We start from the raw sequence: 57,671 nt of genomic DNA on the forward strand, positions 1-57,671 counted from the left end.
CTTCCGGATCCATGCGGAATGCGCTTGTGTTATCAACAACAATCGCTCCGTGTTTAACCGCTTCTGGAGCAAGTGCTTTTGATACACCGCCACCTGCACTAAATAAGGCAAGCTGAACCCCTTCAAATGCTTCAGGCGTTGCTTCCTTTACCGTTAACTCCTGCCCTTTGAAGGTCACTTTCTTACCAGCTGAACGCGATGATGAAAGGAGCGTTAAGGTCGATATCGGAAAGTCTCGTTCCTCTAGTGTTTTGATCATTTGTTGTCCGACTGCCCCTGTTGCTCCAACTACTGCTACATGATATTTTTTCCCGCTCATGACTTATTCTCCTCCCATATTCCATTCAAAATCCACCACAACAGAAGGAGAAACCGAGGTTTCTCCCCATTCTTAGTGATTTTATTCTCTATTCTATCATAAACCTATTTTAAAGAAAGATAAATCAATTGGTTAATCCAAATACCTTTCGATTAGAACTGGCTGAAGCTGTCTGCCGAGAAGAGCTTTTTCAACTGTTTCTCTTAATGATGGCATACGAGCGACTAACGAGTTCGGTTTTTTTACCGGATCATCCTGACCAAATGGGATAAAATAAATGTTCTTTGTGGACATCAGCCTTAAAATATTCGTACCGTTTAGTCCAAGTCCGTCGTTGGTAGAGATTCCTAACACGACAGGTTTCTCATTTCTTAAGGTTGCCTTCGCTCCCATAAGGACGGGAGACTCCGTCATTGCGTTTGCAAATTTACTAATTGAGTTCCCTGTTATAGGGGCAATCACCATACAATCAAGCGGTGTTTTTGGACCAAATGGTTCTGCCTTTACAATCGAATTGACCGCTTCATTTCCAGTGATTTCTTCAATACGTGCAATCCAGTTTTCACCTTCACCAAAACGCGTATTTGTGTTCATAACCGTATGAGACACAAACGGAGTGACTTTTGCACCTAATTGAACAAGTTCTTCGATTTGAGGAACGACCGCATCATACGTACAGTGAGAGCCAGTTAAGCCAAACCCAATGTGTTTCCCTTTCAAACTCATGGCGTGTTCTCCTTTCCATTCTGAGACCGTTCGATTAATAACTGAGTCAGAACATTTGCGATAATCTTCCCAGCTGTTTTAGGAGCTACAATTCCAGGAAGTCCTGGTGCAAGCAGGGCTTTAATCCCTCTTTTTTCCGCATAACGAAAATCAGTACCACCCGGTTTTGAAGCTAAATCAATCACAAGCGTATGACTCGGCATTTTGGCGATGACCTGTGATGTGACGATTTGCACTGGAATAGTGTTAATACAAACGTCGAGATTAGAAACGTGATTGGCGAGGTCAGATAAATGAAATGGTTTTAAGCCCATCTCCGTAATCCTTGCTAGATGTTCTGGCTTTCTAGCCCCTACGCTAACATTCGCACCAAGCGCATCGAAGGTTCTAGCGACAGACATCCCTACGCGACCGAGCCCTAGTACAGCAATATTTGATTGATGGATGGTAATGTCTGTGTGTTGTATGACCATCATGACCGTTCCTTCAACCGTCGGAATGGAATTATAAATAGCTACATCATCTCGTTCAAATAGCCGAATCAATGTTCTGGATGCTTCTGACACCATTCCATTTAAACAACTGTTACTGATCCCACTATAAATCGTACAATGCTCTGGAGTTTGTTTTAATTGATCAGCTGTTAACACAACTTTTTCGTTCGAGAAAATCGTATCAACTTCTCCTTCAATCGTTGTACCACTGACTGGAAGGACAATTGCATCAAGGGTATTTAGCTTAACTTCATCTAACGTGCATTTTGTTGCACCAGTAAATCCATGATCAAGCTGATCGAAACCGATTAAATACACATTTGCATTCAGTTCAGTCAGCTTTCGAATAATTTCAAGCTGGCGGGCATCACCGCCAATGACAGCGATATGTTGATTCGTTAGCATCGTTCCTCCCCTTTCCTTTTCCACGTCTTACTACGGGGATTATTGTAATTTCTCAACATTCTATGTGGTGTATGCCCGCTTGGTGAATCATGTAGCGTATCCGTTTTATTCCTTCTGATGATTTTGAAGAATGATCATATCGCGACCAATGGTTTCAATGTGATCCCACGGGATTGAGACCTCTTGTTCCTTTCGCTTTAACCCCATCCAAGAAGATTTTGGAATGATTAATTCTTTTAATACGCCTGTCTTCTCATCAAACAAAAAATCGGTCTGTCCTAATACGCCAAGCTTACGTCCTTTTTCAATATCAATAAGCTCTTTCCCACTAAGCTGACTTAATCGCATAATAGGCCCTCCTCATTCACTGGTTGATAATCTTAGTCTATGAGAGATCCTTTCTTGGAAGACATGAAAAAACCCGCCTCATTCAGGCGGGTTTATGTTTTATGACCTCATACCACTCGGCAACTTGCCATTCGGGCTAATAAGGGAACAAGAAAATTCATCTGTAAACATGGATTGAATCATCTCGTTTACTTTTTCGTGATTTACGCTTTCAATGTTTGTAATGATATCATCAAGCGAGCGATGCTGGTTTAATAGCAATTCATTCTTTCCATTTCGACTCATACGACTGTTTGTGCTCTCAAGACTAAGCATTAAATTTCCTTTTAATTGTTCTTTACAGTTCTTTAATTCTTTCGAGGTGATGCCATCCCGCTTAAAGTCCTGAAGCGTCTTTTGAATGGTTTCATATAAACGATCAAGTTGATTCTGAGCTGTGCCTGCATAAATCGTTAGTAAACCGCTATCTTGATAAGCAGAATGGTATGAGAACACTGAGTAAGCAAGACCTTGATCTTCGCGAACGTCCTGGAAGAGACGGCTACTCATGCTACCACCAAGCACATTGTTCATTACAATTAAGCTGTAAATATCCTCTGTTCCGAACGGCAACCCAGCATAACCTAGGCATAAATGGGCTTGCTCCGTTTCTTTTTGGCGGGCGATTTGCCCAGAGTGGAACGTTGGTGCCTGTACTTCAGGTTTTCCAGCAGGGGTTTCCCAATGCTCGAATGCCGCTTCGACTTTTTGCATAAAGGACTCGTCTATATTTCCAGCAATGGATACGACGATATTGTCAGGAGTATAGTGCGTTTGCATATACTGACGAAGCGTATCTCCAGAAAAGTCTTTCAACGTCTCTTCCGTTCCGAGAATTGGCATCGCAAGTTCATGATCACCATAGCTTGCTTGACTGAGCATATCATGAACAATGTCATCTGGCGTATCTTCATACATTTTAATTTCTTCGTGCACAACGTTCTTCTCTTTCGCAAGCTCTCCTGCTTCAAACGTTGACTGGAAAAACATATCCGTTAACACATCAAGCGCATAATCTGCATGCTCATCCAGAACCTTTGCGTAATAACACGTATACTCTTTTGATGTAAACGCATTAACTTGACCGCCAATGCTATCAAAGGATTCAGCGATTTCTTTAGCACTACGCTTCTCCGTACCTTTAAAAAACATATGTTCAAGAAAATGAGACACGCCGTTTAATTCTTTAGGCTCAAAACGAGAACCGGTTCCAATCCAAATTCCAATGGCAACCGATCGAACTGTTGGGATATTTTCTAACACTACTCTTACACCGTTTTTGCACGTTACTTTATTTATCAAGCTTGTTCCTCCTGTATCGAACCATTATGTTTCGTAATACTCCAAAATTACTATATCATTAATGAAGAATTGACACAATTCTATCACCTTTTCTCAACTCGCTTTGAATCTAATACCTGTGAAACGGTGCCTAACTGATAGCCTCTTTTTTCAACTCCACGAATGAGCGCTTCTAGACTTTTCTCAGTTGGTTCAGTCGGATGCATCAAAACAAGCGCTCCAGCATGCACATTTTGTAATACTTTTGCTGTTAAGGCTTGTGGTGCAGGCTTTTTCCAATCCACTGTATCGACTGACCATAACACGGTTTGCATTCCAAGCTCATCTGCGATCTGGACGGCATTGTTAGCATAGCTACCACTAGGAGGAGCAAAAACAACGGGCTTTTTATCAAGGGTTGCTTCAATTACTTGATTTGTATCCTCAAGCTCTTTCCGAATGGCCGCATCACTTAACTGTTTTAAGTCAGGATGAGAGTATGCATGATTTCCAATCTCATGGCCTTCTTCATCAAGCATTCGTACCATATCAGGGTTTTTCTTTGCCCAGGAACCATCGAGAAAGAATGTAGCGTGCACGTTATACTTTTTTAACTGCTGTAGCATGTCAGGTAAATATTCTTCCCCCCATGCCACATTAATCATAAAAGCCACCATTGGCTTGTTTGGATTTCCTTTGTAGACGGCAGTAGGTTCAAGGTCGTCTAACTGAATATCAGGTTCAACCTCTTTTCGAACAAGCATCTCTTCATTAAAGGCTTTCCCTTTCATTTTCGCATAAGATTCTTCTGCATCAACGACGACTCCATTATACCCAGGAATCCCTTTCCATACACGATCAATGACTGCATTTGCAGGAGGAATATCTGTCCGTTCCTTTGCTTGTAAAATTTCTTCATATAATGGACTCCCATTGACGCTAATCGCCGCTTGTTCTTTTAAATCAGTCAAATACATCGATGTGTAGGGGTTCTGAAGTGAACCTGCTGCTACGCCTAAGATCATAATAAACACAATGAATTGTACCCAGGATTTCTTCATTCATCTGCCCCCTTTTGTACAAAAATATGTTGATGGGGCAAGCTCTAGAACCAGGATCACTTGAATCACAATTTTCCAACGAGAGAACTACTCTTCAAAAACAAAAAAAAGAATCCGGCCTCAGCCGAATTCTTTAGCTCTTTTGACTTTGTTCCTCCCGCTCACGCTGTTCTTTTAAAATCTCTTTGCGTGATAGGTTAACGCGTCCTTGCTTGTCGATTTCTTTTACTTTTACCATAATTTCGTCACCGATCGAGACAACATCTTCTACTTTGTTTGTACGCTCTTCAGCTAGTTCAGAAATATGAACGAGGCCCTCTTTCCCAGCAAATAGCTCAACGAACGCACCAAATTTCTCTACTCGTTTCACTTTACCAAGATAAGTTGTACCTACTTCAACTTCTCTAACAAGATCTTCGATGATCTTCTTCGCTTTTGCGTTCATTTCTTGTTCAGTAGAAGAAATGAAGATTGAACCGTCCTGCTCAATATCAATTTTCACGCCAGTTTCTTCAATAATCTTATTGATAATTTTACCGCTTGGTCCAATTACGTCGCGGATTTTATCTGGCTTAATTGACATTGTTAAGATTTTCGGTGCATATGCAGAAAGCTCTGTACGCGGTTCGTTGATCGCACTCATCATATTTTCAAGAATGGCAAGACGACCGTTTTTCGCCTGCTCTAGAGCCTGACGAAGAATATCTTCGTTAATTCCAGAAATTTTAATATCCATTTGAAGAGCCGTTACACCTTGCTTCGTTCCAGCTACTTTAAAGTCCATGTCACCAAGTGCATCTTCCATGCCTTGAATGTCAGTAAGAACTGTTACATCTTCGCCATCACTAACGAGTCCCATGGCAATACCTGCAACTGGTGCTTTAATCGGTACACCTGCATCCATCATCGCAAGCGTACTTGCACAGATACTTGCTTGTGAAGTCGAACCATTCGATTCAAGTACTTCTGATACAAGTCGAATCGTATACGGGAAGTCTTTCTCTGACGGAATCACCTGTTCAAGAGCACGTTCACCAAGGGCACCATGACCAATTTCCCGACGACCTGGTCCACGCATTGGACCTGTTTCGCCAACACTGAATTTAGGGAAGTTATAGTGATGCATGAATCGCTTCGATTCTTCTGTCCCAAGGCCATCAAGGATCTGAACGTCACCAAGTGCTCCAAGTGTACAAATGCTAAGCGCTTGAGTTTGTCCACGAGTGAACAATCCTGAGCCGTGTGTTCTTGAAAGAATGCCGACTTCTGAATCTAGCGGGCGAATTTCATCAACGCCACGTCCGTCTGGCCTTACTTTGTCTTTCAAAATTAAGCGACGAACTTCTTGCTTTACGAAGCTATTCAAAATAGACTTCACTTCTTCAGCGCTATAGTCTTCACTTTCTTCATAAGCTTCCGTTGCTTGCGTCATAACAGCATCAATTGCTTCCTGTCTTGCATGCTTCTCAATGACTTTTACAGCTTCTTTAATATCTGTAAGGTACTGCTCACTAAGCTTCGCTTCAAGCGTTTCGTCTGCTTGTTGCAGCACAACTTCACGCTTTTCTTTTCCGACAGCTTCGATGATTTCTTCCTGGAATGAAATCAGACGCTTTATTTCCTGGTGTCCAAATAGGATCCCTTCAAGCATTGTTTCTTCTGGAACTTCTTCAGCGCCAGCTTCAACCATGTTGATGGCATCTTTTGTACCGGCTACTGTTAAGTGGATGTCACTTTGTTCAAGCTGTTCAACGTTAGGATTCACGATGAACTTTCCATCAACGCGTCCAACAAGTACGCCTGCAATTGGACCATCAAATGGCAGATCACTAATTCCAAGTGCTAGAGATGAACCGAACATTGCTGCCATCTCAGAAGAACAGTTCTGATCAACGCTCATGACTGTGCTCACGACTTGAACTTCATTACGGAAACCATCTGGGAATAAAGGACGAATCGGGCGGTCAATTAAACGACTCGCAAGAATTGCCTTCTCACTCGGACGGCCTTCACGCTTGATGAAACCTCCAGGAATCTTACCTACTGCATATAATCGTTCTTCATAGTTAACCGTTAGTGGGAAAAACGGAAGGTCTTTTGGCTCTTTAGAACCTGTAACCGTTGCTAGTACAGCCGTATCGCCGTAGCGAATCAATGCTGCACCGCTCGCCTGTTTCGCCAGCTGACCAATCTCAACCGACAATTCGCGACCAGCCCAATCAATTGAAAACACTTGCTTCTCTTGTGCCATTAATGTGAGAACTCCTCTCATCCAATAAAATCATTTCTTTTATTATACCCTAACCTTTTTGCTTCTAAAAAGAAAGGAAGAAATCTATGTATTTTTAACCTAATAAAAAAGCGGGAAATATCCCGCTTTTCTGAATCATTATCGACGTAGACCAAGTTCTTTGATAAGTTCGCGGTAACGAGTAACGTCTTTGTTACGAAGATACGTTAAAAGATTACGGCGTTTACCAACCATCTTAAGAAGACCGCGACGAGAGTGGTGGTCTTTCTTGTGGAAACGTAGATGATCGTTCAAATTGTTGATTTCCTCAGTAAGGACAGCGATTTGAACCTCTGGAGAACCAGTATCATTCTCGTGAGTTTTGAACTTAGTGATAAGCTCTTGCTTACGCTCTTGTGTGATTGCCATCCGTTTCACCTCCTTAATTTCTAATCCCCTGATACCGCGCAAACGTCGGTGACTCGATTGCCCAGTATAGGTTGTGTACTTGTCGTACAGATAATAGATTACAGGTTTTTGTTCTAAAATGCAAGGGAAATCTATTTCAAGATTTTCCTTGCATCTTTCGCATCTTGACCAATTTGAGCAATCAGATCATCAACCGATGAGAATTTAACTTCTCCTCGAATCTTTTGATGAAATTCAACCTCAACCTGCTGACCATATAAGTCACCGCTAAAATCAAATACATGCACTTCAAGTGACGGCTGATCTGGCTTTTCTTCATAAAACGTTGGTTTATACCCTACGTTACAGACACCATTCATCCACTCATTTTTAACGCGCATCCGAACAGCATAGACCCCTGTAGCCGGAACAAGGTAGTCGTCCTTAAGATCAACGTTTGCGGTCGGAAATCCAATTGTACGGCCACGCTGATCTCCCTGGACCACGGTTCCTTTTACAACATAGCGGCGACCAAGAACGGCTTCAACGTTCTCCACTGCACCATCACGTATATATGAACGAATAAGAGTTGAACTAACTTTTTCATCCTGCTGTGAAACTTTATCAATAACGGTTTGATCAAACTGATTTCGCGAATGGAAAGGAAGCGAATCCATTGTACCTCTTCCTTTGCTTCCATATGTATAATCAAACCCAGCGACAACGTGTACGACAGATAAAGCAATAAGATAATCGTCTACAAATTGTTGTGGGGTGATTCCAGCAATGGTTTGGTCAAATTTCACAATATAGAGAACATCAATCCCCATGCCTTCAATAAGGTCGATTTTATCATCAAGCGGCGTAATGGCTTTTGTTTGAGGAGTGGACTTCCCTAAAACGACTGAAGGGTGAGGATAGAACGTCATCACTGCTGACTCAATACCTTTCTCATCAGCAATCTTTTTCGCAGTCGAAATTACTTTCTGATGACCACGGTGAATGCCATCAAAATACCCTAGCGCCATGACCGCTGGATGGTCAGCTTTTAATTGATGTGGATGCGATAAATAAATAGTCTTCAACGGTTTCACCTTCTTACTTCATCTCGAAAACACTTTCTCAGGCTTCATTAAGCCAGGTTTCTCAGGATGTTTTTGATAGATTGCTATTGCTTCTCCGTTATTATTGTACATAACAAGCCGATCGTCTGTCATCTCATCCACCTGAGGAAGTACAGCTCCATTTTGAAGTTTTGCTTCAAGCTCAGGTGCTACTGTTAATGATGGCATGGTGGAAAGAGCATATTCCATCGGGAAGAGAGAGAGCGTTTCCTCTTCTATCATCTGTTTTATCTGATCAAATGTCAAACATTCTTCTAGTTTAAATGGGCCAGAAGCCGTTCGAATTAAAAAAGACATATGAGCTGGATAGCCAAGGTACTCACCAATATCAACAGCAAGTGTTCGGATATAAGTCCCCTTACTGCAAGTGACTCGTACAGGAATTGAAATAGTTCCATCTTCTTCTCTTACCTCACCAATTCGATCAAGCTCATGAATGGTCACTTGACGAGACGGACGCTCAACAACCTCTCCTTTAAATGCATACTCATATAGTTTTTTCCCATTTATTTTAACGGCTGAATACATAGGCGGAACTTGCTCAATCTTTCCTCTGAACGCAGCAAGTGCTTTTTCAATTTCGTTCGTTGAAGGAATTTTCTCTACCTTCTTTTCCTCCACTTTATCGCCAGATGCGTCTTCCGTTGTCGTTGAAAACCCAAGTGTAATCACGGCTTCATACGTTTTCGAGAAATCTGTCATATATTGAGCTACTTTTGTTGCTCTTCCAATACATAACGGTAAAACACCTGTTACATCAGGATCCAGTGTTCCCGTATGACCAACTTTTTTTGTGTGCAAAAGCTTTCTTGTCACGGCGACACAATCATGAGAAGTCATTCCCGCCGGTTTTTTTAAAGGTAATATTCCGTTCATTCTCTTCCTCCTTTCACTCTGATGACATAGAGAAAGGATAGACATTCCTGCCTATCCTTTCCTTCCTACTCATCCGCTTGATTTAAATCTGCAAGAAGTCGTTCGATCTTGTTCCCATAATCAATCGACTCATCAAATTCAAAATAAATTTCCGGTGTTTTACGAAGACGGATACGCTTCCCGATCTCAGAACGGATAAAACCAGTTGCTTTCGCGAGGCCGTTCAAGGTCGCTTCTTTCTTCTCTTCGTCACCAAGGACAGTAATAAATACCGTTGCTTGCTGTAGATCATTCGTAACTTCTACTGCTGTTACTGTAACGAAACCTACGCGCGGGTCTTTAATCTTCCTGCTGATTATATCACCAAGCTCTTTCTTCATCTGTTCACCAACACGATTTGCGCGAACATTACTCATCGTTACACCTCGTTTCTTTCCTAAAGCCACTCATAAGTTGCGCGAGTGAGTTCGATGTCAGGACGTGAATCAATCAATGAAATGGCGCGCTGAAGCTCACGCTCACACGCCGTTTTGCTCGAAGCCGTTGTCACAATACCAATGACAGTATGTTGCCATAAATCCTGGCTATCAAGCTCAGAAATAGCGAGATTGTTGTGCTTCAGACGGCTTATAACCGACTGAAGCACAGCTCTTTTTTCCTTCAAGGATTGCGCATCATAAATGATGCATTCACATTCGACATATCCTATCACTTAGGCTTTACTTCCTCCATGATAAAGGCTTCAATAATGTCGCCTTCTTTTACATCATTAAATTTCGCAAGTGTAATCCCACATTCGTATCCTTTTGCCACTTCTTTCGCGTCATCTTTAAAACGTTTCAACGTATCGACTTCGCCTTCGAAGACAACAATGCCGTCGCGAATCACACGAACGCCAGAATTACGCGTAATCTTACCTTCTGTTACGTAAGAACCAGCAATCGTACCTACTTTAGAAACTTTAAACGTTTCACGTACTTCTGCTTGACCAATTACTTTCTCTTCATAAACTGGATCGAGCATACCTTTCATTGCGGCTTCGATTTCTTCAATAGCCGTGTAGATGACGCGATGTAGGCGGATTTCAACTTGCTCTGACTCAGCTACTTTCTTCGCATTTGAATCTGGGCGTACGTTGAATCCAATAATGATTGCATTAGAAGCAGAGGCAAGAATGATGTCTGATTCTGTAATTGCACCTACAGCTGTGTGGATAATGTTGATCTTCACACCTTCTACCTCAATTTTTTGAAGTGAACCGGCGAGCGCTTCAACAGAACCTTGAACGTCCGCTTTTACGATAACGTTGATATCTTTTACGTCACCTTGCTGAATCTTGTCAAATAGATCATCTAAATTCATTTTAGAAGATTCTTTACGCTGAGCTTCAATTTGCTGCTGGTTACGTGCTTCCCCAACTTGTCGTGCTGTTTTCTCGTCTTCAAATGCAACAAAACGATCGCCTGCTTGTGGTACATCGCTAAGTCCTGTCACTTCTACTGGAGTCGACGGTGCCGCTGCATCCACGCGTTTGCCAAGGTCGTTAACCATTGCACGCACACGTCCAAACGTATTCCCTACTACGACAGGATCGCCAACTTTAAGCGTACCTTCTTGAACAAGTAGCGTTGCAACCGGTCCGCGTCCCTTATCAAGCTGAGCTTCAATAACAGTACCAGTAGCAAGCTTATCTGGATTTGCTTTAAATTCTTCTACTTCAGAAATCAAAAGAATCGTTTCAAGAAGATTATCGATTCCTTCACGCTTAATAGCAGAAAGATTAACGAAAATCGTGTCCCCGCCCCATTCTTCAGATACGAGTTCATACTCCGTTAGCTCTTGCATTACTCGGTCAGGATTTGCACCTTCTTTATCCATCTTATTAACAGCAACGATAATTGGCACTTCCGCTGCTTTTGCGTGGTTAATCGCTTCAACCGTTTGTGGCATGACGCCATCATCAGCTGCTACGACAAGAACAGTGATATCCGTTACTTTTGCTCCACGTGCACGCATTGTTGTAAATGCTGCGTGTCCAGGTGTATCGAGGAATGTGATTTTCTTATTGTTCTCTTCAATCTGGTAAGCACCGATGTGCTGGGTAATACCGCCTGCTTCACCCTGAGTTACTTTTGTATCACGGATTCCGTCAAGTAGCGTTGTTTTACCATGGTCAACGTGACCCATAATGGTAACAACGGCAGGACGCTCTACAAGCTTACCTTCTTCGTCTTCACTTGTGTAATTATCAAGATCCGTTACTTCGAACAGCTCTTCTTCTTCGACTTTAACACCGTAATCATCACAAATGAGCTCCATTGTGTCTTTATCTAGTTCCTGGTTAATGGTAGCCATAACACCAAGACCCATTAACTTTTTAATAAGTTCAGAAGCATCTTTACCTAGCTTTTCAGCAAGTTGGCCAACTGTAAGTGAACCAATAAATGTTACTTTAGAAGGCAGTCTTCTTGGAGCCGCTGTGTTTTTAGGAGGTTGTCCTTTTCCACGGCGGTTTGGACGGCGTCCGCCTCGACGATTATTTGGTGCGCTTTTACTATTCTTTTGATTTGCATTTGCTTTTGGGTTGTTTCGATTGTTTTTATTTTCCATACTGTTTTTGTCGCTTCCCTTTTTGGATTGTTTCGAATTGTTATTAAGCTTAGCCATCGCCTGATCGTCAATCACAGACATATGGTTGTTTACCGTAATATTCATGCTTTTTAACTTTTCGATAACATCCTTACTAGTAGTATTATGTTCTTTTGCGTATTCATGAATTCGCATCTTACTCATACGATCACCCCCGTGTTATTGATCGAGCATCGCGTGAAGCTTCTTCGCAAACCCTGCATCAGTAACGGCTATCGTGACTCGTTGAACTTTGCCAATTGCGTGACCAAGCTCATAGCGCCCTGTAACAAAACATACTGGGACTTTATAAGTAGTTGCTTTATCCGTAATTTTCTTTCTTGTGTTGTCAGACGCGTCACCCGCAATTAGAACGAGTCTAGCGCTCTTGCGCTGAATTTCCTTCACCACAAGCTCTTCTCCAGACACGACTTTGCCAGCGCGCTGCGCGAGTCCTAAAAGTGACTCCCAATTCTTATTGTTCATTTATTTTGACCGCGATTCTGCGAGGTCAGCATAAATGTCTTCTGTCACTTCTGCTTTAAGATGAGCCGCTAAGGAATTACGCTTCTTAGCAAGAGTGAAACACTCTTCTTTGTTGCAAAGGTATGCGCCTCGTCCATTCTTTTTACCCGTTTGGTCGATTGATATAACCCCTTCAGGTGAACGAACAATTCGAACGAGCTCTTTTTTTGGCTTCATTTCTTGACAGGCGACACATTTCCGCATAGGAATTTTACGTTTTTGCACGATGGACACCTCTCCCGATCTTGCTTAATCTAACTCAGAATCTTCTGCGTCATTCTCTTCAAAAAGAGGAGCGTCATCAGCACTGTAAATGCCGAGCTCTTCCGCTTCAGATTGACTTTTAATATCAATTTTCCATCCGGTCAGCTTCGCTGCTAGTCGCGCATTTTGACCGCGCTTCCCGATCGCAAGAGAGAGCTGATAGTCTGGAACGATAACCTGTGTCATCTTATTTTCTTCATCAACATTTACTTTAAGTACTTTGGAAGGGCTTAACGCATTTGCTACGTACTCAACGATATCTTCAGACCAGCTAACGATATCAATTTTCTCACCTTTTAGCTCGTTTACGATCGCTTGAACACGTTGTCCACGCTGTCCAACACAAGAGCCTACTGGATCCACTTCAGGATCTTCTGCATGGACCGCAATCTTAGAACGATCACCAGCTTCTCGTGAAATTGACTTTACTTCTACTGTGCCGTCAAAAATTTCTGGCACTTCAAGTTCAAATAAACGCTTAAGAAGACCAGGATGAGTTCTTGAAACCATCACCTGTGGCCCTTTGGTTGTTTTTTCAACTTTTGTTACATACACCTTAATACGATCATGAGAATGATACGTTTCGTTAGGCATTTGTTCACCTGCAGGGAGAAGTGCTTCAATTCGTCCGAGGTCAACATAAATAAAACGATGATCCTGACGCTGTACAATTCCAGTCATGATATCGTCTTCGCGTTCAATAAATTCGCTAAATATGATCCCACGCTCTGCTTCACGGACACGCTGAGTAACGACTTGCTTCGCTGTTTGAGCTGCAATACGACCGAAATTACGAGGCGTTACTTCGATTTCCACAATGTCTTCTAGTTCATATTGACGATCAATGTCTTTCGCATCTTCTAGTGAAATCTCAAGACGTGAATCTTCCACTTCTTCTACGACATCTTTTCGAGCAAATACGCGGATCGAACCAGTGTCCTGATTAAAGTCCACTCTTACATTTTGTGCCTGGTGGAAATTTCGCTTATATGCGGAAATAAGGGCTGCTTCAATCGCCTCAACGATGATATCCTTGCTGATGCCCTTTTCTTTTTCAAGAATGGTTAGCGCATCTAATAACTCACTACTCTTCATTTTTCATTCTCCCCTTTAATTAAAAAACAACCGCAAGCCTTGCGCTTGCTACTTTTTCATAAGGTAATTCTACCTTTTTAACTCTCGTTTTCACTCGCTGTTCAATCACAACCGTTTCACCATCGAAATCAGAAAGCTTACCTTCGAAGCTTTTCTCTCCGTCTATTGGCTCGTAAGTAGTCATATAGACTTGCTTCCCTACCGCTTTTTCAAAATCAGTCTTTTTCTTCAACGGACGTTCAGCACCAGGTGAGGATACTTCTAGGAAATAAGGTTGTGTAATTGGATCATGTTTATCAAGCTGTTCACTTAGCTTTTCGCTAATTGTCCCGCACTCCTCAATATCAACACCTCGAGGAGAATCGACATAGACACGGAGAAACCAATTCTTGCCTTCCTGCGTGAATTCTATATCTACAAGTTCCAGGTTCATTTCATCTACTATTGGTTTTACTAGTTCTTCAGTAACCGTAATCACATTTTCATTCATTGGTTGTCCTCCTTTCTGATCCTGTACAGCAGGGTCCCAATCGAAAACGAAAGAGTGGGATAGCCCCACTCTTCCGTCGCGTGTGTATTCACTAGTATTTCCACAATTACTATACCATACTCATATAACCAATTCAACAGAGAAGCGAAGGGGCTTCATTAGAATAAGCTAAGCTGGTTCGCGTCTGGAAGACCTTCAAGACATCCATGATCATCTAAATACTCTAGGACGGTCTTTGAAATCTTGCTTCGCTGCTGTAAATCTTCTTTCGAAAGAAACTCGCCGGCTTCTTTCGCATTTTCAATATTTATCGCCGCATTTGTTCCAACGCCTGGTAGAGAGTTAAATGGAGGTATAAGTGAATCCCCATCAACAACGAATTCAGCGGCTTTTGATCGGTATAGATCAACCTTCTGCATCCGAAGACCGCGTTCTGACATTTCGAGCGCAATCTCCATTACTGTTAAGAGGTTTTTCTCCTTTGGTGATGCATCAAGACCCTTTTCGTTAATCTCTTCGATTTTCGCTCGAATCGCATTCGATCCTTTTGCCATTGTATCGATATCAAAATCATCTGCCCTTACCGTTAAATAAGCCGCATAGAAAAGAATCGGATGATGTACTTTGAAATAAGCAATCCGAACAGCCATTAAGACATACGCAGCCGCGTGGGCTTTCGGGAACATGTACTTGATTTTTAAACAAGAATCAATGTACCAGTCAGGCACGTCATGCTTCTTCATTTCCGCGACCCATTCTTCTTGTAATCCCTTGCCTTTTCGCACAAACTCCATGATTTTAAACGCAAGGGATGGATCAAGACCTTTATAAATCAAATAAACCATAATGTCATCACGACAACCAATTACTTCACTCAGGTTACATGTTCCTGCTTGGATGAGCTCCTGTGCATTTCCTAACCATACATCGGTGCCGTGAGATAGTCCCGAAATCTGAACAAGTTCAGAAAACGTGCTCGGCTTGGTATCTTCTAGCATTTGACGTACGAAGCGTGTTCCGAACTCTGGAATACCGTACGTGCCCGTTTTACACATAATTTGATCCTGCGTAACGCCTAGAGATTCTGTTCCGCTAAAAAGTTTCATAACCTCCGCATCATCAGTCGGAATGGTTTTCGGATCAATACCACTTAAGTCCTGAAGCATACGAATAACGGTGGGGTCATCGTGTCCGAGAATATCGAGCTTTAATAGATTATCGTGAATGGAATGGAAGTCAAAGTGCGTCGTTTTCCAGGCTGATGTCTTATCATCTGCTGGAAACTGAATTGGTGAGAAATCATAAATATCCATATAGTCTGGAACGACGATAATACCGCCAGGATGCTGCCCAGATGTTCGCTTCACACCTGTACAACCAGAAACAAGTCGGTCAATCTCAGCCCCTCGATAATGAAGGTCATGGTCACCCATGTAGCCTTTCACGTATCCGTATGCCGTTTTCTCAGCAACAGTACCTATTGTTCCTGCACGGAACACATTATCCTCCCCGAACAGTTCCTTTGTATAGTTATGGGCACGAGGTTGATATTCACCTGAGAAGTTTAGATCAATATCGGGAACCTTATCCCCTTTAAATCCAAGGAACGTTTCAAATGGAATATCGTGACCATCTTTTGTAAGAGGGATGTTGCAATCTTCACAGTTTTTATCAGGAAGATCGAACCCTGATCCTACTGACCCATCATCGAAGAACTGTGCCTTCTTACAAGAAGGGCAGACGTAGTGTGGCGGCAGTGGATTTACTTCAGTTATCTCAGTCATCGTTGCAACGAAAGAAGAACCTACTGAACCACGAGACCCTACTAGATAGCCATCGTTTAGAGATTTTTTTACAAGCTTATGTGAGATCAAATAGATAACAGCAAATCCGTGACCGATAATACTCTTCAATTCTTTCTCAAGTCTTTCTTCAACAATGGTTGGAAGTTCTTCCCCGTAAATGCTTCTAGCCATACTGTAGCTCATTTGACGCATTTCTTCATCAGCACCCTCAATTCGAGGTGTGTAAAGATCGTCTTTAATCGGTTTAATGTCATCAATTAAATCCGCCACTACCTGTGGTTTCTGTACGACAATCTCCTTCGCTTTATCTGCACCAAGGAAATGGAAGCAGTCGAGCATTTCATTTGTCGTTCTAAAATGTACTTGCGGTAGCGTTTGGCGATTTAACGGATTACCCGCTTGCGCTTTAATTAATATTTTTCGGTAAATATGATCTTCTGGCTCAAGATAGTGTACGTTACCAGTCGCTACGACAGGTTTATTCAATTTTTCACCAAGCTTTACAATTTTACCGATAATTTCTCGTAACGCCATTTCATCCTGTACAAGCTCTTTCTCAATTAAATGCATGTAATTTTGAGGAGGTTGCACTTCAAGGTAATCATAGAACTTTGCGATGTCCTCTACTTCTTCAGGAGACTTTTGCATCATTCCTTCGAAAACTTCTCCTTTATCACATCCGGAACCAATGAGAAGCCCTTCTCGGTACTTTTCAAGCTTAGAGCGAGGTATTCGAGCCGTTCGATAAAAATAATCAATATGCGATAAGGAAACAAGTTTAAATAAGTTTTTTAAGCCAACATCATTTTTTGCCAGAATGATCGCATGAGATGGACGCGTTCGCTGAAAGCCGGTCTGCCCCATATTGTCATTTAGCATGTTGTGATTTGTAATTCCCCGCTCAAGCGCATCCTTCACCAATTTCCAAAGTAAATAGCCTGTAGCTTCCGCATCATAAATTGCTCGGTGGTGCTGTGTTAAATCAATATCAAACTTTTTACAAAGCGTATTTAATCGGTGATTACGCATTTCTGGATAAAGAAAACGTGCCAATTCGAGCGTATCAATGACCGGGTTAGTTGCTTCACCTAAACCGACATTACGTAATCCAACATTTAAAAACCCCATATCGAAGCTAGCATTATGGGCAACGAGAATGTCATCTCCCATAAATTCATGAAAATCTTTAATAACGTCTTCTATCTCAGGTGCATTCATCACCATATCATCGGTTATACCCGTTAGTTCAATGGTTGTGGAGGAAAGCGGGTGATGCGGATTCGCAAACCGCTCAAATTTATCTACAATTTCTCCATCTTTAAATTTAACTGCAGCCAGTTCAATAATTTTATTGTAAACAGCAGAAAGTCCGGTTGTTTCAACATCAAAAACGATGTACGTACCCGTTTCAAGATCTCGGTCAGCTTCATTATAAGCCATCGGTACACCATCATCGACAAGATCGGCTTCAAGACCATAAATCACTTTAATGCCGTGCTTCTGACCAGCAGCATAGGCATCTGGAAATGATTGAACAACGTTATGATCGGTAATTGCAATGGCAGGGTGCCCCCATTTAGCTGCCTGGGAGATTAAGCCCCCAGCTGTACTCACCGCATCCATCTGACTCATTTGTGTATGGGCATGAAGTTCAATTCGCTTCTCATCTTCAGGGGCCTCGTCCTGTCGCAAGTCTGGTTTGATTTCTGTTAAATCATTTCCGATCATGACAAGATCGCGTACAAACGTATCGTTCTGAATGCCGCCGCGTACTTTCACCCAGATTCCTTTTCGAACCGCTTCTAAAATCGGCACATCTTCTTTATCGCGAGAGAACATTTTCACAAGAATCGAATCTGTGTAATCCGTAATTTTAAATGTTAGTAACGTACGACCACTTCTCAGTTCCTTCGTTTCGGCGTGGAACACGTAACCTTGAACAGCAATTCGACGCTCTTCATCCTGGATCGTTTCAATCGGAACAGGGTCTTCTTTAATTTTGTACCCAATGACGAGCGAATCTGGTACATTTTTGTTAGAAGATTTATCGGCTTTTTCTTTTTCAATTAATGCTTCCATCATTTTGGACTGATCTTCTTGCTGCTTTTGTTCAACAAATTTCTGATAATCTTGCTCAGATGCTTTCACTTCTACTTCAAGCATGTATTTCGGAAAGCCGGCATTCGTGTAACACTCTGCTAGCGGTGCCGATAACTTTCTTCTTGCAATCGCCGCCTCTGTTTCATTACGTACCGTAACCATCAGTTTATTTCCACTTATTTTCGGAGTTTGACTTTTTAAAACATTCGTTAATGAAGCAGAGTGGTCCTGCATCAGTTCCACAACGTTTTCCCAGTAGGCCATTGCAAGGTCTTCATTTCCACCTGACTCTGTTGAAATGCTATAGGTAACTTCGGCAATATGCTTTAATCCGTCTTGTAAACGACTTCTAAATAATTCGTAAACATGAAAAGGAAGAACATCAGGAAAGTGAAAATCAAAATGCCACTTCCTTGTTTCTTTATATACCGTTAACTTTGAAATGTAACCATCCTTGAAATAGTCAACGAATTTATCCGGAACCGATATTTGTTGAAGGAGCAGCTGGAGACGTTCTTTCCGTATGTTTAAATCCTGGTCCATTCAATTCTTCCTCCTTCTTTAAATATGAAGAGGTAGCGAAAAAAAAGGTGGAAGGTACCACTGGCACCTATCCACAGTTTTAGTTCATTTGTGTTAAAAGCTGCTGGATTGTCTCGTTTAGGTCGTTAACAGAAACTTCCTTAGACTCACCAGTATCTCTTCGCTTTACTTCGACTATCTCTTCGTTCGCTTTCTTGCCTACAATCACTCGGATTGGAAGTCCGATAAGATCGGCATCTTTAAACTTAACACCTGCGCGCTCTTTTCGATCGTCATAAAGGACATCGTAACGCTCATCACGTAGCGAATCATAGAGGCGATCAGATAAAGCTGTCTGTTCATCATCTTTCACGTTTATCGTAATCAAGTGAACATGGAACGGAGTGACAGCTAGTGGCCATCTTAGTCCATTGTCATCTGCGTTTTGTTCCGCAATCGCTGCAAGTGTTCTTGAGACTCCAATGCCGTAACAGCCCATGATCATCGGTTTCGCTTTCCCGCCTTCATCAAGATAAGAAGCTCCCATTGTTTCACTATATTTCGTACCTAGTTTAAAGACCTGTCCAATTTCAATGCCTTCTGCAAATACAATCGTTCCGTTCCCATCAGGAGATGGATCTCCTTCTTGGATAAAGCGAAGATCTTCGTAACGTTCGATGTTAAGATCACGATCCGGGTTAACATTTTGATATGCATGCTTACCCGTTAATGATCCATTAACAATCGTACGAACTGCATGATCTGCTATGATCTTGCCAGTAAATGCGTTCGCATCTACTTCTTCGTTTATTTCTTCAACCATATCCGTGCCAAAAAGGTTTTTCACCTTAATGTCATTTAATTGATGATCGCCTCTTACTAGGGCAAGAATGGTTTCCTCTTGTACTTTAAGTAAGGTTGCGTGAATTTGGCGATCTGCTGAAGACTCACCTTCTCCTTCAGTTAAAGGAGCTTCTGCCTCATCTGGTTTCTGATAAGTAACGTGGACCTTTGCCATCTCGATATTGGCTGCATAATCAGAAGAGTCACTGTATGCAATCGTATCTTCTCCAACGCTAGAAAGGGCCATAAATTCTTCTGTATCTTTACCGCCCATGGCTCCTGAATCGGCTACCACCGGTCGGAAGTTTAAACCTAACGTTGTAAAAATGCGGCTATACGCGCTGTGCATCGTTTGATACGCCTCATCAAGCTGCTCATCAGAAGAATGGAAAGAGTAAGCATCTTTCATAATAAACTCTCTTCCACGTAGCAATCCAAAGCGCGGACGACGCTCATCTCGATACTTTGTTTGAATCTGGTATAACGTTACTGGCAGCTGTTTGTACGATTTTAGCTCATCGCGCACAAGACTAGTGATTAATTCCTCGTGTGTGGCACCTAGCGCGAATGGTCTACCGTGACGGTCTTTCAGTCGCATTAGTTCAGGTCCATAGACATCCCAACGTCCTGTTTCTTGCCACAATTCCGCTGGCTGAATGGCTGGCATTAAAAGCTCCTGTGCCCCAACGTCATCAAGCTCTTTTCGAATGACTTCTTCGATTTTCATTAATACTTTTTTTCCTAATGGAAGGTATGAATAAATACCAGACGCATTTTGACGCATAAAACCCGCTCGGACAAGGAGCTGATGACTTTTAATTTCTGCATCAGCTGGATTGTCACGAAGGGTTGGATTAAAGTATTTTGATTGTTTCATCTCCTGCACCTCATTTCATTCTTAAAACGGGTCCCGTCGCTCTTATAAAAAGAAGCGTTGGATATCATTCCATGTTACGACTAACATCAGCAACATGAGGAACGAAAAGCCAATAAAGTGAACAAGGCTTTCCTTTTGGGGATCGATTGGCTTTCCTCGCAATGCTTCAACACCAATGAAAAGAAGTCTTCCTCCATCAAGTGCCGGAAGCGGCAATAGATTAAAGATCCCGAGATTAATGCTTAAGAAGCCAGCCCATCTCATTAGGACATAAAGACCACCGGATGCTGCTTCTTCCGTATAACTATAAATACCTACTGGTCCAGAGAAAGCATCGATGGAAAGTTGACCCGTAACAAGTTGACCAAGTCCTACAAAGATCGCTTTCCCAAATTCATAGGTTGAGGTAAATCCAAAGACAATGGAATCCAAGAAATTCACCTGATATTCAGGTGCAACACCAATTCGACCAACCGACTGGTTCTCAGATAGCTCTTGTTTCTCAGGCGTAATCGATAAAGAAACGTTCTCTCCATCACGATCTACGTTAAAACCAAGCTGATTATTAGCATTTTCCTGAATAATCGAGGTCATTTGATTCCACCCCGTTATTTCAGTTCCATTGATTTCAGTAATCACATCACCATTGATCATACCTGCTTGTTCAGCGGGACTTCCGTCAACGACTTCTTTCACTTGATTCGTCGGTGTTCCTTGTAATAAACCAAGCGCAATAAAAATAACAATCGCTAATAAAAAGTTCATAACTGGACCAGCGAAAATAGCCAGGAAACGATCCCAAAGCGATTTAGCTCCAAATTGACGATCGTATGGCGCAATTTGAAACTCAGAACCGTCCATTACATAATGAGAGGTCTCATCAATCGGGTAAACAACGGCTGGTTCATCTTCCCCTTCATATCCTTTAATATAAAGGCCACGCTCGAGATCCGCTTCTTCAACTGTTACTTCTTTAAGATTAGGATAAGCTGATTTTTGGTTAATCACAATCTTTTCAACTTTGTTTTGAGCATTAAAGAGAAGACCGACGCGCTGGCCAGGTTTCAATTCAATCATTTCAGGATCTTCGCCCGCCATTCGGACAAATCCACCGAGAGGGAGGAGTCTGATTGTGTAAACCGTCTCCCCTTTTTTAAATGTGAAGATTTTTGGTCCGAAGCCTATTGCGAATTCTCGACACAGGATCCCCGCACGTTTTGCGAGAAGCAAGTGACCCAATTCATGGATAAAAACGAGTGCTCCGAATATGATAATGATCGAAATCACAGTGTTCATATTCACTTACCACCTTTATTTAATTAATGACTGAACTCGTAATCTTGTTTCAGAATCAACTGCAAGGATCTCTTCAAGCGAAGCATTTTGAATGATTTCATGCTTCTCCATCGCTTTTTCTACGAGCTCTTCGATCGTTAAGAAATCGATCTTACCCTCTAGAAATGCGGCAACGGCTGTTTCATTTGCTGCATTTAATACGGCCGGAAGAGAACCTCCAGCACGGCCAGCTTCATAAGCTAGCTTTAATGCACGGAAGCGGTCAAAATCCACTTTCTCAAAATGTAATTGACCGACTTCCCATAAGTTTAACCGTTTTGCATTTCTGATTTCAAGTCGATCAGGATAGCTAAGTGCATATTGAATTGGAATTCGCATATCCGGAGTACCTAGATGCGCCATGACGCTTCCGTCTATGTACTCTACCATTGAATGAATAATACTTTCTTTATGAAGCAATACATCAATTTGATCATATGGCGTGCCAAACAACCAATGCGCTTCAATCACTTCAAGTCCCTTATTCATCATTGTAGCTGAGTCAATTGTAATCTTTGCTCCCATTGACCAATTAGGATGATTGAGGGCGTCATTAACACTAACACCTGCTAGTTCTTCGCGTTTTTTATCGCGAAAGCTACCACCTGATGCAGTTAATATAAGCCGCTCCATCTGGTCCTGCTTTTCGCCATTCAAACATTGGAATAATGCTGAATGCTCACTATCCACAGGCAAAAGGGCAGATCCATGTTTTTTGGCAGCTTCCGTTACAAGGTGCCCCGCTGTTACTAACGTTTCTTTATTCGCAATCGCAATCGTTTTTCCCTGCTCAATTGCTGATAGAGTCGGAGAAAGTCCGATACTCCCAAGAATCGCATTAACGAGAACGGTTGATTCATGATGGCAGGCTACTTCTAATAACCCTTCCTCGCCATATACAATTTTCGTTTTTCTTGAAATGGTTCTTCTGAGTGATTCAGCATCTTCTTTTTTTTGGACAGATAATAACTTCGGCTTAAATTCCTCTGCTATTTCCACCGCTTTCTTGACATTTTTCCCAACTGAAATCGCTACAAGAGAGAACATGTCAGGATGCATTCTCACAATATCAAGAGTCTGAACACCGATCGAACCAGATGCTCCGAGTAAGCTAATTTTCTTCAAACGAACCGTTCCTCCAATCCACTCTGTTTCGTCTATACCAGGTTAAGTAAATGCAGAAGGGGGAGAACGAATATGAGACTATCAAATCGATCAAGTATCCCTCCGTGTCCTGGTAAGATACTGCCTGAATCTTTCACTCCATAATGACGCTTAAATGCAGATTCAACAAGGTCACCAATCTGTCCAAAAACAGACGTTAACACAGATACAATCAGAACGACAATCATGGAATCATATACAGGATAGATCAGTTGGAAAACAATCCCCACAATTACTGCCATCACCACTCCGCCAACCGCACCTTCTACTGTTTTGTTCGGTGAGATGTGTGGCCAAAGTTTTTTCTTGCCTAGTGATCGTCCCACAAAATAGGCTCCAGAATCTGACGCCCATATTAAGAAGATAATAAAAAACAAATGGATCATGCCGCCTATATTACTATCACCTAAGTACCTTGTTGCTGTGAAGTAATAGAAACCTAAACCAACATAGAGTGATGCCATCATAATAAAAGAGCTTTCATCAAAGCTATACTTATTTTTCGTTAGAACCGTCATTGCAAGTAAAATGAGCAATCCGAAGAATAAGAGATCAATTTTGGTAAATACAGATGATGTTAATGAAGCAATCCAGGCATCAGGCATGACAAGAATCCACGTTCCAACGATGGCAAGTAATCCAGGAAGTGAGACCAATGTGATTTTCTTCATTAGTAACAGTTCCACCATTCCAATTGTGGCAACTAGCGCCATCAATAGAATGAATGGCCAGTCTCCTACAACAATCATTCCTAACAAAAGGGCGCCAAAAATCACACCCGTAATAACTCGTTGTTTCATTACGTTAATGTCCTCCTACACTTACACCCCGCCGTAACGTCTTCCTCTACGCTGATATTCCTGTACGGCCTCAAGAAAATGGTGCTCTGTGAAATCTGGCCAAAGAACTTCTGTAAACCAAAGTTCTGTATAAGCCAGCTGCCAGAGCATAAAGTTACTTAAGCGAATTTCTCCGCTTGTCCGTATAAGTAAATCCGGATCCGGGTATTGACTGCTGAGTAAATAGGAAGAAATTTTCTCTTCCGTAATCTCTTCTTCCGTCAGTATCCCCTCTTTCACGTCACTTAATAACCGCTGCATGGCTGTTTTCATTTCATGACGACTGCCATAATTGAGTGCGAAATTAAGAATTAATCCGGTATTGTCTTTCGTTTCATTCACTGCCTTACTAATGGCTTTGAACGTGTGGGGGGGTAGCTGCTCTCGTTCTCCCATTATTCTTACTTGTACATTCTGCTCAATTAATTCTGGCAGATGGCTAAGTAAAAATTGTTCTGGGAGCTTCATCAAAAAGTCTACTTCCTCTTTCGGTCGTTTCCAATTTTCGGTTGAAAAGGCATAAAGCGTTAAGTATTGTACACCTAAGTCATTTGCTTTTCGAACAATTTTCTTCACAACCTTCACACCTTCACGGTGGCCAGCCACACGTGGGAGACCTCGCTTCTTGGCCCAGCGTCCATTGCCATCCATAATGATCGCAATATGCCCTGGGATATTAGCAGATGTGTTAATTTCTAATTGTTCCTCATCTTCATTCTTTCTCATCCAGTTCGAGAACTTCCCAAGCATTGCAAATCCTCCATTGTGTCACTTACTTAACAAAAAAACCCCCTGTGGGAAAAGAGGGTCCTTTTATTATCTTATTTTACATGTTATTGAATTAGACTTCCATGATTTCTTTTTCTTTATCAGCCGCAATGCTGTCAGCTTCAGCTACATACTTGTCAGTAAGTTTCTGAACATCGTCATTGCCACGGCGAAGTTCATCTTCTGTGATCTCGCCATCTTTTTCTTTCTTTTTCAACTCATCGTTAGCATCACGGCGAATGTTGCGAATGACTACTTTGCCATCTTCAGCATATTTCTTAACAAGCTTCACAAGATCTTTACGACGCTCTTCCGTTAGAGCTGGAATTGTAAGACGAATCACATTTCCGTCATTGGAAGGCGTTAGACCTAGATCAGATTTAAGAATCGCTTTTTCAATATCGCCAATCGCTGTTTTATCGTAAGGTTGAATCAATAGCATACGCGCTTCTGGAACAGAAATTCCCGCAAGCTGGTTAACGGGCGTAGGAGCACCGTAGTAATCCACTTGAATTTTATCAAGTAGAGAAGCGTTTGCTCTTCCTGCTCGTAGGGTTGCTAGTTCACGCTTCAAACTTGAAATTCCATTTTGCATACGTTCTTCAGCACTTTTTAACGTTTCTTTCGGCATCTTAATCTCTCCCCTTTACGACTGTTCCAATTTCTTCGCCACAAATGGCGCGCTTAATATTTCCTTCTTCCATAATCGAGAAGACAACAAGTGGAATATCGTTGTCCATACATAGTGAAGAAGCTGTAGAGTCCATTACAGCTAGCCCTTCCTTGAGCACATCAAGGTAAGAAAGCGTGTCATACTTTTTCGCAGTAGCGTCAACAGTTGGATCGGCTGTATAAACGCCATCTACGTTGTTTTTCGCCATTAAAATAACATCTGCCTCAATCTCTGCTGCCCGGAGAGCTGCCGTTGTATCTGTCGAGAAGTATGGGTTACCAGTACCTGCCGCAAAAATGACAACGCGTTTTTTCTCAAGGTGACGAATGGCTTTACGACGGATATATGGTTCAGCTACCTGTCTCATTTCGATTGAAGTTTGAACACGTGTTTCAACTCCAATACTCTCTAAACTATCCTGCATCGCAAGAGAATTCATGACCGTTGCAAGCATACCCATATAATCAGCAGTAGCACGATCCATTCCCATTTCACTGCCTACTTTTCCACGCCAGATGTTTCCACCACCAACAACGACGGCAACTTCTACACCCATTTCATGAATTTCCTTCACCTGTGATGCGATGGACTGAACGATTGAAGGTGAGATTCCCTGACCTTCTCCACCGGACAATGCTTCTCCGCTTAATTTTAACACAACGCGTTCATACTTGGCTCCGCTCATTTTAACCCTCCAGCATGTTTATCAGTATTTGTTCTTGAAAAATAGGGAACACATCGTGTTCCCTATCATTGTTTTACTTCTTCACTTGAGACATAACTTCTTCAGCGAAGTTATCTTCACGTTTCTCCATGCCTTCGCCAACTTCGTAGCGGATGAAGCCTTTTACAGTAGCGCCTTTAGATGCAACGTACTTACCAACTTTTTGATCAGTGTCTTTAACAAACGGCTGATCAACAAGGGAAATTTCTTCGAAGAATTTGTTGATACGTCCTTCTACCATTTTCTCAACAATTTTCTCTGGCTTACCTTCGTTTAAAGCTTGTTGCTTAAGTACTTCGCGCTCGCGCTCAACTTCTTCAGCTGGAACAGCATCACGAGATACGAAACGAGGGTTAACAGCAGCTGTGTGCATTGCTACGTCTTTTGCTACTTCTTCGTCAGTTGTGCCTTCAAGAAGTGTTAGAACGCCAATACGTCCACCCATGTGAAGGTATGCACCAAATGCATCTGCATCAGTTTTCTCAACAATTTGGAAACGACGAAGAGAAATTTTCTCACCGATTTTAGCAATTGCATTGTTTAAGAATTCTGTAACAGTTTGTCCGTTCTCCATTTTACTTTCAAGAGCTGCGTCAACAGACTCTGGGTTTGCTTGAAGAAGGTGATGAGCAATGTCATTGATCAACGTTGTGAAGCTTTCGTTCTTAGCGACAAAGTCAGTTTCTGAGTTAATTTCAGCGATAACCGCTTTATTACCTTCTACTGCGATGCTAGCAAGACCTTCAGCTGCTACGCGGTCAGCTTTCTTAGCTGCTTTAGAAATCCCTTTCTCACGTAGCCAATCGATTGCTTTGTCCATGTCACCGTCGTTTTCTGTTAGTGCTTTTTTGCAATCCATCATTCCTGCACCAGTTTGCGCACGCAATTCTTTTACCATTTGAGCTGTTACTGCCATTAGTAATTCCTCCTTGAATTATGATATGTAGCCATACCCTTTTGGGTTAAAAAAAGGTGATAAAGGGGTTAGAGTTCCCCTTTATCACCCCTTTGTGTTCTTATACAGATGTTTCTTCAGTTTCTACCGCTTCAACTTCTGCTTCTTCTTCTACTTTGCTAACTTCGATCACAGCGTCAGCCATTTTAGCAGTTAGAAGTTTCACAGCACGGATTGCATCGTCGTTACCAGGGATAATATAGTCGATCTCATCTGGATCACAGTTTGTATCCACGATCGCAACGATAGGGATATTAAGCTTACGAGCCTCAGCAATAGCGATACGCTCTTTACGAGGGTCGATTACGAACAATGCGTCTGGAACGCCGTTCATATCTTTAATACCACCTAGGAATCTTTCAAGGCGATCCATTTCTTTTTTAAGAAGGATAACTTCTTTCTTAGGTAGTACTTCAAAAGTACCGTCTTCTTGCATCTTTTCAAGGCTCTTCAGGCGGTTAATACGCTTTTGAATTGTTTCAAAGTTCGTAAGCGTTCCACCCAACCAGCGTTGGTTGATGTAATATTGACCAGCACGGATTGCTTCATCCTTAACGGAATCTTGCGCTTGCTTTTTAGTACCGACGAAAAGAACTTTACCACCGTCCTGAGCGATGTCACGAACGAAGTTATAAGCTTCTTCGACTTTCTTCACTGTTTTTTGAAGATCGATAATGTAGATACCGTTTCTTTCAGTGAAGATGTAAGGTTTCATTTTCGGGTTCCAACGACGCGTCTGATGACCGAAGTGTACCCCAGCTTCAAGAAGCTGTTTCATAGAGATTACTGCCATGATTGTGTTCCTCCTAATGGTTTTTTTATCCTCCGCTTGCATCTATTTCGGAAAAAACTGCGTTTGCAGCACCACTTTCCAAATCAACAAGCGTGTGTGATTAACACCGTTGATTAATATATCACATCATGTGACAAGTCGCAAGTTTAAATCTTAAATTCCATGAATACCTATATAAACTCATTCTTATATTCGTAAAGGGAAAAACCTTCTATTAAAAATGCTCCGGGAGAATTCCCGGAGCGATGGGTGAATTACTGTGTCTTCAGTTTTGAAAGTTCTACAAGAAACTTATCGTTAAGAACTTTAATGTAAGTTCCCTTCATTCCTAGAGAACGAGACTCAATAACACCAGCACTCTCAAGCTTACGAAGAGCGTTTACGATAACAGAGCGAGTGATTCCTACGCGGTCAGCAATTTTACTTGCTACGAGAAGGCCTTCATTTCCTTCAAGTTCTTCAAAAATATGCTCAATCGCTTCAAGTTCACTGTAAGAAAGAGAAGAAATCGCCATTTGAACAACCGCTTTGTTTCTTGCTTCTTCTTCAATTTCTTCCGCTTTCTCATGAAGAATCTCCATTCCTACTACAGTTGCCCCGTATTCAGCTAACAAAAGATCATCATCTGAGAACGAGTCACTTAATCGTGAAAGGATGAGCGTACCTAGACGACTTCCTCCACCAACGATCGGCACGATTGTTGTAAGTCCTTTTTCGAAAAGATCGCGATTCTCCACTGGGAAAGCTGTGTATTCGCTAGTGATATCAAGATTCGAAGATGTTTCATTAATCCCAAAGAGGTTCTGAGTGTATTCTTCAGGGAACTGACGCTCTGAGAACATTTTCTTCATACGTTCGTTCTCAATTTCTTGATTAATCGCAATTCCAAGTAACTTCCCTCTGCGGCTTACGACATATACGTTTGCCATAATAACGTCACGTAGCGTTTCAGCCATATCCGTAAAGTTAACTGGGCCCTCTGATTTTTGTAGCATGCCATTAATTTTTCTCGTTTTTTCAAGTAAATTCATGATTTATCCTCCTGTATGTATTATAGGATGTATTGGCTGAGGTCACGGTTCTTCGCAATAGAAGCTAACTTTTCCTCAACATACTCTGGTGTAATTGTAATGCTCTCTAGATTAATGTCCGGTGCTTCGAATGAAAGGTCTTCTAAAAGCTTTTCTAAAATTGTATGAAGTCTTCGCGCACCAATATTATCCGTGTCCTGATTCACTTCGGTAGCAATTGTAGCAATTTTAAGAATAGCATCGTCAGAAAATTCAACTTTAATACCTTCTGTTTCTAATAAAGCTGTATATTGCTTCACAAGTGCGTTATCAGGCTCTGTTAAAATTCGCTTAAAATCATCTACCGTTAAACTAGATAGCTCGACGCGAATTGGGAAACGACCCTGTAGCTCAGGAATAAGATCAGACGGTTTTGACATATGGAAAGCTCCTGCAGCCATGAATAAAATGTGATCTGTCTTTACTGGTCCATATTTTGTTGTGACTGTTGAGCCTTCTACTATCGGCAAGATGTCTCTTTGAACACCTTCTCTCGATACGTCGGCTGATTGTTGACTTTTCCCAGCTACCTTATCGATTTCATCAATGAAGATGATACCCGATTGTTCCGTCTTTGAAACAGCATCCTGGGCGACTTCGTCCATATCAACAAGTTTCGCTGCTTCATCCTGTGTTAACACTTTACGCGCTTCTGACACTGGAAGTTTTCGTTTTTTCTTCTTTTTAGGCATGATATTCCCGAGCATATCCTGCATATTCATACCCATTTGCTCCATACCAGCACCTTGGAACATATCCATCATGGAATTATTCTGTTCTTCTACTTCTACAGTAATCATGCGATCTTCTAGTTCACCAAGCGCAAGCTGTTGAGCTATTTGCTTTCGTCTAGATGCGATCGATTGATCCTCACTAGCAGACTGGTTGGCTGATTCCTCTTGTCCTTGATTACCAAATAACATTTCAAGCGGGTTTTTATATTGTGTTTGCTTTTTACTAGATGGAACGAGCAATTCCACAATGCGTTTGTTCGCGTTTTCCTCCGCTTTGCCCTTCACCTGTTCCATTCGATCTTCTTTGACAAGTCGGATCGATGTTTCAACGAGATCACGAACCATTGATTCTACATCTCGACCAACATACCCTACTTCAGTAAATTTTGTTGCTTCTACTTTAATAAACGGAGCATTGACAAGGCGAGCAAGTCGTCGTGCAATTTCTGTCTTCCCTACTCCTGTAGGTCCGATCATTAAAATGTTTTTTGGATTGACTTCATCCTTCAATTTGTCACTCAAAAGGCCTCGGCGGTATCGATTTCGTAACGCCACGGCAACTGCCTTCTTTGCGTCATTCTGACCAACAATATACTGATCAAGCTTTTCAACAATTTGTCTCGGTGTTAATGGATTAGACATACGATCTCCTCCAAAGATACATTTTATATACTAAATGGTTTCTACGATTATTTGATCATTTGTGTACACGCAAATTTCAGATGCAATTTCCATGGATGCCCGCGCAATTTCTTCTGCTGTCTTGTTATCGCTATAGCGTTTGAGTGCTCTCCCTGCTGAAAGAGCATAGTTTGATCCTGAACCAATTGAAAGAATGCCATCATCAGGTTCGATCACTTCACCAGTACCTGAGATAAGCAGTAGCTCATCTTTATTCATAACAATTAGCATCGCTTCAAGCTTTCTTAGCACGCGGTCACTGCGCCATTCTTTTGCAAGCTCTACAGCGGCACGTTGAAGATTGCCACCAAATTCTTCAAGCTTGCTTTCGAATTTCTCAAATAGCGTGAAGGCATCTGCAACGGATCCCGCAAATCCCGCAACGACCTTACCATGAAAAAGTCTTCTTACTTTCTTCGCTGTATGCTTCATGACTACAGCATTACCGAATGTTACCTGGCCATCACCGGCCATTGCACACTCGCCATTATGCTGTACGGCAAATATCGTCGTTGAATGAAAGTCTCCCATAAGTTCCTCCTCCCGAGCCCTTAAGCTCTTGGGTGATGGTTCATGTATATATTTCGCAATCGATCTCCCGTCACGTGGGTATAGATCTGAGTGGTTGATAAATCAGAATGTCCTAATAGCTCCTGTACAGAACGTAAGTCTGCCCCTTCATTCAGCAAATGTGTTGCGAAGGTGTGCCTCATTACATGGGGACTAATATGTACATGCAATGAAGCATCTTTTACAATCTTATCTAAAATTGTACGAACGCCTCTTGCTGTAACACGACTACCTCTAAAATTTAAAAACAGGGCTTTAGTTGGCTCTTTGCCTGACGAAAGCAACTGTTCTCGTCCATCTTGTATATACTCTTTCACTGCATCTATAGCGAAACTACCAATTGGTACATATCTTTCCTTACGTCCTTTACCAATTACAAAAATCGTACCAATCGCAAAATCAATGTCTTCTAAATTAAGTGAAACACACTCACTTACTCGTATGCCACACCCGTATAACACTTCGAGCAGCGCTCTGTCTCTTTGACCAAGAGGCTTTGTTCGATCAGGTGTGTCAAACAACACGTTAAGTTCTTTCTCATATAGAAATTGCGGCAGGCGCTTTTCTTGCTTTGGTAAGGAACTCATTGTAAAGGGATTAATCTCAACAATGTTCTCTCGTAAAAGGAAGCGATATAAGCTTCGTAACGTTGAAATTTTTCTTGCTGCTGTTTTTCTAGCGTAACCATGCTCATGAAGCTCAGTTAAATAAATTCTAACATCTGCATAAGAAACAGCAGCAAAGACATCGATAGTCTGCTGCTTCAAAAAAGACCCGAAATGTTCAATATCCTGTAAGTAACCTGAGATCGTATGTGGTGAACAATTCTTTTCAATCTGTAGATACTCAGAAAATGATTGAATATGAGCTTGTTGATTGTCATTCATCGTCATCACCTCAAAAGGCTTCTAAATCGTAACACAATTTAGAAGCCTTAGCAATAGAAATTTACAATCTTTTTACAAAATTCTGAATTGTTTCTAAGGCTCGATTCGCGATTGTTTCATTGCGTTCTTTCTTGCTTTTGATTCGCGTTTCAAGCGGCGGAAACAAACCAAAGTTGGCATTCATCGGTTGGAAATTATCTGGGTTAGCCGTCGTAATATAATTCGCCAGACTACCAAGTGCTGTTTCTTCTGGAAATACGACTGGCTCTTCACCATTCATCAGACGAGCAGCATTAAACCCTGCAATGAGGCCCGACGCTGCCGATTCAACATAACCTTCAACACCTGTCATTTGACCTGCAAAAAAGAGATTCTCGCGATCTTTGTACTGATAGGTTGGTTTTAATAGATTCGGCGAATTAATAAATGTGTTGCGGTGCATGACACCATAACGCACGATATCAGCATTCTCAAGACCTGGAATTAAGCGAATGACTTCTTTTTGCGGTCCCCATTTAAGATGGGTTTGGAAACCGACAATATTGTAAAGTGTACCCGAAGCATTATCCTGTCTCAGTTGCACGACTGCATAAGGACGTTTTCCTGTACGAGGATCTTCTAAACCAACAGGCTTGAGCGGACCAAACGTCATCGTTTTCTGTCCACGTTGAGCCATCACTTCAATCGGCATACAGCCCTCAAAGAAAATTTCCTTTTCAAATTCTTTTAGTGGTACCGTTTCAGCGGATATAAGCGCTTCATAGAACGTGTTAAACTCTTCCTCCGTCATTGGACAGTTTAAGTACGCGGCTTCTCCCTTATCGTAACGGGACTTCTTATACACTTTATCCATATCGATGCTTTCCGTTTCAATGATCGGAGCAGCTGCATCATAGAAGTATAAGTACTCTTCCCCACTAAGCGCCTTCAATTGATCAGATAAATCTTTCGACGTGAGTGGACCCGTTGCAATAATTGTTGGGCCATCTGGAATTTTGGTACATTCCTCTGAAAATACCGTTACGTTCGGATGGTTTTTAACATTCTCCGTTACTTTCGCAGCGAATTCATGACGGTCCACAGCAAGTGCACCACCAGCAGGAACCGCACATTCGTCAGCAGATTTAATGATCACAGAGTCCATCTTCCGCATTTCTTCCTTTAACACTCCGACTGCGTTTGTTAACGTATTCGCTCTTAACGAATTACTACAAACAAGTTCTGCAAATTTATCAGTATGGTGAGCAGGCGTTTGCTTTTTGGGACGCATCTCATAAAGGTGAACATCCACTCCTTGTTTTGCAAGCTGCCACGCTGCTTCACTTCCAGCAAGTCCGGCACCAATAACCGTCACGTGTTTACTCATTGCTAAAACCCCTTACTAATTTTCTTCTTCGACGAAATCACAGTTCACACACTTGATTTCTTTCTTTTTCTTCGTTTTCTTCTCAACAAGTAAGTCACCGCATTTAGGACATGGCCGTTTAATCGGTTTATCCCATGATAAGAAATCACATTCAGGGAAACGATCACAACCATAAAAGAGTCGGTTTTTCTTACTTTTACGTTCTACGACATTACCTTCTTTACACTTTGGACAAGTAACGCCAACTTCTTTTAAGATCGGTTTTGTATTTCGACAATCCGGAAAGTTTGAGCAAGCCATGAACTTTCCATAGCGGCCCATCTTGATGACCATTGGAGAACCACACTTCTCACAATCTTCTCCAGCAGGTTCATCTTTGATTTCAACTTCCTTCATTTCTTCTTCTGCTACTTTCAACCGCTTCTCGAAGTTTTGGTAAAATTCATTGATGACAGAAATCCATTCTGCCTCGCCATCCTCAATTTTGTCAAGATCATTTTCTAAACCGGCCGTAAATTCAATGTTAATGATATCCTGGAAAAACTCCAAAATCAGTTCTAACACAATTTCGCCGAGCTCAGTAGGAACAAATTTCTTATCTTCTAATGCAACGTACCCCCTCCGCTGAATTGTATCAAGCGTCGGTGCATAAGTAGACGGCCTCCCAATCCCGAGTTCTTCCATCGTTTTAACAAGACGCGCTTCCGAATACCGCGGCGGTGGCTGTGTGAAGTGCTGGGTTGGATCAATTTCTGAAGTCGAAACGGTCATTCCTTCTTCAAGATCAGGAAGCATCTTATCTTCTTCCTTTTTATTGTCGTCATTGCCTTCCACATACACTTTCATGAACCCTTTAAATTTCACTTTAGAGCCTGTGGCACGGAAGATTGTCCCATTGTTTTCTAAGTCGACACTCATTGTATCCATGATCGCTGGCGCCATCTGACTCGCTACAAAACGCTCCCAGATGAGCTTGTATAAACGTAGCTGATCGCGTTTTAAGTATGCCTTCATTTCAGATGGATCACGCATAACTGAAGTTGGTCGAACAGCTTCGTGTGCATCTTGTGATTTACCCGATTGTTTCTTAGCAGGCTTTTTAGCTGATAAGTAGGTGTCGCCATATTTGCCTTGGATGTATTCCTTCGCTTCATCCTTCGCTGTTTCAGAGATGCGAGTAGAATCCGTTCTCATGTAAGTAATTAAACCGACTGTGCCCTGTTTCCCGATCGCAATCCCTTCATAGAGCTGCTGAGCGAGCATCATCGTTTTCTTCGCGCGGAAATTAAGTTTTCTCGCCGCTTCCTGCTGAAGAGAAGATGTGGTAAACGGTAGGGCAGGATTACGTTTACGTTCCTTCTTTTGAACAGACTGGATATTAAACTGATCGCCTTCAATGCGTTTTAGAACATTATCGACATCTTCTCGTGATTGCAGATCCGCTTTCTTTCCATCTACTCCGTAGAAACCAGCCTCGAATTGTTCCCCATCTTTTTCAAAAGACGCTTTAATTTTCCAATACTCTTCTGCTTCAAAATTTTGAATTTCTTTTTCTCTTTCAATAATAAGGCGAACTGCAACGGATTGAACTCGTCCAGCACTTAAACCTTTTTTAACTTTTTTCCATAATAATGGACTAATGTTATACCCAACTAAACGGTCTAAGACACGTCTTGCTTGCTGAGCATCGACAAGATCCATGTTAATTGGTCTTGGTTGCTTGAACGCATCCTTTACCGCATCTTTTGTAATTTCATTAAAAACAACCCTGCACTCTGTTTGCTCATCGATTTTTAAACTGTGAGCAAGATGCCATGCAATCGCTTCCCCTTCGCGATCGGGGTCAGCTGCGAGATAGACTTTTTTCGCTTTTTTTGCAGCATCTTTGATTTCTTTTAGGACAGGGCCTTTCCCGCGTATTGTTATATATTTAGGAGCATAGTTGTTTTCCACATCAACGCCCATCTGGCTTCTAGGAAGGTCAATGACGTGACCTAATGAGGCTTTCACCTGATATTTCTTTCCTAAATATTTTTCAATTGTTTTTGCTTTAGCGGGAGATTCAACAATTACTAGATAATCTGCCACAATACGTTTCCTCCCCCCATTGAGGTAAATTTTAAAATCTTCCTTATTATTCAATAGTCAAAACTCGTTTGTCAAATAGTGCTAGTATCCGTTTCATGAAAATTGGACAGTTCATTCAGGATATCTTTTGCTTCAAGAACCAGTTTGGCCCCTTGCTGAATAAGGCGATTCGTCCCTTCAGCATAAGGCTCTGCTATGTTTCCAGGCAAGCAAAAAACTTCACGACCTTGCTCCATCGCTTGGTCTGCTGTAATCAGCGAACCACTGCGCTTTTGTGCTTCAATAATAAAAGTTCCTGGAGATAACCCACTAATAATGCGGTTCCGCTCAGGAAACTGATGTTTTTCAGGGCGCCGATTAGGTGGATATTCCGATAGTAAGAGACCATCTCTCGCTATGGTAGAAGCAAGCAACTCATTTTCTTTCGGATAAATTGACCTAAACCCACCGCCGAGAACTGCGATTGTTCCCGCACCGTGCTCTAACGCGAGCTGATGCGCAAGAGTATCAATTCCAAGGGCCAACCCGCTAACGATTGTCCATCCACTTGATAAGAGTGGTGTGAGGATCTGCTTCATCACGTTGCACGCATTAGGTGAATGATTTCGTGAACCAACCACGCTTAACATTTGATTTTGATGAAGGAGGTTCGTATTCCCAATGCAATAAATCACCCATGGTGCATCATAAATATGCGACAGTTGTTCAGGATATGCCTCATCAAATCTTGTTAAAACGCGAATATCGCCCGCTTTAAAATGAGATAATCTCCACGGGTGATTATAATGTAGGTCTTCATATAAATAACCAGCTTGCTCGTTTGATAAACCAAATTGCCTTAACTGAGTAGCAGACATATCATATATGCTTTGAAGCGTTGGGTCAAATATGAGAAAGGATTGCATCACTTTCCAGGTGCAACCCTGGCACTGATGCAACTGAATCAACCTGCTTCTAAATGTTCTCAATCACAGTTCTCTCCTATCAGGAATAAAATTTTCGCGCCCCGCTATGTATAAGAGAAATAGCTCCCAATACGGGAGCTATTTTGATTAAGCCTTATGTGTTGTGCACTTCTCTAGTAAGCCTTTATCTTCTAAAACCGAAATGAGCGTTTCGCCCATTACTGCAGGAGTGGGAGCGACTTTAATGCCACACGACTCCATTGTTTTGATTTTTTCATCAGCCGTACCTTTTCCACCAGAAATAATCGCACCGGCATGACCCATACGTTTTCCTGGAGGTGCCGTTTGACCTCCGATAAAGCCAACAACAGGCTTCGTCATGTTTGCTTTTACCCATTCAGCTGCTTCTTCTTCAGCAGTACCGCCGATTTCACCAATCATGATTACCGCATACGTATCGTCATCTTCGTTAAATGCTTTTAAGACATCGATAAAGTTCGTACCATTGACCGGGTCACCACCAATACCAACGGCTGTTGATTGGCCAATTCCTGATTCTGAAAGCTGATGAACAGCTTCATACGTTAACGTACCAGAACGAGAAACAACGCCTACATGACCTTTTTTGTGAATGTAGCCCGGCATAATACCAATTTTACATTCTTCAGGAGTGATCACGCCTGGACAGTTTGGGCCAACAAGACGTGTTTTCTTTCCTTCCATATAACGCTTTACTTTCACCATATCGATGACTGGAATTCCTTCCGTAATACAAATGGCAAGGTCCATTTCAGCGTCAACAGCTTCCATAATAGCATCGGCTGCAAAAGCAGGCGGAACATAGATGACAGAAGCATTAGCGCCTGTTTTTTGAACGGCTTGTTCCACTGTATCAAATACAGGAACGCCTTCTACTTCAGTCCCGCCTTTACCTGGCGTTACACCACCAACAATTTTCGTACCATACTCAAGCATTTGCTGTGTATGAAATAAACCAACAGATCCTGTAATCCCTTGAACGATGACTTTTGTATCTTGATTAATGTATACGCTCATTCCTAGTCCCGCCTTTCTACTTAACTAATGAAACGATTTTTTCCGCGCCGTCAGCCATTGACTCAGCAGCGGTAATATTTAATCCTGAATCTTTCAGGATTTGCTTTCCTAGATCAACATTTGTTCCTTCAAGACGCACAACAAGCGGAATTTCAAGGCCAACTTGTTTCGTAGCTTCTACGACACCTTCAGCGATGACATCACACTTCATGATTCCACCGAAAATGTTTACATAAATGCCTTTAACGTTTTTGTCGGAAAGAATAATTTTAAATGCTTCTGTTACCTTCTCAGCCGTTGCGCCGCCCCCAACGTCAAGGAAGTTAGCGGGATCGCCGCCGTAGTGCTTGATAATATCCATCGTTGCCATCGCAAGGCCTGCTCCGTTAACCATACAGCCGATATTGCCATCAAGTGCGATGTAGCTTAACTCATATTTTGACGCTTCGATTTCTTTTGCATCTTCTTCGTCAAGATCACGAAGTTCAAGAATATCTTTATGACGATAAAGTGCATTTGGATCAAAGTTTAGTTTGGCATCAAGCGCCATGACGTTACCATCACCCGTTGTAACTAGCGGGTTGATTTCCGCAATAGAGGCATCTTTTTCAACAAAAACCTTATACAATCCAAGCATGAATTTCACTGCTTTGTTCACTTGCTCTTTCGGAATATTAATATTAAATGCTAGTCTTCTAGCTTGATAACCTTGAAGGCCAACGGCAGGATCAATCACTTCTTTGAAAATCTTTTCAGGACTGTGTTCAGCCACTTCTTCAATTTCAGTTCCGCCTTCTTCAGATGCCATCATAACGACGCGTGACGTCACGCGATCAAGTACTAGGCCAACGTAATATTCCTGCTTAATATCGCAACCTTCTTCGATAAGTAAGCGCTTTACTTCCTTACCTTCTGGTCCTGTTTGATGAGTGACAAGTGTTTTTCCGAGGATTTCCTCAGCATATGTACGAACTTCCTCAAGGTTCTTAGCGATTTTTACCCCGCCAGCTTTTCCTCGACCACCTGCATGGATTTGTGCTTTTACAACGTAAACACTGCTGTCTAATTGTTTTGCAACGTCCACAGCTTCTTTCGCGGAGTATGCGACTTGTCCATTAGGGACGGATACCCCGTAGCTTCTTAGGACTTCTTTTCCTTGATATTCATGGATATTCATTCTCTCATCCTCCTATCCTAGTCAATCAAATCTTTGACGACGTTTTCATTGTATAGAAAATTCACACCGATTGTCTACCCTTTTGCATAAAGTCTCTTTTCTTTTCTTGCAAAAATTGTTCCAATTTATCCATTAAAACGAAATTTTCTCCGTCGTTTCGTTATTTCAACACGTCTAGAAATGCATAAAAGAAGAGGGCTATCTGCCCTCTTCTTGCTCGTTTCTACCCGCTTTTTTTGGCGTGCTCTCTTGTTCTCTCTTCTTATGATCCGTAATTGTTAACTCCCTAGCAGCTGCTGGTGTGTAGACTCCAAATTCTTCTCCAGCTTCTTCATAAAAAGAATCATTTTTTTCTTGTCTTCCTGGATCTTTCACAAATAATAACTCCTTCACAATAGAATTAGGTTTAGTATCAACCTTTTCTATTGATTCATACGTTTAAACGATCTCTTACAGGCGCAAATGACTTCCTGTGCGTATTGGTGATACCAAATTCATCAAGAGCACTAAGATGCTCTTTTGTTCCATAACCGACATGCCGTTCGAATCCATATTCTGGATAAGTTTCCGCTAACTTTATCATCATACGGTCCCGTGTTACTTTTGCAACGATGGAGGCGGCTGCGATACTGACACTTCGTCCATCTCCTTTAATGAGCGACTCTTGCTCAATCGGAAGCGGAATATGCATCGCATCTACGAGTAAAAAGTCCGCTTGGACATGTAAATCCTCAACGGCTTGTTTCATCGCTTTCTTGGTCGCCTGGTAAATATTCAATTCATCAATTTCAGCTGCACTAACGACCCCAACACCAATCGTTATCGCATTTTTTTGTATTTTTTCAAAAAGGTCATTGAGCTTCGCATGGGATAGTTTTTTTGAATCCTGAAGACCAAGAATCGGAACCTCGGGATCTAATATGACCGCTGAAGCAACAACAGGGCCTGCTAGAGGGCCTCTTCCTACTTCATCGACTCCTGCTATCGCCAGGCGACCTTTCTCTCTGTAATGAGCCTCTAGGACACTCATGTTTTCATGCATTTTAAGTAATTTTATTTTTTTCTGCTTTTTTTTGTCTTCTTTAGCAAGTAAGCGTACGACTCCTTTTCGGGTATCTTGCTTCCATTCTTCCCAATCCTCGTTCGTATAGTGCTTTTCCTCTAACATACGTTCAATTTCTTTAATCGACTTTGACTGACCGCTCATCGTATCCCTCTTTTCCTTTCTTCACTTAAAAAAGGTAAGGCTCATGGCCTTACCTTTCTGGCGTTTCTAACGATACATCGCCCAATTTACCACTTCTCAGTTCACGTAGAACGGTTTCAGCTGTTTTATCATAGTCAATCCAGCCCCCGCTCATTAAAAAGCCTCGCTTCTTGCCGATGTCATCAAACAGCTCGACAACATCTTCTGGAATGTGATCGAGATGATAACGATCCATTAGTCTGGTAGGATAGTGCTCGCTCATAAACTTAAGTACAAATACTGAAATATCTTGAAAATCAAGAATCTCATCTTTAATTGCACCCGTCGCAGCAAGCTTGTACCCTGTCATCTGATCTTCAAACTTTGGCCAGAGTATCCCTGGCGTATCGAGAAGATCCATCTCATCTCCTACCTTGATCCACTGCTGTTTTTTCGTAATACCAGGACGGTCACCTGTTTTGGCGATTTTCTTACCTGCTAAACGGTTAATCAACGTGGATTTTCCAACGTTTGGAATTCCTAAGATTAAGGCGCGAACCGCACGCGGTTTCATGCCTTTTTCGATCATGCGATCGATTTTATCACTCATAAGCTCTCTTGCAGCAGCTGGGATGTTTTTCACGCCTTTACCCGTTTGTGAATCAATCGCTAATGCTTTATGACCCTGTGATTGAAAATAATGCTTCCATTCCGTTGTTTTTTGATCATCTGCCATGTCTGCCTTATTGAGCAGGATCAACCTTGGTTTTGATGATACAATCTCATCAATCATCGGATTTCTTGAAGCGAGCGGGATGCGAGCATCCACTAGTTCAATTACAACATCAATCATTTTTAGCTTCTCTGTAATCTCCCGTCGTGCTTTTGCCATGTGTCCGGGAAACCATTGAATTGTCATGCCATCTCCACCTATTCTCAAATCATGCGGGCTAAATACCCACTATTCCATTACTTGTATATCGTTTAACGGCCAGAAAATGACGTTTGCTTCTCCTACCACTTTCTCTACAGGAACGAAGCCAATGGATCGACTGTCTTTACTATGCTGTCGATTATCACCCATCACAAACAAATGTCCCTCGGGAACGGTTGCTTCACCTGTAACGCCGGTTAAATCAAAATCGTAGGTCAGGTTTCCTTCTAACAAATCTTCTTTATAAGGTTCTAGATAAGGTTCCTTTATCGCTTCCCCGTTCACATAAAGCATATCATCTTTGTACTCCACTTTATCTCCCGGCAGACCAATCACGCGCTTAATGTAATCTTTCCCTTCCGGGGCTTCAAATACAACGATATCGAAACGTTCTGCATCACCAATGTTATAACTAATTTTGTTCACGATCATCCTGTCACGGTCCTGCAACGTCGGCATCATGCTTTCTCCATCAACCACAATAGGAGCAAAGATAAAATAGCGAACGGCTCCTGCTAGAATAAAAGCAATAATGAGCGCACGTATCCATTCCCAGGAATCTTTTTTCTCTGCTGATCTGGTGCTTTTCATGATTGTTCCTCCTAATGAAAGGGTCTTTTTTTTACCTATTTCTTTCCCCTCATGCCTTTCCCACAAACCTTTGGAATTCGCTTTATTTTATCACAGAGTGACGTTTTTTTATATGCCGATTTTTCCAATAGAAAAAAGGAGCCTGGCAATGCAAGCTCCTTCTCCGTGTCTTACTTTATCGAATTTCTTTAATACGAGCGGCTTTACCACGAAGTGCACGCAAGTAGTATAGCTTAGCACGGCGAACTTTACCGCGACGAGCAACTTCAAGCTTAGCAACTTTCGGTGAATGTACTGGGAATGTACGCTCAACACCTACTCCGTAAGAAATCTTACGAACTGTAAATGTTTCGCTGATTCCGCCACCACGTCGTTTAATCACAACACCTTCGAATAACTGAATACGCTCACGAGTACCTTCGACAACTTTAACGTGAACTTTTACAGTATCTCCTGGTCGGAAATTCGGAAGATCCGACTTAAGTTGGTCTTTTGTGATATCCTGGATTAACTTGTGCATCAAGTAACCCTCCTTCCACACAGATGCTCTTATAAATCATCTTGCATTACAGCGGAACATCGTAATACGTGACTAATGCCACAACTGTTATCATAGCATAGCACTTTTTAGATTACAAGAATGAATTCACTCTTTTTCATTCTTTATGTCACTGAGTAACTTCTGTTCTTCTTTTGTTAAGTTTCTCTCGTTTAAAAGATCTGATCTTCGATTCAAGGTGCGTCGTAAAGACTCTTTAAGACGCCATTTTCGTATCGCTTCATGATTACCAGACATAAGCACATCAGGCACACTCATCCCTTCGTATTCTGCAGGACGAGTATAATGAGGATGTTCTAGTAACCCACTGCTGAATGAATCCATTGGAGCTGACGTATCATTTCCAAGAACGCCGGGAAGAAGCCTCGTTACGCTATCAATGACAACCATACTACCGAGTTCGCCACCAGTTAACACAAAATCCCCGATTGAGATTTCATCCGTGACAAGGTTTTCTCGAATCCGCTCATCGTACCCTTCATAATGACCACAAATAAAAATAAGGTGCTCTTCTTTCGCCAATTCCTCCGCCTTTTTCTGAGTAAACCTTTCTCCTTGAGGACACATCAGAATCACGCGCGGACGTTTACCTTCTGAAAGATTAGCGACCGCATCAAAAACGGGCTGTGGGGTTAAAACCATCCCTGCTCCACCGCCATAAGGGTAATCATCGACGCTTTTGTGTTTATTTGTACTGTAATCCCGGAAGTTGGTGACATGATATGACACCGCACCATTTTCCTGCGCGCGTTTTAAAATCGAATGATTAAACACACCTGTAAACATTTCTGGAAACAGCGAAAGCACATCAATCTTCATGCTAATCACGAAGCCCTTCCATTAAATGAACGGTAACTTTTCCTTCCGCTAAATCAACTTGTTTCACAACTTGTTCGATATAAGGCAACAAGAGATCTTTACCGCCTCCAGCACTTTGAACCACCCAGACATCGTTTGCGCCAGGTGATAGAATTTCTTTGATTTTCCCGAGAAATTCTCCTTCATCCGTATAAACCTCAAGGCCAATAATATCCCGGTAATAAAATTCTTCTTCGGCAAGCTGGCCGCCTTGATCTTCTTTTACCTTTAGGATGCCTTCTTTCATCTGAACAACGTCGTTGATATTATGATAGCCCTCAAATGTAAGAAGATCGAATTGCTTATGCTTACGGTGAGAGGCAACCGTTAATAGAATCGGTTCATCATTCTTAAATAAGTATAACTTGCTACCCACAGCATAACGTTCCTCAGGGAAATCCGTTCTTGAAATGACCCTTACTTCACCTCGCACGCCATGAGTGTTTACGATTTTACCTACATTTAGCCATTCTGTCATATCGTGATATCCTTTCCTGTGTCGTCAGGAACAATGCTTTGCACGATCCCGTCTTTAATCACTATTTTACCCTTTCGCTCGCGGGCATACCACTGGTCCCCTATTTGAACATCTTGAATGGATTCGATCTCGCCATCGTGGATTTCAGATCCTATTGATAACTGATCAAGCTGATCCACTTTAAAATCAAGAAAAGACATCCGCTCCGTTCTTGAATGGATTTCTTTGCCAAACTGCTCGGCAATCCATTCATGGTCAGATGGACGTTTTTTTTGCAAACGTTTCATTTCAAATTGAAGATGCTCACTTTCTTGTTGAAGCGTGGAACGTTCTTTTTGCCATTTATTATAATAGGAAGCCCTGCTTTGCTCTGTTAAGATTTGTTTCACGTCATACGTTACAATGATTTTCATCGCACTGCCCTCCGTATGTAGTCTCATTAGTGATCTCTAGCAAAAGTGACAAATAAAAAAGAGGAGTATAAGCTCCCCTAAAGTATCTCCAACTGCACTCGCTTGCTTGTTTGAACGGCAGCAGCATTCATCACCGTACGGATTGATCTAGCAACTTTCCCCTGCTTTCCAATCACTTTACCTGTATCATCTGCATGAACATAAAGTTTGTAGATGTCCAGGTTGGTTGTTGCTTCTTTTTCAACTCGAACTTCGTCAGGATGATCGACAAGAGCTTTTACAATTGTTTCAACTAGGGCTTCCATATTGTTTCCCACCTTTTGCAATATGATGGACCAAGATACACCAAAGGAGGCTTTCAAAAAAGCCTCCTCTAAGGTGTCACATTACTTTGTGTTTTTTGCGTTGTGAAGCTTCTCCATAAGTCCTGCAGTGGAGAATAGGTTACGTACTGTATCAGAAGGCTTAGCGCCTTTAAGCATCCAATCAAGAGCTTTCTCTTCGTTGATTTTCACTTCAACTGGATTAGCAACCGGATTGTAAGTTCCGATTTCCTCGATGAAGCGTCCGTCACGTGGTGCACGTGAATCAGCAACAACTACGCGGTAGTAAGGAGCTCTTTTAGCACCCATACGCTTTAAACGAATTTTAACTGCCATGTCTTTCACCTCCAAAAAATGTTCACATAAATAAATATAATATCATAAATTTATACTCTTGTAAAGAGAAAATTTACTTCATTTTTATTGCATGAATGGGAAATTCATGCCCTTACCTTTTTTCTTACCGCCTTTAGACATGTTGGTCATCTGCTTCATCATCTTCTTCATCTCATCAAATTGCTTCAAGAGACGATTGACATCTTGAACAGACGTACCACTTCCGGCGGCAATTCGCTTTTTACGACTCGCATTGATAAGATCCGGCTCTTCTTTTTCACGTGTTGTCATTGACTGAATAATGGCTTCCACTCGGCCAATTTGTTTTTCATCAACACTTACATTTTTCATGGCTTTTTTATTCATACCAGGAATCATGTCCATCAATTCATCAAGCGGTCCCATGCTTCGAACCTGACCAAGCTGATCAAGGAAATCATCGAACGTAAAGCTCATCGTTCGCATCTTCTTCTCAAGCTCTTTTGCTTTGTCTTCATCAACGGAAGTTTGGGCTTTTTCAATAAGCGTTAGCACGTCACCCATACCGAGAATACGCGAAGCCATTCTCTCAGGATGGAACGGTTCTAGTGCATCAAGTTTTTCACCCATACCCGCGAACTTGATCGGTTTATCTGTTACAGACTTAATTGACAGTGCAGCCCCACCGCGCGTGTCACCATCAAGCTTTGTTAAAACCACTCCTGTTATATCAAGTGCTTCATTAAAGCTTTCAGCGACATTTACAGCATCCTGTCCTGTCATGGAATCAACCACAAGGAAGATCTCATCAGGCGTAACAGCTTCTTTGACATCTTTTAATTCCTGCATCAGATTTTCATCTATATGCAGTCGACCAGCCGTGTCAATGATGACATAGTCGAGATGTTCTTCTTTTGCTTTTTCAATTGCTTTAGTAGCAATCTCAACCGGACTCACCTGATCACCCATCGAGAAAACCGGCATACTTAGCTGTTTACCGAGTGTTTCAAGCTGGTTAATGGCTGCAGGACGGTAAATATCCGCCGCTACTAACAGTGGTTTACGGTTATGATTTTTACGTAAATGGTTTGCAAGCTTACCGACAGTTGTCGTTTTACCCGCACCCTGTAGACCGGCCATCATAATAACAGTCGGTGGGCGACTAGAAACAGCAATCTTACTCTGTTCTCCACCCATAAGCGCTGTCAGCTCTTCATTAACGACTTTAATGACCTGCTGCCCTGGGGTCAGGCTTTTCATAACTTCCTGTCCGACGGCGCGCTCTTTGACCTTGTTGATAAACTGTTTTACGACTTTAAAGTTAACGTCCGCTTCAAGCAAGGCTAACCTTACTTCACGCATCATTTCTTTTACGTCTGCTTCCGTCACTTTCCCTTTACCGCGAATCTTCTGCAGGGTGTCTTGCAGTCGGTCGGCTAACCCTTCAAATGCCATGTTCGCCGCCTCCTAATCCAGTTTTTCAAGAGATGTAATCAACGGCAGCGCCTTAGAGTCTTCATTCTCACTCATAACCGCTTCCCTGAGCTTTTCTAGTAGCTCCTGCCTTTTGATGTATCGCTCGAATAGCAACAGTTTTGCTTCATATTCTTCTATCATTTGTTCTGTTCGCTTAATGTTATCATAGACAGCCTGACGGCTAACTTGAAATTCTTCTGCGATTTCACCAAGTGAATAATCATCAAGGTAATACAATGCCATATAATTACGCTGTTTCGGTGTTAAAAGCGACTGATAAAAGTCGAATAACGAGTTAATTCTCATCGTTTTCTCTAGCATTGTTAACAGCCCCTTGTTAAGGTAATCACCTTTACGTTAATTATATTACTATGCGTCATTTTATTTGTCAAGATTTTTTCTTAACACAATTAATTAAGGATTTTATTCCTCGTTTTCTTCCACTTCCTCTTCCTCTTCCTCAATAATAGAAGAGAACAATCCGTATACAAATGTGTCTGGATCAAACTCTTGCAGATCGTCCATCTGCTCACCCAGCCCTACGAGTTTAACAGGGATATCAAGTTCATGTCGAATGGCCAGCACAATGCCCCCTTTTGCAGTTCCATCTAATTTCGTAAGAGCAATGCCAGATACGTCAGTTGATTGACCAAACTGCTTTGCCTGACTCATCGCATTTTGCCCCGTAGTCGCATCCAAAACAAGAATAACTTCGTGTGGTCCCGACGGCACTTCACGCTGAATCACACGCTTTACTTTTTCAAGTTCATTCATTAGGTTCACTTTATTTTGCAGGCGCCCTGCGGTATCACAAAGTAAAATATCTGCTCCGCGAGACTTGGCTGATTGTACAGCATCAAACACAACTGCCGCTGGGTCTGAGCCTGCTTGGTGCTTAATCACATCGACACCAGCTCGTTGCCCCCATACATCGAGCTGCTCAATGGCCCCCGCACGGAACGTATCTCCAGCTGCTAGGACAACTTTCTTTCCTTCTTGTTTAAACTTATGAGCAAGCTTACCGATTGTTGTTGTCTTTCCAACCCCATTAACCCCTACAAATAAGAAAACCGTAAGTCCTTCTTCTTGGATATTAAGCGAACCATCTTCGTCAGATTTATGAAGAAGCTCTGCTAACTTTTCTGAAATGACGCTCTGAAGTTCTTTCGTATCTTTAATATTTCGCGTTCTTGCTTCATCTTTTAAGACGTCAATCAGGTCCATTACTGTTGCTACTCCAACGTCAGCACTAATAAGAAGCTCCTCAAGCTCTTCGAAGAACTCTTCATCTACTTTGCGATAGTTTTTAACGAGGTTATTCATTTTTGTTGAGAAAGACGTTCTCGTTTTCTCAAGACCGTCTTTAAATTTTCCTGTTACTTCATCAGTTTGTGTCGTGAACTTATCTTTTAACTTTTTAAAAAAACTCACTTTGCATCCCCCTACTTGTTATTGCGATATTAGTTGCTTCGATTCTTCAAGTCTGACAGAAACGAGTCGCGATACACCTGACTCCTGCATCGTTACACCGTAAAGAACATCAGATTCTTCCATTGTACCTTTTCTGTGCGTAATGACAATAAACTGCGTTTTTTCACTAAACTGCTTTAGATATTTCGCAAAACGTCCTACATTCGCATCATCTAATGCCGCTTCCACTTCATCAAGTACACAGAAAGGTACGGGACGAACTTTTAAGATCGAAAATAGAAGAGCAATGGCAGTAAAGGCTCTCTCTCCCCCTGAAAGTAGAGCGAGATGTTGCAGTTTTTTCCCCGGTGGCTGCGCCAGGATATCGACCCCTGTTGATAAAAGATTTTCTGGATCTGTTAGCACAAGATCCGCCTTCCCTCCTCCAAACAGCTCTCTAAAGACAATCTGGAACTGAGCACGTATTTTGGTGAACGTCTCTTCGAATCTTTTTTTCATTTCCTGATCCATTTCTTCAATAACCGCATAAAGCGTTTCTTTTGCCTGAAGAAGATCCGCTTGCTGTTCACTAAGGAACGTATAGCGTTCGTTTACCCGGTCGTATTCATCAATTGCTCCAAGGTTCACCGTGCCAAGCTCATCAATTTCTAATTTAATAAGCTTTAGCTTTCGCCTTGCATCTTCGGGTTCGAGGGAAAGAACATGTTTTTCCTTGGCCGCTTCATATGTTAACTCATATTCCTCACTTAAAATCGCCAATCTGTTCTCAAGTTCAACATCCAAACGATTAATGCTAACTTCAACAGCCTGCATCAATCCTGAGAGTTGCTTGTCCTCTGCAATAAGAGAATCCAACTTCTTACTAACCGTTTCAATCTCTTGTTGCAAAGAAAGCTTTACTTCCCGCTCATTTTGAAGCGTCTGAAGCAAGTTATCTTTCTCACCTCGAAACGAAACAATGTTTTGGTCCAGTTTCTCTTCTCCGTTAGAATTAGAAGACATGGCTTCCGATAAAAGGGTGAATTCTTCTGTTGTTTCAGTGAGCTGCGTATTCGTCTCACGTTGTTCTGTTGTTAAACGATCAAGCGTTTCTTTTTGATTTTGGAATGATTGCTGGTGCTCAGCCACTTTTACTTTTAGCTCAGTAATCTCGGTTTGAATTGTTTCACGAGATGTTTGCTGAGTTTGTTTTTTTGCAGTCAAGTTATCAATTTTACTTTCTAGTGTTGCTGCTTGTTTCGTAATCGTATCGAGTCGTTCTGTAAGATAAACATGACGCTTACGGTGCGTTTCAATTTCCTCTTCAATCGCTTTTTTCTCACGATCATATAGCTGAAGACGTTCATTTGAATTACGTTCGTCTCCTTCAATCGCTCGTAAGTCCCCTAAGAGAGACTGCTCTTCAAGTCTGAGGTTTTCACCACGTTCACGCATCTCATCTAGCTGTTCTTCTAGATGAGCTAAAGCGACTTTATCTTTCTTAATCTCTTGCTCAACACCAAGCGTCTTTTTCTGCATGTCTTCAAGTTTTTTAATCAGAATTTCAAGATCACGCTGGCGGCTAAGAAGGGAAGAAGATTTCTGCTTCACACTTCCTCCACTCATGGAACCGCCCGGATTCACAACGTCTCCTTCTAGTGTAACGATCCGTGTACGGTACTGCATGATTTTCGCAAGTTCATTCGCACCTTTTAACTCTTTGGCAACAAGAACAGAGCCCAATAAATTCTCCATTACAGACTGATACTTCGAATCATAAGTGATGAGGTCAGAAGCAACGCCTACGAATGCCTCGTTTTGTTTCACGCGCTCCAAATCATAGCTGGATATTTTTCGTGACTTCACGACCGACAATGGAAGGAATGTAGCTCTTCCAGAACGATTTTTTTTCAAAAATGTGATCGCCTGTCTACCCGCCGCCTCATCGCGAACGACAACATTTTGCATGGCGCCGCCGAGTGCCGTTTCAAGAGCCGTTTCGACTTCCTTTGGCACCGTGATTAACTCGGCAACCGCTCCTTCAATACCAGATAGATCGTCGCGGGCTTTCAGCACTTCTTTAACGCCCTGGAAGAACCCAGCATAATCATCCTGCATTTCTTCTAACATTTCTTTTTTTGATTTGTATTGTTGAATATATTGATACGCTTGATAGAGTTTGGATTCTTTCTCGCCTAGCGCCTTCTTTTTCTCTTCTACATCATGCTTACTTTTGTAAAAGTGCGACACGTGAGCTTCGAGCTCCTGCTTTGACTGAGCTAACTTAGCTGAGCGTTCTGCTTTCTTTTCGTCAACGGCGCTTCGTTCTTCAATATATTTATGATTATCTCCATCGAGGCGCTCTTTACGCTGATTGAGTATTGACAGTTGATCTTGTAGATAGCGATTTTCATTTCGGATGGACGCCTGCTCGTTAAGCAGTTCAAAGTAATCCGATTTCATTCGATCAAGCTCTTGTTCAATGTCCTGTTCAATATCAGATAGAAGTTCCGTTTCTTTCTTTAAACTGGCCTTTAATTCTCCTAATTCTTTCTTTTGCTGATCAAAACGGCTGCGATGGTACGCTATTTCCTTTTCATAATATCGTTTTTTCTCTTGTAAGAACGTCATTCGCTCCTGAAGGTTGGATCGGTTTTGGTGCGCATTTTTTTTCCGTTCTTTTAGAACTTCTTTTTTTCCTTCAAGTTTCTCAAGCTCTTCACTCGTATCAAGAAGCTGTTGCTGATAGGATTCTAAGTTATGCTCAGATTGGTCAAGCTTTTGTCTTGCGCTTGCTAACGCGTCCTTCTTTTCAGTGATTGCGTCATTTAGCGTACGTTCCTTCGATTTTAAAGACTCAAGCTCTTCCTTCTTTAGCTTCCACGCTTGATGATACTCTTCAATTTCATATACGGTGAGGGCTGCTTCAATCTTCTCGAGATCTTCGCGTTTTTGCAAATAATCCTTTGCGATCGATGCCTGCATACGAAGTGGCTCTACTTGATCTTCTAATTCATATAAAATATCCTCAACCCGGTGCAAGTTATCTTCTGTTTCCTTTAACCGCGTTTCTGCCTTTGTTTTCCGAGTTTTGTATTTTAAAACCCCTGCCGCTTCTTCAAATATTTTACGACGTTCTTCCGATTTGCTACTTAATATCTCTTCAATTCTTCCCTGACCAATAATAGAGAAGGATTCCTTACCAAGACCTGAGTCCATAAACAATTCAATAATATCTTTTAGCCGACACGTTTGGTTATTTAAAAGATATTCACTATCTCCAGAGCGATAAACTCGTCTCGTGACACTGACTTCATTATAATCAATCGGTAAATATTGATTCGTATTATCAAGCGTGAGCGTTACTTCCGCTAAATTCACCGCTTTTCTCGTATCGCTACCTGCGAAAATGATATCTTCCATTTTAGCGCCTCTTAGTGATCTGGCAGACTGTTCACCAAGCACCCACCTGATTGCGTCATTAATATTACTTTTGCCGCTTCCGTTTGGACCGACAACTGATGTTACTCCTGGAACAAACTCAACTGAAATACGATCGGCAAATGATTTAAAGCCGACTACATCTAATCGTTTGAGGAACATCATCTTTCCCCCTCATCTGTTTCATCTATGTATGCAAGTAAAGTACTTTTCATTTCTCTAACTGTCTTATTTTATCATAAAACAATGACCTCTACGATACTGAGCAAAGACATGTTACAATAAGGAAAACCTTCTAGCCCGACAACGTCAGTTGGGCTCATTAGGGATTGTTACATAACATGACGCTCGATCGTCATTGATTATTGAATAAGGCAGGTGGAACTAATGGATCTTACGATTAAATCAGAAGAAAACCTGGCGTTTATGGTCGAAAGCATTAAAGAAAAAATGCAAGTGATCAATGCCGGCATGATTAAACCCGAATCATTCGATTTATCTTCTTATGATGACATTCATGAAATCTACGTCATGCTAAATAAGAAGCAATCACTAAGCGTTGCTGAAATGCAAGCAATCTTAGCTGAGCTTGGAAAAATGCGCGCTTCTTAACCTACGAAAGACCATACTAATGAAAAAGAATCCTGTGCTCAGGATTCTTTTTCATTACGTTCTTTTAAATTTATAAGTGCTTTTTGTGCAGCCATTTGCTCGGCTTCTTTCTTAGAGCGTCCGACCCCAACGCCAAGGTCGCTGCCATTCAACATAACTTTCGAAGAAAACTCTCGGTTATGTGCGGGTCCTTTTTCATCGGTAATGACGTAATCAATTACTCCCAGGCTTTCACGCTGGATCACTTCCTGAAGCTGGCTTTTATAATCCATCACATGAGAAAAAGCACCGGCGTTAATTTTCGGATAAACAAACTTCTCAAGAAATTCAAAGACGACTTCAAGACCTCGATCAAGATACAAAGCACAGACGAATGATTCAAATACGTCCGCAAGAAGTGCCGGGCGCATTCTTCCACCTGTCATTTCTTCTCCCTTGCCAAGTAACACAAGATGCCCAAAATTCAGGTCGTTCGCAAATTGTACAAGTGACGGTTCACATACAATTGCTGCTCTTAGCTTCGTTAACTGTCCTTCACTCATATTCGGGTACTTCTCATATAAGTATCTTGAAATTGTGAGTTCAAGTACGGCATCTCCAAGAAATTCAAGACGTTCATTATCCATCTGCGGATGCAGTCGATGCTCATTCACATAGGATGAATGGGTAAAAGCTTGAAAAAGAAGCTGTTCATTTTCGAACGATACACCAATTTCCTCTTGAAAAGCAGTGAATTGCGATCTGATTGCCTCTCCAACCACGAGTTGTCGTGAATGCTTAGGTTTGAAACGTCTGGCTCTCGTTTTTGGTGAATGTTTTGATTTGGACATAGATACCTCCACGACTTATCACTTTCATCTTTGTACTCTGGAGCTTTAATAACAGGAATAAAACCCCGTCAAGCGGGGCTTATTCCATCACTTCAGGTTCAACTGAAGATTATTGATGGCTGTTTATGTAATCAATTACATCGCCAACTGTTACAATTTTCTCAGCATCTTCATCAGAAATTTCAAGATCAAACTCATCTTCAAGTTCCATGACTAATTCCACTACATCAAGGGAATCGGCACCAAGGTCGTCTTTGAAAGAAGCTTCTGGTTTAATCTCAGATTCTTCAACTCCAAGACGATCAACAATAATCTTTGTTACACGCTCTAGTGTATCTGCCATTAGACTCACCTCCCCTCAAGCTATTATAGGATATATAAAACAAAAAAACTAGATGTTGATCAAAAAGTTACATGATCATGCCGCCATCAATATGAAGCGTTTGCCCTGTGATATAATTGGCATCATCTGAAACGAGGAACTTTGTTGCTTTGGCAATGTCCTCAGCAGCTCCAAGTCTTCCTAGTGGAATTTGTCCTTTCATCCCACTTTTCACTTCGTCAGAAAGTTCATCCGTCATATCTGTTTCAATAAATCCAGGTGCAAGAGCGTTGACTGTGATGTTACGACTAGCAAGCTCTTTCGCCGTTGTTTTCGTTAAACCGATGACGCCTGCTTTCGCTGCTACATAGTTCGCCTGACCGGCATTCCCAGCTACACCTACAACAGACGCTACATTTACAATGCGACCATAGCGCTGTTTCATCATTTGACGAGTAACGGACTTCGTGCAGTTAAAGACACCTTTTAAGTTTGTGTCGATAACGGAATCCCACTCTTCTTCCTTCATTCGCATAATCAGATTATCACGCGTAATACCGGCATTATTCACAAGCACTTCAAGACTTCCAAATGTTGAAACAACTTCTTTAATCATGCCCTGAACTTCTTCCATGCTGGCTACGTTTGCTTTAATCGCAATTGCATTCCCACCAGCTGCTTTAATTTCGTAAACAACGCTATTTGCTTTGGCTTCACTTCCAGCGTAATTCACTGCAACGTTCATGCCCTCTTTCGCAAGCTCTAAGGCAATGGCACGTCCAATCCCACGAGAAGCTCCTGTTACTAGAGCCGTTTTGTTTTCAGCCATCGATTAATCCTCTCCTAACTTTTCAATGAGTTGATCGAGCTGTTCTGGTGTTCCAACCGCATGAACCGATGCACGGCGGTTTACTTTTTTTACTAGACCAGAAAGTACATTACCTGGGCCGATCTCGATAAAGGTATCAACCCCAAGATCCATTAGTTTTCTCACTGTATCTTCCCAGAGCACAGGGGAATAAATTTGTTCCAATAAATGTTTCTGAATCTCTTCACCTGAAGTGGATGGTTCAGCTGTTACATTTGCGATAACTGGAATAGAAGCATCTTTAATATCAATCGCTTCTAAAATCGCTGAAAGTTGATCTGCCGCAGGCTTCATCAGACTAGAATGAAAAGGTCCACTTACTTGAAGCGGAATCACCCGTCTTGCGCCATTTTCTTTTGCAACTTCTGACGCTTTTTCAACGCCTGCTTTTGCACCTGATATAACGATTTGACCAGGACTGTTCAAGTTTGCAAGTTGGACGGTAGCGGTTGATGCGGAAACTTCATCCACTACTTTTTGCAATTCTTCACGTTCCATCCCCATAATGGCTGCCATTGCCCCTTCACCTGAAGGAACAGCTTCTTCCATGTATAGGCCACGGTTTCTTACAGCGAAAACTGCATCTGAAAACGATAGCGCGCCAGAAGCAACTAGTGCTGAGTATTCTCCAAGGCTATGACCTGCCGTATAGTCTGCTGTAATCCCCTTTTCGCGGAGTGCTTCAAGGACCGCTACACTCGTTGTTACGAGCGCAGGCTGTGCGTTTTCAGTTCGCGTTAACGTCTCAATTGGACCGTTCATGATTAATTTTGTCAATTCAAAGTTAAGGCGATTGTCTGCCTCTGTAAACACATCTTTCGAAACCGAGTAGCTTTCCATAAACTCCTGTCCCATTCCAACCGCCTGTGAACCCTGACCCGGAAATAGAAATGCCGTTTTACCCATTATTGATCTCCTTCCTTTTTAACAAGAGATGTTTGAATTGCAGATACTACATTGCCTGTTACCATCATTCTGGCTTGCTTAATCGCGCTAAATACCGCTCTTCCGTTCGACGAGCCGTGTGCTTTGATGACAGGAGCATTGAGACCAAACAACCCTGCCCCCCCATACTCAGAATAATCTAGCTTCGTTGATAAATTTTTAAGCTTAGGCTTTAAAACACCCGCCGCTACTTTACTCGTAAACGAACTTGTGAGCTCTTCTTTTAGCATTTTAAACATCGTTAAGGCTGTACCTTCAATTGTTTTTAACACTAAATTCCCAGAAAAACCATCGCACACAACAACATCCGCTTCGTTACCAAGAATATCTCTTGACTCTACATTACCAATAAAATTCAGACCACTGTCCTGCAGGAGAGTAAAAGCCTGCTTGCTTAACTCATTTCCTTTTCCTTCTTCTGTACCGATATTCAATAAACCAACGCGCGGATTCTTGACACCACGTACTTTCTCCGCATAAACGGAACCCATATGAGCATATTGAAGGAGGTGCTCTGGCTTAGCATCCATATTGGCACCGACATCAAGGAGAACAAATCCAGCTTCATCAATTGTTGGAAGCGTAGGCGCTAAGCCAGGACGATCAATTCCTTTTATACGTCCAACGTACAGCAATCCAGCTGCCATAAGCGCACCCGTATTTCCTGCGGATATTGCGGCATCTGCACGTCCTTCTTTCACTTCATTAACCGCTAAAACCATTGAAGCATTCTTCTTACGTCGAACAGCTTTCACTGGCTGATCCTCTGAGGAGATGTATTCTTCTGTATGTAAAACCGTTACTCGATCTTTATTTCCTTTTAAAAGCGGATTAATCTTTTCTTCATCACCAATAATTGTTACAGACAAATCATTGAATGTTTCAATTGCTTCGTATACACCATCTATTATCGCATCGGGGGCATTGTCTCCACCCATTGCGTCAATTGCAAGTCTCATTTTCAAACAACTTCCCTTCAGGATTTAGTCGAGCGATACATCACAAATTCTCCAGAAAACACATTCTCATTCTGGACATAGCTATTCACTTCGACCGTCGTTCTGTCTTTTCGTTGATCTGTCACCACCGCTTTTGCTACGACTCGTTCTCCTTCTTTCACCTGACTGGAGAAACGAATGTTTGCTTTTGCTGTCAAAGCGAGCTCATCGTTAATAATGGCTACCGCAAGTGAATTCGCCTGGGCAAAAAGGTGGTGTCCTCTTGCGATTTTGTTTCGAGAAAAAACATGTTCTGGCCGAATATCAAGGATTGAAATGGCACTTTCATCAAGCTGGAGATCAATGATTTGGCCAATCACTTCATCAATCGGGAGAGCTTTCACCTCATCAAGCTGTTGCTGAGCCACGTACTTAATTCTTTCTCTAAGCTCCGGAATGGAAAGCTCTAAACGGTCGAGTCTGATGGTTTGAATGCTTACGCTAAATTTTTCTGCAAGCTCTTCGTCCGTAATAAAAGGTGTACTCTCAATCGTTTCCTTTAGCTGACTTTGCCGATCTTTCTTACTCCTTTTCATCTACTACCGCCGCCTATCTAGCATTAATAAACGGATAAAAGAGGATCACGTGATCCTCTTTATCTCAGTCTTATGACTAGGTCCTAAAAGGTAGTATATACTGTGAGGTGTGATTATGCAAGTTAATCCAGCTTTTCTCCACTTAAAACGCCTTGCTCAGTGAGATAGTCTCTTAAACTACGATACGTTTCATCTTCCCAGAAAGCGGTAGAGTCAACAAGAGCGGCGGCATCATTTCGTGCTACTTCAAGTACTCGATAATCGTGAACTAAATCAGCTACTTTAAACTCTGGAAGTCCGCTTTGCTTTCGTCCAAAAAAGTCACCTGGTCCCCGTAATTCTAAATCACGCTGTGAAAGGACAAAGCCATCATTTGATTCCGTCATAATTTGCATTCTTTCCTTACCGACTTCTGACTTTGGATCAGCAAGTAACACGCAATAGGATTGATCACTTCCTCGACCAACGCGTCCTCGCAGTTGATGGAGCTGCGCCAGTCCAAAGCGTTCCGCATCATAAATCACCATAATCGTTGCATTTGGAACATTTACCCCAACCTCTACCACAGTAGTTGATACAAGAAGCTGAACATCATTTGTACTAAACTCTTCCATCACTTCTTCTTTTTCGTCTGAACTTAGTCTGCCATGCATTAATCCTACTTGATAATCTGGGAGGGCCGTTTGCATTTGAAAATGAACGTCAATAGCATTTTGCACATCAAGCTTTTCCGACTCTTCAATAAGAGGACAAATGACATACCCCTGCCTTCCCTGATCTAGTTCTTTTTTTACAAAATCAATGACACGAGGTAACATGTCCGGCTTTGCCCAATACGTTTCGATTGGTTTACGTCCCGCAGGCATTTCATCGATCGTTGACACATCCATGTCACCAAACACGGAGATCGCGAGTGTTCTTGGAATAGGCGTTGCCGTCATATACAAAACGTCGGGGCTTAGTCCCTTTTCTCTTAACACCCTTCGTTGATTCACTCCAAATCTGTGCTGTTCATCTGTAATCACAAGTCCAAGATTTTGGAAAGCCACTTCTTCCTGAATCAGTGCATGTGTACCGATAAGGAGATCTACTTCTCCACATGCAAGACGTTCTAAAATTTCGCGACGCTTCTTCCCTTTTACCGATCCCGTTAACAATTCAACATTCAGCTTCCTACCAAGAAGCTCCTGAAAAGATTCAAAATGCTGTTCAGCTAAAATTTCCGTCGGTACCATTAACGCCCCTTGGTGTCCCGCAAGGTAAGAGGCATATAAACCAATTGCAGCCACCACTGTTTTACCAGAGCCAACATCACCTTGAAGCAAACGATTCATACGATAAGAACTCTCCATGTCTTTCAATACCTCTCCCACGACGCGATTCTGAGCTCCTGTTAACGGGAAAGGGAGGCTCTGTACGAACTCCTCTAACCTCTCTTTTTCAAAGATTTGAGAAGCTCCTTTTGTGCTTTCCCGCTCCCTTTTTCTGAACACTTGCATTTTAAGCTGAAACTGAAGTAGCTCTTCATAGACAAATCGGCGCCTCGCCTGCTTAAGCCCTTCATGTGAAGGTGGACTATGCATCATCATAACCGCATCTTTTCGAGGCATCAGTTTATATCGCTCAAGCATTTGTGGCGGGAGATTTTCTTCAATTTGATCTCCAAACTGATTCAATGCGAGCTGAATATAACGCTTCATGGCTTTTACCGTTACGTCACCACCAACATGGTAGATCGGTTCAATCGTGCCGTCAGGATTATGACTGGAGAACGTAATTTCGTTTGCTGAAAGCGTCATTTTATGCTGATCCCATTTTCCTGTTACCGTAACTAACTGACCTAAGGTAAACTGCTTTTTTAGGAAAGCACGATTAAAAAAAACGGCTGTTATGAGGAATTTTCCTACTAACAGCCTTACGGACAATCGTGATTTCTTCTTGCCATAAAAGCGGACAACCGGTTCACTATGAACTTTGCCTTCAAGCGTTGCTCGTTCTTCATGCTTCACATCAGCAAGATCTTTGAGCTCATAATCTTCATAACGAAATGGGAAATATTCAATTAAATCTTGTATTTTATGAATTCCGATCGATGAGAGAGAAGCCGCTTTCTCATCACCAATCCCTTTTATTTGTGTAATCCGATCGTCCATTCATTCTCACTCATTTCCTATCAAGAGATACTCCAAAAATTTTCGCTTCAAGCTCACGTCCAGTTGGGGTTGCTGCCAGTCCTCCTTGCGCTGTTTCTCGAAGGGCAGAAGGCATGGTTTGTCCAATTTTATACATCGCGTCAATCACTTCATCACAAGGAATGCGACTTGTAATGCC

General features: G+C 42.0%; 59 protein-coding genes (2 of these 59 only partly in view). 1 reads left to right on the forward strand and 58 read right to left on the reverse strand.

Going from position 1 to position 57,671, the window contains the following annotated elements; all coding sequences use genetic code 11:
• The 50 genes from asd to smc form a co-directional block, all read right to left on the reverse strand.
• On the reverse strand, positions 1–319 hold the start of the coding sequence (asd, locus tag LC090_RS12105) for an aspartate-semialdehyde dehydrogenase (protein WP_226658285.1). Its footprint begins 728 nt before the window's first position; 319 of the gene's 1,047 nt are visible here — the first part of the coding sequence; it begins with the start codon at positions 317–319; its stop codon lies off the left edge, out of view.
• 132 nt (positions 320–451) lie between these two features.
• Positions 452–1,045: a dipicolinate synthase subunit B gene (locus LC090_RS12110; protein ID WP_159782382.1), complete on the reverse strand. Its 594-nt coding sequence runs from the start codon at positions 1,043–1,045 to the stop codon at positions 452–454.
• On the reverse strand, positions 1,042–1,944 hold the full coding sequence (gene dpaA / locus LC090_RS12115) for a dipicolinic acid synthetase subunit A (RefSeq protein ID WP_226658286.1): 903 nt from the start codon (positions 1,942–1,944) through the stop codon (positions 1,042–1,044). The genes LC090_RS12110 and dpaA overlap by 4 nt, the downstream gene beginning before the upstream one ends.
• A gap of 105 nt (positions 1,945–2,049) precedes the next feature.
• On the reverse strand, positions 2,050–2,292 hold the full coding sequence (locus LC090_RS12120) for a YlmC/YmxH family sporulation protein (RefSeq protein ID WP_226658287.1): 243 nt from the start codon (positions 2,290–2,292) through the stop codon (positions 2,050–2,052).
• A 99-nt stretch (positions 2,293–2,391) separates the two neighbouring features.
• On the reverse strand, positions 2,392–3,633 hold the full coding sequence (locus LC090_RS12125) for a M16 family metallopeptidase (protein WP_226658288.1): 1,242 nt from the start codon (positions 3,631–3,633) through the stop codon (positions 2,392–2,394).
• 83 nt (positions 3,634–3,716) lie between these two features.
• Positions 3,717–4,673, reverse strand: coding sequence for a polysaccharide deacetylase family protein (locus tag LC090_RS12130; RefSeq protein WP_226658289.1), 957 nt, complete (start codon positions 4,671–4,673; stop codon positions 3,717–3,719).
• Positions 4,674–4,806: 133 nt separating this feature from the next.
• A complete protein-coding gene (locus tag LC090_RS12135; RefSeq protein WP_226658290.1) occupies positions 4,807–6,924 on the reverse strand; it encodes a polyribonucleotide nucleotidyltransferase in 2,118 nt (705 codons plus the stop codon).
• Positions 6,925–7,062: 138 nt separating this feature from the next.
• Positions 7,063–7,332: a 30S ribosomal protein S15 gene (rpsO, locus tag LC090_RS12140; protein WP_048309782.1), complete on the reverse strand. Its 270-nt coding sequence runs from the start codon at positions 7,330–7,332 to the stop codon at positions 7,063–7,065.
• 131 nt (positions 7,333–7,463) lie between these two features.
• Entirely contained in the window at positions 7,464–8,396 is a 933-nt protein-coding gene (gene ribF / locus LC090_RS12145) for a bifunctional riboflavin kinase/FAD synthetase (protein ID WP_226658291.1), read from the reverse strand.
• Positions 8,397–8,414: 18 nt separating this feature from the next.
• Positions 8,415–9,311, reverse strand: coding sequence for a tRNA pseudouridine(55) synthase TruB (gene truB, locus LC090_RS12150; protein ID WP_226658292.1), 897 nt, complete (start codon positions 9,309–9,311; stop codon positions 8,415–8,417).
• A 65-nt stretch (positions 9,312–9,376) separates the two neighbouring features.
• A complete protein-coding gene (rbfA, locus tag LC090_RS12155; RefSeq protein ID WP_098443391.1) occupies positions 9,377–9,727 on the reverse strand; it encodes a 30S ribosome-binding factor RbfA in 351 nt (116 codons plus the stop codon).
• A 20-nt stretch (positions 9,728–9,747) separates the two neighbouring features.
• Complete coding sequence (locus LC090_RS12160) at positions 9,748–10,023, reverse strand: DUF503 domain-containing protein (RefSeq protein ID WP_098443390.1); 276 nt, start codon at positions 10,021–10,023, stop codon at positions 9,748–9,750.
• On the reverse strand, positions 10,020–12,104 hold the full coding sequence (gene infB / locus LC090_RS12165; protein ID WP_226658293.1) for a translation initiation factor IF-2: 2,085 nt from the start codon (positions 12,102–12,104) through the stop codon (positions 10,020–10,022). Before infB ends, LC090_RS12160 begins: the two co-directional genes overlap by 4 nt.
• 15 nt (positions 12,105–12,119) lie before the next feature.
• Positions 12,120–12,425 carry a YlxQ family RNA-binding protein gene (locus tag LC090_RS12170; protein WP_226658294.1) on the reverse strand — a complete coding sequence of 102 codons (306 nt, stop codon included), beginning with the start codon at positions 12,423–12,425 and terminating at the stop codon, positions 12,120–12,122.
• Positions 12,426–12,689 carry an RNase P modulator RnpM gene (rnpM, locus tag LC090_RS12175; protein ID WP_273850401.1) on the reverse strand — a complete coding sequence of 88 codons (264 nt, stop codon included), beginning with the start codon at positions 12,687–12,689 and terminating at the stop codon, positions 12,426–12,428.
• Between the two features lie 24 nt (positions 12,690–12,713).
• Entirely contained in the window at positions 12,714–13,823 is a 1,110-nt protein-coding gene (gene nusA, locus LC090_RS12180; RefSeq protein ID WP_226658295.1) for a transcription termination factor NusA, read from the reverse strand.
• A 19-nt stretch (positions 13,824–13,842) separates the two neighbouring features.
• On the reverse strand, positions 13,843–14,313 hold the full coding sequence (gene rimP, locus LC090_RS12185) for a ribosome maturation factor RimP (RefSeq protein ID WP_224600117.1): 471 nt from the start codon (positions 14,311–14,313) through the stop codon (positions 13,843–13,845).
• A gap of 158 nt (positions 14,314–14,471) precedes the next feature.
• Positions 14,472–18,761 carry a PolC-type DNA polymerase III gene (locus LC090_RS12190; protein WP_226658296.1) on the reverse strand — a complete coding sequence of 1,430 codons (4,290 nt, stop codon included), beginning with the start codon at positions 18,759–18,761 and terminating at the stop codon, positions 14,472–14,474.
• A 79-nt stretch (positions 18,762–18,840) separates the two neighbouring features.
• Positions 18,841–20,460: a proline--tRNA ligase gene (locus LC090_RS12195; RefSeq protein ID WP_226658297.1), complete on the reverse strand. Its 1,620-nt coding sequence runs from the start codon at positions 20,458–20,460 to the stop codon at positions 18,841–18,843.
• Between the two features lie 42 nt (positions 20,461–20,502).
• On the reverse strand, positions 20,503–21,756 hold the full coding sequence (rseP, locus tag LC090_RS12200; protein ID WP_226658298.1) for an RIP metalloprotease RseP: 1,254 nt from the start codon (positions 21,754–21,756) through the stop codon (positions 20,503–20,505).
• A 15-nt stretch (positions 21,757–21,771) separates the two neighbouring features.
• Positions 21,772–22,920 (reverse strand): 1-deoxy-D-xylulose-5-phosphate reductoisomerase, encoded by a 1,149-nt coding sequence (gene dxr, locus LC090_RS12205; protein WP_226658299.1) that lies wholly within the window; start codon positions 22,918–22,920, stop codon positions 21,772–21,774.
• 32 nt (positions 22,921–22,952) lie between these two features.
• Complete coding sequence (locus LC090_RS12210; protein WP_226658300.1) at positions 22,953–23,759, reverse strand: phosphatidate cytidylyltransferase; 807 nt, start codon at positions 23,757–23,759, stop codon at positions 22,953–22,955.
• Positions 23,760–23,780: 21 nt separating this feature from the next.
• Entirely contained in the window at positions 23,781–24,548 is a 768-nt protein-coding gene (locus tag LC090_RS12215; RefSeq protein WP_425590651.1) for an isoprenyl transferase, read from the reverse strand.
• A gap of 91 nt (positions 24,549–24,639) precedes the next feature.
• Positions 24,640–25,197, reverse strand: a complete 558-nt coding sequence (gene frr, locus LC090_RS12220) for a ribosome recycling factor (protein WP_226658301.1) — start codon at positions 25,195–25,197, stop codon at positions 24,640–24,642.
• 1 nt (position 25,198) lies between these two features.
• Positions 25,199–25,924, reverse strand: coding sequence for a UMP kinase (gene pyrH, locus LC090_RS12225; RefSeq protein WP_226658302.1), 726 nt, complete (start codon positions 25,922–25,924; stop codon positions 25,199–25,201).
• A gap of 73 nt (positions 25,925–25,997) precedes the next feature.
• On the reverse strand, positions 25,998–26,879 hold the full coding sequence (gene tsf / locus LC090_RS12230) for a translation elongation factor Ts (RefSeq protein ID WP_226658303.1): 882 nt from the start codon (positions 26,877–26,879) through the stop codon (positions 25,998–26,000).
• A gap of 100 nt (positions 26,880–26,979) precedes the next feature.
• Positions 26,980–27,711, reverse strand: a complete 732-nt coding sequence (gene rpsB, locus LC090_RS12235; protein WP_159782362.1) for a 30S ribosomal protein S2 — start codon at positions 27,709–27,711, stop codon at positions 26,980–26,982.
• 254 nt (positions 27,712–27,965) lie between these two features.
• The gene (gene codY, locus LC090_RS12240) at positions 27,966–28,742 is read right to left on the reverse strand and encodes a GTP-sensing pleiotropic transcriptional regulator CodY (RefSeq protein ID WP_224600126.1); all 777 of its coding nucleotides are present in this window, start codon (positions 28,740–28,742) and stop codon (positions 27,966–27,968) included.
• A gap of 20 nt (positions 28,743–28,762) precedes the next feature.
• Entirely contained in the window at positions 28,763–30,157 is a 1,395-nt protein-coding gene (gene hslU / locus LC090_RS12245; RefSeq protein WP_226658304.1) for an ATP-dependent protease ATPase subunit HslU, read from the reverse strand.
• Between the two features lie 30 nt (positions 30,158–30,187).
• Entirely contained in the window at positions 30,188–30,727 is a 540-nt protein-coding gene (gene hslV / locus LC090_RS12250) for an ATP-dependent protease subunit HslV (protein WP_098443372.1), read from the reverse strand.
• 20 nt (positions 30,728–30,747) lie between these two features.
• The gene (gene xerC / locus LC090_RS12255) at positions 30,748–31,653 is read right to left on the reverse strand and encodes a tyrosine recombinase XerC (protein ID WP_226658305.1); all 906 of its coding nucleotides are present in this window, start codon (positions 31,651–31,653) and stop codon (positions 30,748–30,750) included.
• A 61-nt stretch (positions 31,654–31,714) separates the two neighbouring features.
• A complete protein-coding gene (gene trmFO, locus LC090_RS12260) occupies positions 31,715–33,019 on the reverse strand; it encodes an FADH(2)-oxidizing methylenetetrahydrofolate--tRNA-(uracil(54)-C(5))-methyltransferase TrmFO (protein ID WP_224600130.1) in 1,305 nt (434 codons plus the stop codon).
• A 15-nt stretch (positions 33,020–33,034) separates the two neighbouring features.
• Positions 33,035–35,107 carry a type I DNA topoisomerase gene (gene topA, locus LC090_RS12265; protein WP_226658306.1) on the reverse strand — a complete coding sequence of 691 codons (2,073 nt, stop codon included), beginning with the start codon at positions 35,105–35,107 and terminating at the stop codon, positions 33,035–33,037.
• Positions 35,108–35,178: 71 nt separating this feature from the next.
• Complete coding sequence (gene dprA, locus LC090_RS12270) at positions 35,179–36,075, reverse strand: DNA-processing protein DprA (RefSeq protein WP_226658307.1); 897 nt, start codon at positions 36,073–36,075, stop codon at positions 35,179–35,181.
• Between the two features lie 84 nt (positions 36,076–36,159).
• Positions 36,160–37,068: a succinate--CoA ligase subunit alpha gene (sucD, locus tag LC090_RS12275; protein ID WP_098443367.1), complete on the reverse strand. Its 909-nt coding sequence runs from the start codon at positions 37,066–37,068 to the stop codon at positions 36,160–36,162.
• Between the two features lie 16 nt (positions 37,069–37,084).
• Entirely contained in the window at positions 37,085–38,245 is a 1,161-nt protein-coding gene (gene sucC / locus LC090_RS12280; RefSeq protein WP_226658308.1) for an ADP-forming succinate--CoA ligase subunit beta, read from the reverse strand.
• 198 nt (positions 38,246–38,443) lie between these two features.
• The gene (locus LC090_RS12285) at positions 38,444–38,620 is read right to left on the reverse strand and encodes a hypothetical protein (protein ID WP_226658309.1); all 177 of its coding nucleotides are present in this window, start codon (positions 38,618–38,620) and stop codon (positions 38,444–38,446) included.
• Between the two features lie 55 nt (positions 38,621–38,675).
• A complete protein-coding gene (locus LC090_RS12290; RefSeq protein ID WP_226658310.1) occupies positions 38,676–39,452 on the reverse strand; it encodes a ribonuclease HII in 777 nt (258 codons plus the stop codon).
• Between the two features lie 49 nt (positions 39,453–39,501).
• Positions 39,502–40,350, reverse strand: a complete 849-nt coding sequence (gene ylqF / locus LC090_RS12295) for a ribosome biogenesis GTPase YlqF (protein ID WP_226658311.1) — start codon at positions 40,348–40,350, stop codon at positions 39,502–39,504.
• Between the two features lie 42 nt (positions 40,351–40,392).
• On the reverse strand, positions 40,393–40,956 hold the full coding sequence (gene lepB / locus LC090_RS12300; protein ID WP_224600135.1) for a signal peptidase I: 564 nt from the start codon (positions 40,954–40,956) through the stop codon (positions 40,393–40,395).
• 175 nt (positions 40,957–41,131) lie between these two features.
• Positions 41,132–41,476: a 50S ribosomal protein L19 gene (gene rplS, locus LC090_RS12305; protein WP_098443362.1), complete on the reverse strand. Its 345-nt coding sequence runs from the start codon at positions 41,474–41,476 to the stop codon at positions 41,132–41,134.
• 126 nt (positions 41,477–41,602) lie between these two features.
• Positions 41,603–42,334 (reverse strand): tRNA (guanosine(37)-N1)-methyltransferase TrmD, encoded by a 732-nt coding sequence (gene trmD, locus LC090_RS12310; protein ID WP_226658462.1) that lies wholly within the window; start codon positions 42,332–42,334, stop codon positions 41,603–41,605.
• Between the two features lies 1 nt (position 42,335).
• The gene (gene rimM / locus LC090_RS12315) at positions 42,336–42,851 is read right to left on the reverse strand and encodes a ribosome maturation factor RimM (protein WP_226658312.1); all 516 of its coding nucleotides are present in this window, start codon (positions 42,849–42,851) and stop codon (positions 42,336–42,338) included.
• Positions 42,848–43,264, reverse strand: a complete 417-nt coding sequence (locus LC090_RS12320) for a YlqD family protein (protein WP_226658313.1) — start codon at positions 43,262–43,264, stop codon at positions 42,848–42,850. The genes rimM and LC090_RS12320 overlap by 4 nt, the downstream gene beginning before the upstream one ends.
• 77 nt (positions 43,265–43,341) lie before the next feature.
• Entirely contained in the window at positions 43,342–43,569 is a 228-nt protein-coding gene (locus LC090_RS12325) for a KH domain-containing protein (RefSeq protein WP_226658314.1), read from the reverse strand.
• A gap of 81 nt (positions 43,570–43,650) precedes the next feature.
• A complete protein-coding gene (gene rpsP, locus LC090_RS12330) occupies positions 43,651–43,923 on the reverse strand; it encodes a 30S ribosomal protein S16 (protein WP_098443358.1) in 273 nt (90 codons plus the stop codon).
• 84 nt (positions 43,924–44,007) lie between these two features.
• Positions 44,008–45,357: a signal recognition particle protein gene (gene ffh / locus LC090_RS12335; protein ID WP_226658315.1), complete on the reverse strand. Its 1,350-nt coding sequence runs from the start codon at positions 45,355–45,357 to the stop codon at positions 44,008–44,010.
• Between the two features lie 12 nt (positions 45,358–45,369).
• A complete protein-coding gene (locus LC090_RS12340) occupies positions 45,370–45,699 on the reverse strand; it encodes a putative DNA-binding protein (RefSeq protein WP_226658316.1) in 330 nt (109 codons plus the stop codon).
• A 102-nt stretch (positions 45,700–45,801) separates the two neighbouring features.
• Positions 45,802–46,809, reverse strand: a complete 1,008-nt coding sequence (ftsY, locus tag LC090_RS12345) for a signal recognition particle-docking protein FtsY (RefSeq protein WP_226658317.1) — start codon at positions 46,807–46,809, stop codon at positions 45,802–45,804.
• Positions 46,810–46,827: 18 nt separating this feature from the next.
• Entirely contained in the window at positions 46,828–50,391 is a 3,564-nt protein-coding gene (smc, locus tag LC090_RS12350; RefSeq protein ID WP_226658463.1) for a chromosome segregation protein SMC, read from the reverse strand.
• A 225-nt stretch (positions 50,392–50,616) separates the two neighbouring features.
• Here smc and LC090_RS12355 point away from each other — a divergent pair, with 225 nt between their 5' ends.
• Positions 50,617–50,841, forward strand: coding sequence for a DUF1128 domain-containing protein (locus LC090_RS12355; RefSeq protein ID WP_224600142.1), 225 nt, complete (start codon positions 50,617–50,619; stop codon positions 50,839–50,841).
• 38 nt (positions 50,842–50,879) lie between these two features.
• Here the strand turns inward: LC090_RS12355 and rnc are convergent, their stop codons facing one another.
• The 8 genes from rnc to sdaAA all read right to left on the reverse strand — a co-directional run.
• Positions 50,880–51,671 carry a ribonuclease III gene (rnc, locus tag LC090_RS12360; protein WP_226658318.1) on the reverse strand — a complete coding sequence of 264 codons (792 nt, stop codon included), beginning with the start codon at positions 51,669–51,671 and terminating at the stop codon, positions 50,880–50,882.
• A gap of 109 nt (positions 51,672–51,780) precedes the next feature.
• Entirely contained in the window at positions 51,781–52,014 is a 234-nt protein-coding gene (acpP, locus tag LC090_RS12365; RefSeq protein WP_048309824.1) for an acyl carrier protein, read from the reverse strand.
• Positions 52,015–52,081: 67 nt separating this feature from the next.
• Positions 52,082–52,822: a 3-oxoacyl-[acyl-carrier-protein] reductase gene (gene fabG, locus LC090_RS12370; RefSeq protein WP_226658319.1), complete on the reverse strand. Its 741-nt coding sequence runs from the start codon at positions 52,820–52,822 to the stop codon at positions 52,082–52,084.
• 3 nt (positions 52,823–52,825) lie between these two features.
• The gene (fabD, locus tag LC090_RS12375) at positions 52,826–53,767 is read right to left on the reverse strand and encodes an ACP S-malonyltransferase (protein WP_226658320.1); all 942 of its coding nucleotides are present in this window, start codon (positions 53,765–53,767) and stop codon (positions 52,826–52,828) included.
• On the reverse strand, positions 53,767–54,765 hold the full coding sequence (plsX, locus tag LC090_RS12380; RefSeq protein ID WP_226658321.1) for a phosphate acyltransferase PlsX: 999 nt from the start codon (positions 54,763–54,765) through the stop codon (positions 53,767–53,769). The genes fabD and plsX overlap by 1 nt, the downstream gene beginning before the upstream one ends.
• A 17-nt stretch (positions 54,766–54,782) precedes the next feature.
• Positions 54,783–55,340 carry a transcription factor FapR gene (gene fapR / locus LC090_RS12385; protein WP_226658322.1) on the reverse strand — a complete coding sequence of 186 codons (558 nt, stop codon included), beginning with the start codon at positions 55,338–55,340 and terminating at the stop codon, positions 54,783–54,785.
• 122 nt (positions 55,341–55,462) lie between these two features.
• Positions 55,463–57,493 carry an ATP-dependent DNA helicase RecG gene (gene recG / locus LC090_RS12390; RefSeq protein WP_226658323.1) on the reverse strand — a complete coding sequence of 677 codons (2,031 nt, stop codon included), beginning with the start codon at positions 57,491–57,493 and terminating at the stop codon, positions 55,463–55,465.
• A gap of 10 nt (positions 57,494–57,503) precedes the next feature.
• Positions 57,504–57,671: the final stretch of an L-serine ammonia-lyase, iron-sulfur-dependent, subunit alpha gene (gene sdaAA, locus LC090_RS12395; protein WP_226658324.1), read on the reverse strand. Its footprint extends 720 nt past the window's final position; the window shows 168 of its 888 coding nt (coding positions 721–888); its start codon lies beyond the right edge, outside the window — the gene reads right to left on this strand; its stop codon occupies positions 57,504–57,506.

Source organism: Guptibacillus hwajinpoensis, from assembly GCF_020524165.1.
Classification (GTDB): domain Bacteria; phylum Bacillota; class Bacilli; order Bacillales; family Guptibacillaceae; genus Guptibacillus; species Guptibacillus hwajinpoensis_D.

Coding starts and splice junctions, on each gene's coding strand:
- hslV (WP_098443372.1), bottom strand. CDS start 30,727: ATGGGAGACTTTCATTCAACGACGATATTTGCCGTACAGCATAATGGC.
- nusA (WP_226658295.1), bottom strand. CDS start 13,823: ATGAAGAGTAGTGAGTTATTAGATGCGCTAACCATTCTTGAAAAAGAA.
- rnc (WP_226658318.1), bottom strand. CDS start 51,671: ATGTCCAAATCAAAACATTCACCAAAAACGAGAGCCAGACGTTTCAAA.
- rpsO (WP_048309782.1), bottom strand. CDS start 7,332: ATGGCAATCACACAAGAGCGTAAGCAAGAGCTTATCACTAAGTTCAAA.
- LC090_RS12210 (WP_226658300.1), bottom strand. CDS start 23,759: ATGAAACAACGAGTTATTACGGGTGTGATTTTTGGCGCCCTTTTGTTA.
- LC090_RS12320 (WP_226658313.1), bottom strand. CDS start 43,264: ATGAAAATCATTGTAACGTATGACGTGAAACAAATCTTAACAGAGCAA.
- fapR (WP_226658322.1), bottom strand. CDS start 55,340: ATGAAAAGGAGTAAGAAAGATCGGCAAAGTCAGCTAAAGGAAACGATT.
- trmFO (WP_224600130.1), bottom strand. CDS start 33,019: ATGAGTAAACACGTGACGGTTATTGGTGCCGGACTTGCTGGAAGTGAA.
- ffh (WP_226658315.1), bottom strand. CDS start 45,357: ATGGCATTTGAAGGGTTAGCCGACCGACTGCAAGACACCCTGCAGAAG.
- sucD (WP_098443367.1), bottom strand. CDS start 37,068: ATGAGCGTATACATTAATCAAGATACAAAAGTCATCGTTCAAGGGATT.
- pyrH (WP_226658302.1), bottom strand. CDS start 25,924: ATGAGCGGAGCCAAGTATGAACGCGTTGTGTTAAAATTAAGCGGAGAA.
- truB (WP_226658292.1), bottom strand. CDS start 9,311: ATGAACGGAATATTACCTTTAAAAAAACCGGCGGGAATGACTTCTCAT.
- LC090_RS12215 (WP_425590651.1), bottom strand. CDS start 24,548: ATGCTTGGGAAGTTCTCGAACTGGATGAGAAAGAATGAAGATGAGGAA.
- LC090_RS12120 (WP_226658287.1), bottom strand. CDS start 2,292: ATGCGATTAAGTCAGCTTAGTGGGAAAGAGCTTATTGATATTGAAAAA.
- rbfA (WP_098443391.1), bottom strand. CDS start 9,727: ATGAGTAATGTTCGCGCAAATCGTGTTGGTGAACAGATGAAGAAAGAG.
- lepB (WP_224600135.1), bottom strand. CDS start 40,956: ATGAAAAGCACCAGATCAGCAGAGAAAAAAGATTCCTGGGAATGGATA.
- rpsB (WP_159782362.1), bottom strand. CDS start 27,711: ATGGCAGTAATCTCTATGAAACAGCTTCTTGAAGCTGGGGTACACTTC.
- infB (WP_226658293.1), bottom strand. CDS start 12,104: ATGAGTAAGATGCGAATTCATGAATACGCAAAAGAACATAATACTACT.
- codY (WP_224600126.1), bottom strand. CDS start 28,742: ATGAATTTACTTGAAAAAACGAGAAAAATTAATGGCATGCTACAAAAA.
- frr (WP_226658301.1), bottom strand. CDS start 25,197: ATGCCGAAAGAAACGTTAAAAAGTGCTGAAGAACGTATGCAAAATGGA.
- recG (WP_226658323.1), bottom strand. CDS start 57,493: ATGGACGATCGGATTACACAAATAAAAGGGATTGGTGATGAGAAAGCG.
- LC090_RS12195 (WP_226658297.1), bottom strand. CDS start 20,460: ATGAAACAATCAAAATACTTTAATCCAACCCTTCGTGACAATCCAGCT.
- sucC (WP_226658308.1), bottom strand. CDS start 38,245: ATGAATATCCATGAATATCAAGGAAAAGAAGTCCTAAGAAGCTACGGG.
- LC090_RS12340 (WP_226658316.1), bottom strand. CDS start 45,699: ATGCTAGAGAAAACGATGAGAATTAACTCGTTATTCGACTTTTATCAG.
- LC090_RS12325 (WP_226658314.1), bottom strand. CDS start 43,569: ATGGAAGCCCTAGTTGAAACAATTGTAAAAGCTCTTGTCGATCATCCT.
- rseP (WP_226658298.1), bottom strand. CDS start 21,756: ATGAACACTGTGATTTCGATCATTATCATATTCGGAGCACTCGTTTTT.
- LC090_RS12290 (WP_226658310.1), bottom strand. CDS start 39,452: ATGAGCGGTCAGTCAAAGTCGATTAAAGAAATTGAACGTATGTTAGAG.
- plsX (WP_226658321.1), bottom strand. CDS start 54,765: ATGAGACTTGCAATTGACGCAATGGGTGGAGACAATGCCCCCGATGCG.
- tsf (WP_226658303.1), bottom strand. CDS start 26,879: ATGGCAGTAACAGCTCAAATGGTAAAAGAATTGCGTGCGCAAACTGGT.
- xerC (WP_226658305.1), bottom strand. CDS start 31,653: ATGAATGACAATCAACAAGCTCATATTCAATCATTTTCTGAGTATCTA.
- trmD (WP_226658462.1), bottom strand. CDS start 42,334: ATGAAGATTGATGTGCTTTCGCTGTTTCCAGAAATGTTTACAGGTGTG.
- LC090_RS12355 (WP_224600142.1), top strand. CDS start 50,617: ATGGATCTTACGATTAAATCAGAAGAAAACCTGGCGTTTATGGTCGAA.
- hslU (WP_226658304.1), bottom strand. CDS start 30,157: ATGTCTAATCCATTAACACCGAGACAAATTGTTGAAAAGCTTGATCAG.
- rimM (WP_226658312.1), bottom strand. CDS start 42,851: ATGACAGAATGGCTAAATGTAGGTAAAATCGTAAACACTCATGGCGTG.
- LC090_RS12170 (WP_226658294.1), bottom strand. CDS start 12,425: ATGAACAATAAGAATTGGGAGTCACTTTTAGGACTCGCGCAGCGCGCT.
- LC090_RS12110 (WP_159782382.1), bottom strand. CDS start 1,045: ATGAGTTTGAAAGGGAAACACATTGGGTTTGGCTTAACTGGCTCTCAC.
- rimP (WP_224600117.1), bottom strand. CDS start 14,313: ATGAATGAAAATGTGATTACGGTTACTGAAGAACTAGTAAAACCAATA.
- acpP (WP_048309824.1), bottom strand. CDS start 52,014: ATGGCAGATACACTAGAGCGTGTAACAAAGATTATTGTTGATCGTCTT.
- LC090_RS12130 (WP_226658289.1), bottom strand. CDS start 4,673: ATGAAGAAATCCTGGGTACAATTCATTGTGTTTATTATGATCTTAGGC.
- LC090_RS12135 (WP_226658290.1), bottom strand. CDS start 6,924: ATGGCACAAGAGAAGCAAGTGTTTTCAATTGATTGGGCTGGTCGCGAA.
- fabG (WP_226658319.1), bottom strand. CDS start 52,822: ATGGCTGAAAACAAAACGGCTCTAGTAACAGGAGCTTCTCGTGGGATT.
- rplS (WP_098443362.1), bottom strand. CDS start 41,476: ATGCACAAGTTAATCCAGGATATCACAAAAGACCAACTTAAGTCGGAT.
- dpaA (WP_226658286.1), bottom strand. CDS start 1,944: ATGCTAACGAATCAACATATCGCTGTCATTGGCGGTGATGCCCGCCAG.
- ylqF (WP_226658311.1), bottom strand. CDS start 40,350: ATGACAATTCAATGGTTTCCCGGACACATGGCAAAAGCACGACGGGAG.
- smc (WP_226658463.1), bottom strand. CDS start 50,391: ATGTTCCTCAAACGATTAGATGTAGTCGGCTTTAAATCATTTGCCGAT.
- LC090_RS12190 (WP_226658296.1), bottom strand. CDS start 18,761: ATGGACCAGGATTTAAACATACGGAAAGAACGTCTCCAGCTGCTCCTT.
- fabD (WP_226658320.1), bottom strand. CDS start 53,767: ATGGGTAAAACGGCATTTCTATTTCCGGGTCAGGGTTCACAGGCGGTT.
- rpsP (WP_098443358.1), bottom strand. CDS start 43,923: ATGGCAGTTAAAATTCGTTTAAAGCGTATGGGTGCTAAAAGAGCTCCT.